We start from the raw sequence: 54,550 nt of genomic DNA, 5'->3' as shown, positions 1-54,550 counted from the left end.
GCGAGGGCGCCGTCATGGTGGGTGAGCGTCATGTGCCTCTTTACTGTAAAGGCAGCAGCGAGTGTGACGAGCCCGAGCAGGAGGATACCTTGAGTCGGGTGTTGACCCTGCTGGGGGATGTGGATGCGGTGTTCTGTGCCCGTTTGGGCATGGCACCCTGGAAGGAGCTGGAGAGCCAAGGGGTTCAACCCGTGGTGGAGTATGCTTGGCAGCCGGTCCGTGAGGCCTTGCAGAGCTGGTGGCAACAGCGTCCTGCTACCCCGAGCCAAGGCAAGCGAGTGGGTGTGGCCTGATGAGTTGTCAGATCACCACGCTGTGCGTGGGTTGTTATAACTGTTTGGAGATCTGCCCTCGCTCTGCCATCACAGAGGAGGGGGGACAGTTCCAGATCCGGAGCAAACGCTGTAATGAGTGCCGGGAGAATAAGGCCGGTCCTCGCTGCCAGCAGATCTGTCCGGTACCGGGCGCCATCTGTGTGTTGGCCAGATAAGTCGGCGTGAGTGAGGTGTCTTCTATGATTCATGCTTATCAGCCGGCGCCTCTGGCATCGGTGGCCCAGGATCAAAGCGCCTGGGGCGGTGAACGCTGGGTTGGTCATCTGTTGTTACTGTTTAATCAGGGGCGCTGTCTGTTGCCCTGCCATATGGGGCTCGGTGAGTGGCGTTATCTGCTACTGTGCCGGGACTATGGCTGTGACCCCTGTGTGGGGGATGTGGTGCGGCAACGGCAGGCCCTGCTCTCTGAGCTGGCCGCCCCTCGCGCCCAGGAACAAGAGCAGTTGCAGATCTGGCTCCAGCAGTTTGTCGTGCCCGAGGCCAGCCTGATGGCGGAGCTGATTGCCACGGCCTGCTTGGGGTTTAGTCACCTGTGGCAAGATTTGGGGCTGGATTCGCGCCAGGAGTTGAAAGCACTGATGCAAGCCTGTTTTCCTGAACTGGTGGCGCGAAATGTTAACAACATGCGTTGGAAGAAGTTCTTCTACCGTGAACAGTGTCAGGAGGAGGGGGGGCTGGTCTGTCGCTCCCCTAGTTGCGATATCTGCCCCTCCTATGATCTCTGTTTTGTGACGGAGACACATTAAAGCTAAATACTCAGGCTCTCCCTTTGGGCTTGGTGAGCCAGGCCCATTCGGGTAAGTGAGCGCGCTATCTGCTATAACTCAATGATACGGAGTGGTGGACGCCAGGCTCCGGATCATGGGTTACCTGTAGGAGAGAGTTATGAGTAAAGGAAAAAAGAAAATTGCGCCGCCGCTCACCGAGCCAATTCAACCACTGAGTGAGAAGGCTTATGAAAAGGAGCTGCGGCATCTGCATGAAGAGTTGGTCAAACTGCAGCAGTGGGTGGTGCATAAGGGACTCAAGGTTTGCATAGTGTTTGAAGGGCGAGATGGTGCTGGTAAAGGTGGAACCATCAAGGCCATCACAGAGCGGGTGAGTCCGCGAGTGTTCCGGATCATTGCCTTGCCGGCACCGACTGAACGTGAAAAAAGCCAACTTTACTTCCAGCGCTACATCAAACACATGCCAGCGGCTGGCGAGATTGTGATCTTCGATCGCAGTTGGTACAACCGGGCGGGTGTTGAGCGGGTCATGGGTTTTTGTACCCCAGAGCAGACGACTAAATTTCTTGAAGGTGTGCCCTTGGTCGAAAGAGCCTTGGTGGAGTCGGGCATTATCTTGCTCAAATATTGGCTGGAGGTCAGCCCGGAAGAGCAGGAACGTCGATTGCGGGATCGGATCGATGATGGTCGCAAGATCTGGAAGTTATCGCCTATGGATGTGAAATCCTACGACCATTGGGATGACTATACCGCAGCGCGGGATGCCATGTTTGCCGCCAGTGACACAGCTTGGGCTCCCTGGTTTGTGGCCAACTCCGAAGATAAAAAGCGGGTGCGACTGAATGTCATCTCTCACCTACTAGCTCATGTGCCCTATGAAGATGTGCCGATGGAGCCAGTCAAATTGTCCAAGCGCAAGATTGGACGCTACAAGGGAATGGATTATCCATTCCGCTATATTCCGGAAAAGTACTGATCAAGCCAGCGGGCTCTGCGCTCGAGGCATTAGTGGCCTGAGTGTTTCAGCCTGGTGAAATAGTTCAGCAGGAGTAGTAAGAGAGGGCGGAGCCTGTATGGCCTCCGCCCTCGGTTTTATTGTGCCGCGGCGTATCAGTTGTTCAGCGCTGATGTTTGGGCTGCTTCAGCTTGGGTATTAACCCGTTGCTGGTAATGGGCAATCGCGACCCGGGTGTTGAACAATAGCCTATCCGGGCCTAGTGTCTCGGCCAGTCCGCTATGCCGTACATTCTCCAGCACGTGCGGACTTAACCCCGCTAACCACAGCTCAATGCCCTGCTGCTCCACCCGCTGCTGACCCTCGATCAACATCTGCAGGGCTGAATACTCCATATCCGGTACCCGACTCATATCCAGCACGACGACGCTAGGCTGATACTGTTGCATCATGCCGCGCATCTGCTCGGCTACATGGGGGGCATTGATGAAGAAGAGCCTTCCCTCAGGTCTTAGTATCAGTAAGCCTGGGAAGGTTTCATCCTCTGGATGCTCAGGCGAGAGGGGACGCAAGACATCGGCACCTGGTTTACGGCCAATCACATAGACAGCCGGGTGTGCAGTTTGGCTGGCCAGGGCCAGTAACGAGACTATGATGGCCACCACTATGCCTTGCAGGGTCCCCAGCAGCAGTACTCCCAGGCAGGCGATGAGTGCCCAACGGAACTCCATGGTGCGGATCTTGCGAATGGCCCTGAATTCGGCGGGTTGGATCAGGCCCAGCGAGTAGACGATTACCACGGCAGCCAAGGTGGCATTGGGTAATTGTCCCAGCAGTGGCGCCAGCCACCACATGGTGGCCAAGGCTACCAGGGCGGTGACGAAAGAGGCCCGTTGGCTCTGGCCGCCGGTGGCGCGAACCACGGCCGTCTGTGAGGTACCGCCGCCGGAGGGCATGGCCCCAAACAGGGCGCCTGCCACATTACCGGCACCTGTGGCCAGCAGTTCCCGATTGGCATTGATCTGCGGTTCATCGGCTCGAGCGAAGGCGCGCCCGGCGGCAATACTCTCGGTAAAGCTCATCAAGGCGATACCCAAGGCACCAGGGAGAAGCTGCACCATCAGATCCGGAGTGGGCAGCGTGAGGGAGGGAAGTCCCTGAGGGATCAGGCCAACTATGGCCAATCCCTGGGCGTGTAGTGAGAGGCCCCAAGCTGCGGCAATGCCGACCCCGATGGCGACCAGTGGCGCGGGGGAGTGGGGCCACATTCGTTCCATGCCGATGAGGATGAAGAGGGTGACCAGGGCCATCACTATGGTTACGCCCGAGGAGTCAGGCAGTGCCTGTCCTATCTGCCACAGGTCATGGAAGAAGCCCTGTTTTTGGATATGTATGCCCAGCATCTTGGGCAGTTGATCCAGAACTATCACCAAGCCAATCCCGGTCTTGAAGCCAGTGAGAACCGGAACCGAGATAAAATTAGCCACAAAGCCAAGCCGCAACAGTGAGGCGCCTATCAGTATGATACCCACCAGAGCGGTGAGGGTCGCAGTGGCTGTGAGTAACTGTGCCGGGTTGCCATCGGGTACCACTATGGCCAGTTCGGTTCCCGCCAATATGGCCAGCGTGGTGGTGGAGCTGACACTCAAAACCCGCGAGCCGCCAAGAAAGGCATAGAGCAGCATGGGGATAAAGGCCGTGTAAAGACCGACGGCAACCGGTAGACCGGCCACCGTGGCGTAGGCCATGGCTTTGGGCAGAACCACGGCCGAGGCGGTGAGCCCGGCCACCAGATCGGCTGTTCTGTTGGAGCCCTGATGGCCCGGGCCGGGGGCGTTGGGAGTGCTCATACTGTGTTCCAGATGAAGAGGTCTATGCTTCTGAGAATAGTCCATGACATAAGGGTGAGATAGGGTATCTGGTGTGCGAACGCATAATGAGTGCTCTATCCTCGCCATCCCGCCATGTGATCTGCCGCAGAGGAGCTATTTTCTGTTTTGGGGCGCATTTTTTGATACTGAGCCGAGAGACTCTCAGATTAATCTAATGCTGTTTTTTGCGGTCTGGCTCACAATGTAGGCTGCGACCTTCATCATGGCCCTCGACGTGCGGCTAAGGAATTTTTCATGTTTGCGTTTTTTGAGCGTCTTATCCGGCCATTTCCAGCTGAAGACCCGACCCCGCCGCCAGGAAGCCTGTATGCCTTCTGCCGTCACTATACCCGGGGTATGGAGCCCTATCTGCTCTTGATGTCTGGGCTGACCGCTCTCATCGCCATCGCTGAAGTCTCGCTGTTTGGCTTTTTGGGACAGTTGGTGGATTGGTTGGTGGCCCATACTCCACAGACCCTGTTTAGCGACGAGGGGATCAAGCTGCTGTGGATGAGCTCGCTGATGCTGGTGGGTTTACCACTATTGGTACTCATCCACTCTCTGTTGGTACACCAGACCCTGCTGGGCAATTACCCTATGGTGATCCGCTGGTTGGCCCACCGCTATCTGCTCAAGCAGAGCCTCTCTTTTTACAGCAATGACTTTGCCGGGCGCATCGCCACCAAGGTGATGCAGACCTCGCTGGCGGTACGGGAAACCGTGATGAAGTTGCTGGATGTGCTGGTCTATGTGCTGGTCTACTTTACCTCCATGGTGGTGATGGTGGCCCAGTCCGACTGGCGCATGATGTTGCCCATGCTGGTTTGGCTTGCGGCCTATATCGGCATTCAGTATTACTTTGTGCCCAAACTCAAAAAAGTCTCCACCGATCAAGCCGAATCGCGCTCCATGATGACAGGGCGCATAGTGGACAGTTACACCAATATCCAGACCGTCAAACTCTTCTCGCATACCCAACGTGAGGCTGATTACGCCCAAAATGGCATGCAGGAATTTTTGGCGACTGTTTATCAACAGATGCGGCTGGCTACCGGGATCAGTGTCAGCGTACAGGTGCTCAACTATTTGCTGGCCTTTGCTGTGGCCGGGCTCTCCATCTGGTTATGGATGCAGAGTGCCATCAGCATAGGCGCCATTGCCATAGCGGTGAGTTTGGCCTTGCGGCTGAATGGTATGGCCCAATGGATCATGTGGGAGATCAGTGCCCTGTTTGAAAACATTGGCACTGTGGCCGATGGCATGGCGACTCTCTCTAAACCCCAAGAGGTTCCGGATGTGGTCAACGCCCAGGCGTTGCAGCCTGTTGCGGGTGAGGTGCGTTTTGAGCAGGTCGATTTTCATTATGGCAAGGGCTCTGGGGTGCTTGATCATCTGGATCTGCACATCCGTGCTGGCGAGAAGATTGGTTTAGTCGGGCGCTCTGGGGCCGGCAAGTCTACTCTGGTCAATCTGCTATTGCGTTTCTATGACATTGAGAGCGGTCGCATCCTGATCGATGGCCAGGATATTAGCCAGGTGTCGCAAGATAGCCTGCGTGCTCATATTGGCATGGTGACTCAGGATACCTCGTTGCTGCATCGTTCGGTGCGCGAGAACATTCTCTATGGGCGTCCCGATGCCAGTGAGGCGGAGCTCCTGGAAGCCGCGCGCAAGGCTGAGGCGCTGGAGTTTATCGCTACCCTTTCAGACCCACATGGGCGCACCGGCTTCGATGCGCAGGTGGGCGAGCGCGGGGTCAAGCTCTCTGGGGGTCAGCGTCAGCGAATTGCTCTGGCTCGGGTACTGCTCAAGGATGCCCCCATCTTGATTTTGGACGAAGCCACCTCGGCTCTGGATTCGGAAGTAGAGGCCGCGATCCAACAGAGTCTGGATAAGCTGATGGCGGGTAAGACAGTGATTGCTATCGCCCACCGTCTCTCAACCATAGCGGCCATGGATCGCCTGGTCGTGATGGATAAGGGCCATATAGTGGAGCAGGGAACTCATGCCGAGTTGTTGCGGCTAGGCGGCATCTATGCCCAGCTGTGGGCTCACCAGACTGGCGGCTTTATCGGTGAAGAGATAGAAGAGATAACCGAGGAATAATCAGATGAAGTCGGGGCTAGCGCCCCGATAAATCCGGTTTGGCGGGAAAACAAAAAAGCCTCACTAAAAAGTGAGGCTTTTTCGAGGGTTGTATGGTCGGCGCGAGAGGATTTGAACCTCCGACCCCTGACACCCCATGACCGCGCGCATATTCCATCTTAGGCCAGTAATGGCAAGGCTTGCGGCTCGATCTGGTGTATATACAAACAGTGCATTTTTGGCAATTTTCGCCCTATATGAATCAATATGTTAGGTGATCGTTTTACCCAGCGTTTAGCTTGATTTCCGCATGTGGAACCTCAACCCATTCGACATGATCGCGGGTATAAATCTTGGTGCTGTCGGCATCTGTGTGCGCCATTCTTGCCTGCGGATTGACCCCTTGCAGGTCGAACAGGTGGGCGGCCAGGGCGCGTATCTCGTGGAAGGTTGGGCGCTGTAACTCTGGCAAATCTGCTGCCACGCCGACCTGGTCCCGCAGCTTTGAGAAGGCCCGACTCAAGTAGTCTGGCGCCAGCTGGGTAGGGTGGGTGGTTTCCTTGCTCCGCTTGACGGTTCGCTCGGGTACCCGGTGAACTACATAGGGGCTGGCGACGTTGTCGCGTGACTCATCAATGATCCGCTTGAGCTCGGTACCGATGGGGATGGCCACATGGGATGCTTCTTTGTCGGCCACCTTTTGGCGGTGTATGTAGAGCATCCCCCATATCCCGCCCTGCTCGCCATCGAACCAGACGCAGCCACACACTCCCTCCTTTGGCTTCTTGATTGAGTAGCGGATGCGGCTTACTTCAAGTCGGGCCTGGGCACACTGTAACGCCAAGTCCATAGCTGTTCGCATCCACAACGGGGCGCTTGCTCTGATCTGCTTGAAGTCTGCCATGCTGAGGCGGCGGCGCTCTTTCTTGCTGGTGCGCTTCATCTTCTTTCTGGCCGCAGGGTTCTCCAACATCAAGCTCTCATCCATTGCGTAAGCAAAGAGCTTTTTCAGCCAGCTGATCTTGCGGTTGTAGACGTTGGCGCTTGCGGTTGGGTGGTGCTTATCCAGATAGGCGTTCACATGCTCCAGGGTAATATCGCAGGCAGGGACCGCAGTGAAGAACTCCTTGCAGCGTTCAGCATCATTCTTGAATGTGGATAGCGTGTCACCCGCTGGCTGCTCATCGTGGATAATGCGCGCCAACAGCCTGTCGATATGCTCGGCAAGCGGGGCTGACTCGCCGTTGATCCCGCCCGTCAAGCGGATCAGATCATCCACACCAACACCAGCCGCTGGCCGCATGCGCAGATTATACTCCCTGGCGATTTCGATGGCGGCAACCCGATCTGAGCCAATAGTGATGCGGCGTCCGTTCACCAGAGTGAAGCGATAGGTCCCCCGCACCGGATCATGGTACAAGTGATCAGGCAGGGTACGGTTTGCTTTGTTACGCGGCCTGGCTGCCATGATTTTTTCTACTCCCTGCAATCAACGCCTCTACGGTGGCGCTTATCTCGCTCTTCACACCGAATGTCTCGTTTTCGAAGACATACAGGCTCGAGTCAATGATCCTGCCCTTCACCCTTCCGTTTTCGATCCATCGCTTGACGGTGCGGCTGTCAGGAACGGACCCGGCTGAAAATTCACGTTTAGCCCACGCGCTGGCTTTCATCAGTCTAGGCATATTGTCACCTCACATTGAAAGCAGCAGAGCTCTGCCGCTGATACCGATATAGCCGAAGGGTATATCATCCTCATCAAAACTCGGCGGTGGCTCGCTGGTGGTCCGGCTGCTCGCGGCTGGAGGTTGATTTGCTGGTGGTTTATTGGATGCTGGTGGAGATTGCTGGCCGTTCGCCACATCGCGTCCACTCAGCATCTGCATTTCTACCACGATGATCTCCGTGGTGTAGTGCTTTGTTCCTTGCTGGTCCTGCCATTCGCGAGTCTGCAGGCGTCCTTCCAGGTAAACCTTGGACCCTTTCTTCAGATACTCCCCGGCTATTTCGGCCAGGCGAGCGTAGATGACACAACGGTGCCACTCAGTCCGCTCTTTCTTCTGGCCTTGCTGGTCCTTCCATTCTTCTGAAGTGGCCACCGTAATGCTGGCCACTGCTTTCCCGTTTGGCATGTAGCGCACTTCCGGGTCCTGGCCTAGGTTGCCGATCAGGATTACTTTGTTAACTCCGCGACTGGCCATCCCCATCCCCCTTCTTTTCCCGGCGCTCCATCTCGCGCCACTGCTCATCAAAATCGAACACTCTATTCTCCTGCCAGAACCAAGCCCGGCGCCTGCGGTGGATGTTCACACTACTCCCCCTGTAAAAATGACAACGGTCAGCACCACGGCTGCAGCCATGGCGCCGAGGGTAAGGCCGAACAGAATTGATTTGGTCATGAGGAGGCTCCTTCTGGTTTCATGAACACCAGCCAGTGGGTTAATCCGTTACGGCCTGACGTATGCCCAAACAGTGGCTGATAAGGTGTGAGCGCCAGAACCTCTGATAACTTCACCTGTGTCTCATTCCACTTAAATACCAGCACTCCATCCTGGTGCAATACTCGGAAGCACTCAGCAAAGCCTTGCCGCAAGTCATCACGCCAATCCACACCAAGCTTCCCGTACTTAGCAGCCAGCCACGACTTTGGCCCAGCTCGTACCAGGTGAGGTGGGTCAAAAGCCACAAGGCGGAATGTCTCGGCAGGAAATGGAAGGTCTCGAAAGTCCATCAGCATGTCAGGGCTGACTGTCAGCGTTCTGGTCCCATCTTCACGATGACTGCGGTCGGTTACGGTGATCGTCTCGCTGCGCTTATCGCCGAACACTGCATCTGGATTCGCCCGGTCAAACCACATCATTCGACTGCCGCAACATGGGTCGAGTACGCGAGGTGATTCACTCATGCTGCACCTCCTTGGCGAGGAACGCTGTCGCATGAGCTATGAAGCTGCCAGCCAAGTTTCTCGTTCGCTGCCTCTGCGCAGCTGTATGCCTCATATGGGTTAAATCCCCATGTGACTTTCCCGCAGTGTGGGCAGTTGCCGCGAGTGCGGCCGGAAGTTGGTCTCTGGCGGCGGCGTTTTGGCTTCCGGATCCCGGCGGCTGTAATCATCCGTCGCGGGTTGATGTTCGATGCCTGCAGAGTGCGGCGACCTATGCTAAGCACATAGACCAGTGGGTAAATTCCTACCCCATCCATCAGCTTTTTGGCGTGGGCTGCTTCATCTAACGTAAGCACCAAGGCTTCTCGCAGATTGACGCTGTGGCCGCTTTGTGACTTCCAATAAATGTCATTTCCGTCATAGTCGCCCTGGCGAGTATGGAGGACATACTGATTGCACTCTTCGCTGATTCCAGACTGATTCGTATCAAGGTGCTGGTGATCAACGCGCACTGTTTCCACATCATTGACAAGAGACGCGCTGAGCGGAATATCTGTCTCGCGGCTGTTGATATGACACTGGGCCTGCTCAAGCGTGAATCGCTCTGCCTTATCGAGGTTCGATGTGTAACCGCACCCATATTTAGCCCAGAAAACACATGTTGATCCAACATTGCTGCGGGAGTCTCGCAAATAAAAATCTGTCATCCTGCACCTCAACTCAAACACGCAATAACGAGGGCGCCGAACACGGCCAGCGCCAGAATTTCAACGTGGTAGCGAAGGATCATGCTGGCACCCCGTGCTTTGCTCGCTTTCCAGTTGCTTTCCGATAAACCCTAGATGACCAGTCGAATGACTTATCAGAAGGTGATAAGAACGATTGGTTGCGCCCGCGGATAGCCATCCTCAGGTTAATGGCATTCACTGAAGCCTCTGTCTTGCTCATGCTGCCACCTCGCAACGGCTTTCAGTGACCACATCCCTGGCCAGCTTGATGAGTGACACAAGTGGAGTCATCCCTCTATCGGAAATCACCTCTAGACAGGAGAGGATAACCAGTTGGCGTTCGGCATCACTGAGAGGTAGGTGTTTCTCTGTCTCGGTGATGACCATGCCGCACTTGACGATCTGATCCGCTATCTCATCACTTATTGAGGTCAGTCCTGGCTCATCGCCGCATAGGGCAAAGCGGATCTGCTGTGCGGTATAGGTTTCTTGCTTGCCGAATAGGACGGTCAGGGTAATAACGAATTTCCCCCAGTTGTCGCAGGCCAGATCGCCATTGTTGTAGCCGAAGAACAGCTCTGGTAACGACTTGTTGACCACCTGCAGGAATGACGGGTCTACCTGCTCTCCCTGTGGTTCATCCAGGCCAGGCATTGGAAGCTGATCATTTAGCGGTGCTTCATCGTCAATGCCCTGTTCTGCTGCAGGCTGTTCCATGATGATGTTGTCATAATGCACACCAAGATCATCACCTGCGGCCAGGGCCTCATCAGCACTATCCAAGCCGCCTACTGCGGCCACTTGCAGATCATCGTGCATGATTTTTGCTGCCCACTGTCCAACAAGGTTTTGATAGATATGCAAGGTGCTGATTGGTGGTGGTTTCGTTACCGATGCCTGATTGGCGTCAGGCAGGTTATCCACAGTTTCAGTGGGTACGGCTGTGCCTGGAGTGTGGACAGTCCCCTGTAGCTGGCTGACCAGCTGGGCTGCACGGGAATCAATCATGCCCAGGATGATCTCTCCTGTGGTGATGAGGTCATCCCGGTTCAGCCGCTCAATGGGGCGGCGCTCCCACTTCCAGTCGCGGTCGAAGATGACGACAGCCGAGGCGAACCCACTGGATGAGGGCTTGTCTTTCACCGGATCCGCTGGGGCGTACCAGTTTGGGGATTCAAACCCGATGCGGCCGGATATGAATTGAATGAAATCGGCATCTTCGGGCCACCAACCATCTGAGGTTGCTGCCTTGATGAGCAGCATGATCTTGGCACCCTGGTCCCGTTGTTCGCGGCAGTAGTCCAAGATGGGCTCCATGCCGGTGATGGCGTTACCATCCTCATCGCATTCAGGGCGAGAGTAGGGCGGGTTAGCAAAACATGCCCCGCCTTGGCGGCGAGAGTCACCGGCCCAGTCTTGCTGCAGTGCGTTATCGGCTGCGGTGTAGAAGCAACCCACCAGGGCATTGCTCATGTCGGCAAACAGGTCTAGCACCACAGGCCCGATCTTCGGGGCGAAGTGGTGGAACAGGCCCCAGGCCAGCGGCTTAGGTGTTTGCCACTGATCGCCGATTTCTTTCAGCTTGTGGCTTGGCCTAGACTGCAGTTCGAGAAGGCGTTGTGCGTACTGGTTCATGCCGGAACTCCTTTCTTAACGCCACGGCAGATGGATTGGGCAGTAGACAGGGCGCAATCGAACTTCTCGGCGATGAGGTCCAGCTTCATGCCAGATTCACGAAGCGCTCGCATAAGACCACGGTCTTCATCGGTCAGCTTTGGCATGGCCATGCTGATGCCGTAGGCCTGGGCGGTGCAGCGAATGTATGCCTCTGACCGTCCCAGCTCCTTAGCGAGTTCTGCGATGCTTTTCTTGCCTGCATGGCCAGCCAGAACGTCTGCTAATTGGCGGCGCTGGACTGATGCTTGTCTACCCATACCCACTCCTGTTGATGTCATGTCCTATCTCTGTGGTTGCCATTCACCACAACTGTGGATTGCTCTGCATCTTTGCGTGTGAGCCACAAGATCCGGCAGGCCTACCATTTCAGAGCAATCCCAGTTGTGGGCGGTGCGGGGCGCTGTTCCCGTTGCGACTCATCACCCAGGTTTCCCCAGCAGAGTGTCACCGCCAATCTATTCATCACGCCTGGCTGCTTCGCATCAGCGGCCGTGCTGGTCTAACGTCTGCCGGTCGGTGCGCTGTGTTGTTCACCTGCGGATCCTGGCGTGATGATGAAATCTGATTGTTAAAGAGCGTGTTCCGTATTGGGTTGGCTAGGGTGTTACGCCTAACCAGTCCAATCGGGCCTGGCCTTTCACCAGGTGGAACTAGCCGGCCAGCTAGTTTCTGCTGTCTTTCCAGCGTCAGCCGGTAACCAGTCATTTTTCGGTTACACCTCGGTCGATGTGTCTCTCATCTTTCCGAGGGAGCGCCGCGGAGGCTGCTGGCCCGGTTGCCGGTGTTATGTCCCACCTCCGGCTGGGGTGACTTCCTAATTTGTGCCGGTAATTTCGCCACGGCCGGCCCCGTGGTACTCTCTTGAGTTCCTACACCACAAGAGAGAAAACGCTATGTCGCTACCAAGAGAAGATCGTCTCGAAATTGCTAAAATGGCCTTGGAACACTTGGCCGCACTTGAGACAAATAACGCCCATAACTACACCGCTGCCATTGCTCGCCAAGCTGGTACCACCAACGATTCAGCTACCTTTGAACAGATGTTCAATGTCGTGTTCGATTCCGTAGTTGCAAAGGTTGATTCCACGGCGGCCACTAGCCGTTAAATATCTGTTCGTTTAACCTCTAACCAGGCTGATCCTGTGTTAACCAATGCGGAGAGCAGTTTGTCCTTGGTGTTGTCACAAACCATCACTCCGGCCTCTTTTGCTTTATCCAGTTCTTCATCGATGACTGCTGCCGCTTTCATGGCAATGAGCAAAATCTCTTGCTGAGAAATCCAGCGCTTCTGCTCACGGTCTGCTGGTGGAGTCATGCCTCTTGGTTTCTGTTCTGTGCTCATAGATGCCTCTTTGGTCGTTAGCCTTGAGTCAATGTAACTATGGGAACATTTGCTGTCAATGATGCATGTAACAAAAATTACCAAGCAAGGGCTAACTATTGTTTTTTGCCCAGTATGGGGCTATGAAACATGGGTCTTTAACGGTGTGGAGGTGGTATGGATGAAATCGTGGAATGCCCTAAGTGTGGCAATTTGATAGAGGGTGAAGAGGCTCACTGTAATCAGTGTGGGTTTGACAGGCGTAAGTTCGGCTCTGAACTAAAGCAAGAAAAAATAACCCCAACAGAACCTGTGTACAGTTCAGTATCAGCGACGATATCAACTAGCAAGCAAGAGCTTTTAAATCAGACTATAAAAGCAGATAGAAATACAAACGCAGGTAAAAACAATATTGTGCTTGTTGTTCTTACTGTTATTGCTGTTTTTCTTGTCGTGTATATGACCGCCAGGAGCAGCTCAGTACCATGGCCTCTTTATGTAATGCTTGGTCTGATTGCCCCATTTAGCATTACCGGATATTACGTTGGGCGCAGAACAGGTAACGCTCTTGAAGGGATATGGTTTGGAGCGCTACTTGGTCCTCTTGGCATTGTCATCGCCTTTGCGCTGGAAGAGAAAGATCGTGAGCGGTGTGTTATGTGTGGAGAGAAGATCTACGCCTATGCACAAGTATGCCCGCATTGTGGTGATAAGAAATCATAGGCACAGATCAATCACCACCTGCTTTACTATGCCGATAATACGGCAGTTACCATTGATAGGAATCGGGTTAAATCGTGTGTTCCATGGCACTAGGTAGCGACTTGGCCCGTCAACCACCAACTCTTTTACGGTTGCCTCGTTGCCACCATCTAGCATCGCGACTACTACTTTCCCCGCAATGTAATCAGGGTCAAATTTTGGGTCAACAATGATCTTTGCCCCATCAGGAATGCTCTGGCCTTCCGCTCGCTGCATGCTATCGCCTCTAACCGTCAAGGCAAATGCATTAGCTGAAACATTTGATGTTGTAGATATCCAGTCTGTACAGTCCGCCAAGGTTACTGGATTGCAAGTATCTGTCCATGATCCGGCCTGAACCCATGATATAAGCGGAACCCTTTTTGCCTGGATAGAATAAAGAGCATCGCTCTCTTTTAATTCAATTTCAGATTTTCCAAACAAAAGCCATTCAATAGCACAATTTAGGGCTTTAGATAAACTGTAAAGGTTTTCGCCTTCAGGCTGAGTAGTTCCATTTTCCCACTTTGTAATGGCCACTCGGCTAACAGAAACCAGCTTGGCAACCTGATCTTGAGTTAGCCCTAGCTGAACTCTTCTTGCTCTAACTCTGTCACCGAATGCACCCACGTCATCACCTAACAAATTATTATCCGGGTAACAAATGTTACGCGATGGCTTGGTAACTGTGGTTGCATGTTTATGTAACGATTGGTACATTGAGGCATCCATTCCATTGGGTGTGAACGATGAAAAAGCAAAGCGTGTTAGACCATTTCGGTGGCGTGTCCGAGGTTGCCAAGGCGTTGGGCATAAAACATCCCGCCGTTTGTCGGTGGCCCGATGTAATCCCTGAACTCCGTGCTCGCCAGATAGATGAGCTGACCAATGGCCTGCTCAAGTTCAACCCTGACGACTACCGCAAGGCCAGCCACTAATTCATGAGGCCGATGATGGCAGATAAAAAGAGTAATCGCTCATTAACCCCATGTGGGGATTCATGCTCGGATGTTTTGGTGGCAGCCCAACAGCTGGGGCAACGGCACAACATCAGCGAGCTGGCCCGGCTGCTGGGTAAGTCTCAGGTCATCTTGGCAAACAAGCTGAACCCTGATTGTGATGCCAACCACCTGAACCTGGGTGAGGCCGTGGCCATAACTGAGCTGAGCGATGACAACGGGATCCTTGAGGCCTGGGCAGCATCCAGGGGGGCTGTGCTAGTGGACGTTCCTGCTGGCGTTACCAGTGATGAAGAGCTGGCCGACCTGGTGATGATCGTTAGCGAGTCGGTGGCCCAGGTGTTTGCGGCATACCGAGAGGCCCGCAAGGACGGGGTAATCGACAAGCATGAGCGCCGGGATATTGGCCATCGGGTTCAGGATGCCATCCGAGATCTGCTGAGTTTGGATGCTGAGATAGGCGGTCAGGTTAGAGAACTGCGGGCATAAAAAACCCCGGCTGACAGCGGAAGCGGAACAGGCCGGGGAAACTTATGGTCATCTGCATAGTGCCATTGAGCTGTTGGGTTTGGAATTGTCAGAAGTTCTGACAGGGGTTAGCGGGGAAGGTCACCGGCTAGCCAAGAGCAGAGTTTTTCGAACGGGGTGAGTTGATGAACATCTTCAATACCAAGAGCGATGGATGCCCGGATATGAGCCGCACTGCGCAGGGCGCCGAATACCTCGCTGTCGTTCTCCTGAATAGCCAGGAATCGCTGTTTGAGCTCTTCCTCATCGCCATCAAAAGCCAGCAGATTCTTGGCGCTTCTGGCCTGTTGCTCTGCACGAACCGCCCGGGCTCCGAACTGACACACAAGGGATACCGCCGACAGCAATGCGATGATCGCTCCGGCGAGTGGGGCCAGCCAGACAAATCCGGCGCACATGGCACCAAGGAAGATCTGACCGATGCTCATAGCCCGGTCGATACGACCGCACAGCGTGGCCTGCATGGTTTCCAGGTGGAAAGTGTAGCGGATGTTGAAGAGCAAATCGTGGTCTTTCATGGCGGTATCCCTTTGTTAGTTACTGCTTTGGCGGTGTTGGTGCTGGAGGAGGCGGAACAGGCCGGTAAGGAACCTGAGCATTGCCTTTGTCTATCAGCATATTGACTCCTGTGTTGTTGGTTGGGAATTAGACAGCTGAACCATAACACAAGAAGGAAGCCTGACCCAAACAGGTCGCGGCCCGGCGTTAAGGGCATGAATTGGGGATAAAGACCTTGAAGATGAGGGGACTGTGATGAGCGAGAAATTCAACAACTACAGGATAGACCTGTTAACCCAGCGCTTACGGTCGGCGATTAGCTGCACCGGCAATGGTGTGGATGCGAGCAACAGCCGCTATCTCTGCATGCCATTCAATCCCGGGCCGTCATTGAAGGTTCACGATCTAGCCAACTCGGTGATGACTATTGTCTTCAACCGTTTGCTGTCATGTGCCCCGCAAGAGGTGATCGACCAGATGCTGGATGAAGTTGATCAGGCAGTGGTGCGGCAAGGCGTTTTTGAAATGAGTAATGCGCGTAAGGAGCTGGTTCGAGAGGCTGCTTTTAAGCCTATTGAGCGGGTTAAGAAAGAGGGGCCGCCAGCGGCTGGCGTTGATCCCCTCGTAGATCATGGAGTTAACGAGTCATCTTTTGCCACTGAATAACCACGTCCAACGGCTCTACTAAATTACCGTTTGGGCCTTTGTCTTGGTAGATGAGCTCAGGCTCGGATAGCAACAAGTCTTTGATGTCTTGGCCCTTACCAGAGAGATGGAGGGTTAACCCCGCTGGAGAGTGGGTGATGAGGCGGATCAGGTGATATTCACCGCCTTCATCCAGCTGGATAACGTCTCCAACCTGAAGTGCGTGTTTGAACGAAACGGCGCTATCCGGGATTAGGTCGGTGTCGTGCTGGGTCAGGAATTGGATGAAGTAGTCGTAGGTCATGGCTTGTTCCTTGGTAGAACGGTTGCTTGTGAGAGAGTCAATCGTATCAGGGAACAGGCCACCAAAAAAGAAACGCCCCGCACTGAGCGAACAGTCGGGGCACGGAACACGAGGCCACAAGGAGACCGTGAACATGGAAAAGAGTACATCAAGCAAAGCAATTTTTCTACTGGAGGGTCGTCGGTTAACGCTGGCTGACCTGATTAACGAATTGGCCACCCGTGTAGCTGGTCGCCGAGCTGTTCTGGGGGTGACGCATGGGTAGTGTGGTGAGAGCCGAGTTCGGGCGGCCGCAGGCTACCCCTGAGGTCAAGGGGGAACGAGTGGCAGACAACAAGCGCACAGGCTTTGTGCTGATGTATCGGAGCCTGTTGAGTGTTCCATTCAAGAACATGCCGGAGCGGTTTGCCGTGTGGGTTCACCTGATGTTGGAGGCCTCTTATGACAGTGATGCTGTGACCTTCAATCGCAACACTATCCGCCGCCAGCGTGGGCAGATTGTTACCTCTGTGGCCAAGCTGGCTCATGAGTGCGGAGTGAGTGAGGACAGCGCCAGGCGCTCTCTGGAGGCGTTCGAGCGTGATGGCATGATTAGCCGGGTTACTCAGCGTGGTTCGAGAGGGTATACGGTCATTGAGTTGAGCAACTATGACGACTATCAGCGCGGAATTACCCGCGTATTTGATGAAACTAATTTCGCGGAATTGGATGCCAATTTGAAAGCCGCGCCAGCACTGGGCTCGGAGGGGTATAGCAACGAATTACCCGCGGATTTAGGCGCGGAATTACCCGCGGAATTGCACGCCGAAGATCTAAATAATAAAACAAATAAACAAACTATAGATCTAGATAAAACCCCTGTTGGGTATGAGTTCGCTGAAGCGCCCTCAACCCCTCCTGATGACACAGCCATTCCACCTGAAGCGGCAATCCATGGCCGGAGCGGGAAGAGCCTGCTCTGGGGAACTGTGGATGATCTGACCTGCACAAATTGGTTCAGAGACACCAGAGCCAAAGCCTTCGAGACCCGGGGCCTGACTGCACCGAAGCACTCAGCGCAAGACCACACCCGCTGGGCAAACGAGATCCGCTTGATGCGGGAGCGTGACGGCCGGACCCACCGTGAGATCTGCGAGCTGTTCGCGTTCGTGTGCTCACATCGCCGTGAGCTCGAGTTCTGCCAAGCGCCGTCCAAGCTGCGCAACCAGTGGGACACCCTGCAGCTCAAGCGAGCCAATGCCGAACAAGACAAGACCCAGCGCCATGGTGCGTTGAGCAACCTGGCTGCCGCCCAAGCAGCGGCCAAAGCCATCAAGCAATCTGGAGCCGTGAGCTATGACGATGACACACCGCTGTGAGGTGACCCCCATGGGGAATGCGTTGGTGTCCCAGGATGGTCTGGGAGTGACAGACCGAATGGCGGTATTCCTGGCTGACGAGCTGTTGCCCATGATGGCCGGATTGTGGCCTGCCAGCACAGCCCAGCTGAACGCCAATGCCAATGGCTCGGCCATGGCCTACGGGTTGGTGCTAAAGGGCCATAGCCCAAAGGCTATCCGTGATGTGGTTCTGGGGATGGGGTCAGATTCTTCTCGAATTTATGCCCCTCGCCCGGGCGAGATACGGGATGCATTGGGGAAGGGCCAAGCCGCTACTGGCGTGACGGTATCGATGGCCGCCCTGGCGATGGTGGTAAAGGTTCGGCAGCTGCGAGGGGAGATCAGCGATGGAGAGGCCGCGTTGGCTGCTGAGGTTTCAGCGGAGGCAAACATGGCCAGAGCCAAGGGTGTGACTGTGACCGGGAGGATCGGCTGATGGAGGTGGTGCTGATTGGTCTGGCCGTGCTGCTGGCGCTGACCATGATTGGGTTTGCCGTGTTGAGTGATGGTGCCGAGTGGGTGAACGCTGATCCTGACTGGGTTGGTGGTGATTTGGGGCTGGCAGATGCCAGCAGAGAACTGAGAGAGCTAGCCGCCCAGGTGCGGAAGGAGAGTGAGAGACATGGGTAAGTTACTGGTGGGTGTGATGGTTTCGGCGGCGATTGTGATCTTCTTGGTTGCTGCGTTTACTGCTCCGGCTCATGCGGCGGTTTCGCATGAGGAGTATCTGCAGGGTGCAGTGAGCATTGTTGGCTCTGTACTCCTGTTCTGGGCGGTTCTGCTATGCCCTGGGCTGATAGTGCGATTCATCCTGGTGGCACTGAGGCGCTTAGCGCTGTTGGTACTGCTCTGCATTGCCATGCTTGGCCGTTGGGTTATGGCGCTAGACCACTGGTTGGCCAGGGCCTACCGCTGGGCGTTGCCAAAGGCGGAGGTGGTCAATGGACGCTAAGACACTTCCGCTTTATCAGCCGGCTGTTGAGTGCTGTGAAGATCAGCGCCCTATTGAGCTGTTGGGCCGCAAAGTCTACATAGCCGGGCCAATGACTGGGTACCCAGATCTGAACCGAGCGTCATTCTTCGCTGCAGAGGAATACCTCAAGGGTCAGGGGGCCCTGATCATGAACCCCGCTATCTTGCCGGATGGTTGGGAGCACCATGACTACATGAGCATCGCTATCCCGATGATGATGACCTGCAACACGGTGGCGTTCTTACCGGGATGGCGGGAGAGCAAGGGGGCCAATATGGAGTTCACCCGTTCTCAGGCATTCGCGCTGGTTCAGGTGTCTCTGGATATGGGCAAGCCTGTGGAAGGTAAGCCTTGGGTGCGTGGCCATAAGGCGCTGTTGGCGTAGGGGGTAGTCATGGATCTGATGCATTTTGACAGTGAGCAATTTGGCCTGGTGCGGATCGTAGCAGATGAGGTGGGGGAGCCGTGGTTTGTTGCCATGGATGTAGCCGAGGCCCTTGGCTATAGCGATACGGAGGCGATGACCCGCCGCCTGGATGATGACGAAAAGCAAAACCGACATCTTGTAGGTTTTGGGAATCGAGGTGTGACTGTCATCAATGAGTCCGGGTTGTTCTCAGCCATCCTGGGTAGTAGCAAGCCAGAGGCCAAACACTTCAAGCGTTGGGTTACTGGTGACGTGCTTCCTTCCATCCGCCGGCATGGTGGCTATATAGCCGGGCAAGAGCAGGATGATCCTGAGCTGATCATGGCCAAGGCGCTGCAGGTTGCCCAGTCGGTGATCGTCCGCAAGACAGCAGAGCTTGAGCATGCCAAGAAGACGATAGCCAACCAGGCCTCGGCGGTTGAGTTTGCCAAGAAGATTGCCAGTGCCGAGAAGGGTGTCCAGATCAGCAACTTTGCCAAGACCCTGGGCCTGGGGCCGCTAAAGCTGTTCGACCAGTTGAGGGATATGCGGATCCTGATGGGTGGCAATGGCCATCGACGCAACCTTCCGTTTCAGGAGTATCTGGATCGTGGCTATTTCTCTGTGCGGGAAAGTCACTACGAGGCGAACGGCGAAACCCGTTTGAGCTTTACCCCGTTGATCACCGGCAAGGGCCAGCAGTGGCTAACCACCAAGCTGATCGAGGCTGGGGTATTGAAGGGGGTGGCAGCGTGAGCGGTCATTATGAAGATGAGCGCGAGCTGGCCGCCCTGTGTGAAGTAAAGGTTCACCCTGGGTTCGGGGGACCGATGCGGGCCGTCCCACGGCGTTTGAAGGTGAGCTCTCCAGACATCAAGGCAAACAGACCTGCCCCCTATCGTAAACAGAGAGGGCGGTAATGATGCTGGCGCCGTTGACTCCAGAGGATGTGGTGCGAACGCACTGGCATATAAAAGGTTATGGCCTATGTCAGCAGCTGGCAGATGGGATGGTCACACAAGAGCAGATCAGGAAAGAAGTCGAGCAATGCCCGGTAGAGCACCAGGAGTATTTCCGGCACTGGCTAAACCACTATCGGCAGCAGTTTAAGGCGGCAAGAGCATGTCAGAGAGGTGGAGCAGGCACTCAATCAGGCTCGAAAAGCACCGGATGCCGGAGGTAACCATCCGGGATCGGATAGAGCTGGAGAGGAAGGCATTAAAGGTCGCATCGCTTTACATGTCGATGCTCTATGGGTTGTCGAGTGGCAAGAAGGCGTTTTTTGTGGAGAAGGTCCGCGAAAAGCTGCGTGAAATGATGGGGGAGAAGCAGGGTGCAGGCAGTTCTGGCAACAGCGGTACCGGTGAATGAGTTGGGGTTGTTGGTCCTGAAGCTGGGTCAGCAGTTGCAGCTTGTCGGCAAGGGTAGGGTAGTGGTGGCCCCGGCGCCGGCCACTCTCGATGCTCATCAGCCTGGGCTGGTCGAGCTCTCAGCTTTTGCTGAGTCACCATTGCAAGAAGATCTGCGCCTGGATGCCATTTGGCAGGCCCTGACTAAGGGCAGTGACTGGAATAAGAATGGGCTGCGCAACTTCGTTACCCATGGATGCGGATGCCAGATCGGCGGTGATCATTGCCACAAGGAGATCATCACCCGGCAGGTTGGCAGCAGCTGGGTGAGGCTGTGCTGGATCCACGATCATGACATCGGGAATGGTGAAGAATTGGCGGTGCTGGCCAGGCGGAACCAGGCGGCCTACTGGCTGAGTCGGGTTAATGCTGAGCTTGGACACCCGGCCGCTCATGCCCTGACCATGCCTGAGTTGTGCTGGTGGATGACTATGTCTGGGTGCATCAATCTGCTGCCAGATACCGTGGCCAGGGAGGTGCTGGGGCGTCCAGAATCCGGATTGGTTCGCAAGCCACTGGGGTTCAGTGATACCGATGACCGGTATTTACCGCACCCGGGCGATCAGCTGCAGTGCATGGCCAAGCCGGTTCGGGAGTTGGTAGTAGATGCTGAGCCCCCTGCTCGATTGATGTTACGGCCAAAGCCGATGGTGTGGACCTGTGCCAACTACACCCGATATGTGAAGGCTTTGCCGTGTGTGGTATGCGGGGCCCAGGCCGATGATCCGCATCACCTGATTGGGCATGGGCAGGGGAAGATGGGCGGCAAGGCCCATGACCTCTTCGTTATCCCTATGTGCCGGCAGCACCACGATGAACTGCACCGGCATGTTGCCGGGTGGGAGCGTAAACACGGCAGCCAGCTGCAGCACTTGGTCGCCACTCTGGATAGAGCATTGAAAGAGGGGGCCTTGGTTTGAGACACCTAGAAGATCAGCACCAAGCGGCCCTGTTCAACTGGGCCAGGGTGAAGAGAGTTGATGCCGGTGGAATGCTGGCTGACTACCTGTATGCCATCCCAAATGGCGGACGCCGGGATGCCAGAGAAGGGGCGCGAATGAAGGCGCAAGGGGTTAAAGCAGGGGTTAGCGATCTGCACCTGCCGATCCCGGTGGCTGGTAGTCATGGCCTGTGGATTGAGATGAAAGCCCCAAAGCCAGCGCAGGCTCGTGTCAGCGCAGAGCAGAAGGTCTGGATTGAGAAGATGAAAGCCTTGGGACATGAGGCGGTTGTGTGTCGCGGGTTAGATGAGGCCAAGGCGGCCATCGAGGCCTATTTGAGCAGGGGAGTGGTGGCATGAATGTGGCGATGGTGTTGGCGGGACTGACCCCCAGAGCAAAGCAGATTGACGGTATGGGGTTTGGTGGAGAGCCAGTATGGGACTTTGCCGATCGGGTGGGGTTGCTTAAAGGGCTCAAGGGTCCGGCGCTCGACTGGGCCTATTACCGCTACTGTGGCCACGAGGCCAAGCTGCTGCCTGTGGTGCGTTATCTGCAGATGAGCATCGACTTGTTTTGCGGCATTAACCGTTACCGCCTCAAGCGTGAAACCAGAGCTGGGCTGGTGGAGGTAGCCCTGCAGGAGTATATGGCCCCGATCTGCAATATCTGTGACGGTGCTGGTAAGGTTCATACAGGTGGCTATGTTCCTGTGGTCAACAAAGGAGGCCATGCGGAGTTCAAAGAAGGGATGGGTGATTGCCCTCGATGCCATGGCACTGGGCGCCCAAGGATGTCACAACGGGCGATGGCGGCAGCGTGTGGGATTGATCATAAGGGGTGGGGGGCTTCTCATGATGCAGTGATTACAGAAGTTGGCAGGATTATTGCCGAGATGGATACTCATGTTCATGTCATCGCCGTGAAATGTGCGGCTGCATAATGCGTGTCACATAACTGATAAATGCTATCGTCATAAATTTGGTCTCTGGTATTGAAAGTGAAGGCTATCCCTGAGATAAAGGATGCAAGGTTTCACGGATGAAAACCTATCTTGAATCGGTGGCACTCATTGTGTATGATGCGGCCCCCTCTGAGTGATATGTGAACAGTTGTTCTTAGTTGTTAACTGTGTACTAAGCTCTAACTATAGGGACTTGGAGATGTGATATGAAAAAAGCCACTCACAATATGACTGATCCCATGATCGCTAGAGCTCGCCGTTCAAACGAATTTGGGGCTACTTTCAGTGGTCAAATGTCGCGTGACGAGGTTATGGCAAAGTGCATGGCCATTCAAGCCAAGGCGCGCAAGGCGCAAGGCCTTCCTGTTGAGATCGAGAACTTTAGCGAGCTTTCCTCATCCGTATGAGCAGTGTAGAGCTAGTTTTGTAAAAATTATCCACAAGTTTCTTCAGTTATCCACAGATAATCCATTTGTTAAAATCCATACTGCCTAGTTAAAATATGCCTCATATTCTATATGTGAGGCTCAGGCATGCCCGTAATTGTTCATTTTCACACCAGCTTTGTCTATGGAAGGCTAAATAGTGATTCCTTCAAGGACATGCCGCACCTAGATTCTCATGAGATGGGGTCGCTAGTTGACTTCATAACCAAGTGCCTGAGTGGCGATTCTCTTCCTGGCCGGAATAAGAGAAGCTGGGTAAATGGATCTGGTGGGGTTATACCTGGTGGTGATGGGTACAGAGCGGCTAATGTTTGGCATTACCATGCTGGGCCACATATAGATACCGGAAGGTATGGAACGAAAAATATTAGGCATGAGAACTTGGGCCCGATGACATCGCCGGCAGTGATCCACTACACATGGCGCGGAATGATGCATAAAGAGCTTGTTGTCCTTGGCTTCTCTCCATGCCATAACCCGTTCCCTGCATTTTCTGACAAGAAGAATGCGGTCAGAAACAGATCTAGAATCGGTGGTGTCTATAGTGACAATGTATTGATTGATGCTTCTGAATTTTGCGGTGCATAATTGCGAAAAACACAACATGCTGATGTTGTATAGTTGAAACTCCCCAAATTTAGTGCTTAAATTCCCATGCTGCGGTTTTTCCGCTCTGAACCCACCTAGTGTGGGTTTTCTCATTTCTGAGCCCTGACGTTTGTCGGGGCTTTTTCATTTGTGGCCCCGCCGGGGTGGTGGATATGAAGATGCCGAACAGAGACCCTGGCCTGTTGGCCTTCATGCTGAGCTGGATTGGCGCACACCAGCCGACTATTTACGGCGCCTGTCTTGCGTTGGTCACGGCCTACATCCGGGTAACCTACTCTGGTGGTACGTTGCGGCAGCGTGTTCTTGAGTCATTGATGTGTGGCGCTATTAGCTTGTCGTTGATGAGCGCGATGGAATGGATTGGGGTTCCTACCTCAGCCAGCGGGTTCATTGGTGGGATGGTTGGTTTTCTCGGAGTGGATAAGCTCCGGTCTGCTGCAGAGCTGTTCCTGACAAAGAAGGTGGGCGGCGATGGCCAGAGTTAATGAACATCCGAATGTGGTCGCGTTCCTCGATATGTTGGCGTGGAGTGAGGGGACGATAGGCAAAGGAGATGACGGGTATAACGATATCGTTGACCCGGCGGGTTTCTTCACTGACTACAGCAAGCACCCGAACCTACTGGTTCAGGTTAATGCAAAGATTAAGTCCACCGCGGCCGGGCGCTATCAGTTGCTGGCTCGCTACTACGAGCCGTACCGCAAACAGCTTGGCCTTTCGGATTTCTCCCCGGTCAGCCAAGACAAGATCGCTATCCAGCAGATCAAGGAGCGAAATGCCTACGGGTTGATTAAGTCGGGGCAAGTCGAGCAGGCCATTAGTCGCTGCTCCAACATATGGGCCAGCCTGCCAGGTGCCGGGTATGGCCAGCGTGAGCATAAGGTCGGTGACCTGATAGCCAAGTACATTGAGTTCGGTGGGTCAATACCATGATTGAGATAGCCAAGCGTTGGGCCATCATCGTGCTGCTTATCCTGGTGGCAATCGCTGTGCTGATCATCATGGCCATGCGTGTAGAGACTACCGCTCTTCAAGGGCAAGCCCAATCACTTCAGCAGGCCAACCAAACCATGCTTGATGCCGCGACTGCCAATGCTGCGGCTATCAAGACCAAGAGCGAAGACACTAAGGCAAACGATCAGATAACAGTAGGCAAGCGAGCTGCTGTTGCTGCTGTTAGCAGCCAAGCAAGGAGAGATCAGCGTGCTATACAGCAAGCACTGTCTACTGAGTCATGCGCTACTGTGCGCTTGCCTGCTTCTGCTATCAGCCTGCTCCGCTCCTCAGGTAGTGACGCGGGTGCAAGTGGAGACCATGCTGCCTCCGGCCGACCTTATCCCTGAATGTGCAGAGCCTGAGTTCCTAGGGCTCACCTACGGAGATGCGGTAGATCATGCCGAAGTGCTGCAAGGCGCATTCGCTGTGTGCCACAAGGAGATTGATGCCCTAAATGAGTGGGTCGCGCAGCATCGCGATACGGACAAGCGATAGTGGATTCTGCAATGAATCGGATTTGAGCGGGTCCCTCCGGCGGGTGCCCCCATTACGGGTGCGCGGACGCGCAGTGAGTCGCTACATATGAGCGCAAAAAAATACCGTTTCCTTCCTTCCTATCTTCGAGCATAAATCGATGCCGCGATTTGTTAACAAAACAGAGCTTTCTGAGCTGATAGATGTTGATGTCAGAACCCTGTCAAACTGGCAAAAGCAGGGCATGCCGATAGCTGTCGAGGGTGGCAGAGGCCGTGAAAACATGTACTCCATCAAAGATGTGATGGAGTGGTTCGCAGATAGGAAATGTGAGCCGCTGAATAGTCGTATTCAGGATCTTTCTGATTCCCATATTACTGAGTTCCCTGAGGGGACTATCGAATACGAGAATCACCGGCTTACCAGGGCCAGGGCTGATGCACAGATATTGGCTAACCAGAAGGCCACAAAAGAGGTGGTTGAAACCGCTTTTGCCATGTTTGTCTTGTCGAGAATTGCAGCCCAGATAGGCAGCATCCTTGACACTGTCCCTCTCAACGTTCGCCGCCGGTTCCCTGAACTTGAGACTCGGCATATCGAGCATATTAAGCGGGAGATCGTTAAGGCGCAGAACATCGCTGCTGCCTTAGACGGCATGCTTCCGGAGTTGCTCGATGAATATATCGCAGGTTCAGGCTGACAGCTTAAGCAAGCAGCTCGGCGCTGGCCTGACTGCACTTCACAGGCCTCGCCCAATGACGGCTGTGGAGTGGATGAACGAGCACTACTATCTGCCGGTGGAGTCATCCTATCAGGAGGGTCGCTGGGAGACGCTGCCGTTCCAGGTGGCAATCATCAACAGCATGGGGAACGACGACATCCGGGAAGTAAACCTGATGAAGTCTGCCCGGGTTGGATACTCGAAAATGCTGCTCGGTGTGACAGCCTTCTTGCTGGAGCACAAAAAGCGTAACTGCTTGCTATTCCAGCCGACAGACGGTGATGCCGAGAACTTCATGAAGGCACACGTCGAACCGGCGATCCGGGATGTCCCGCGTCTCCGGGAGTTGGCGCCTTGGTATGGCAAGAAACACAGAGATAACACGCTCAGTGCGAAGCGGTTCACAAATGGCCGCGGGCTGTGGGTACTTGGTGGGAAAGCCGCAAAGAACTACCGAGAAAAATCCGTAGATGCTGTTATCTATGACGAGCTCGCGGCCTTTGACCCAGATGTTGAGAAAGAAGGCTCTCCCACGTTCCTGGGGGATAAGCGCATCGAGGGGTCGACGTGGCCTAAATCGATTCGTGGCTCAACCCCAAAAATTGCGGGCCAGTGCCAGATTGAACGGGCAGCGAGTGAGTCACCGCATCTGATGCGATTCCATGTCCCATGCCCTCATTGCGGGGAGCTACAGCACCTAAAGTGGGGCGGGCCTGATTGCGCATTCGGCATCAAATGGGATGGAGATGATCCGCGCACGGCGTTTTACCAATGTGAACACACCGGCTGCGTTATCAAGCAATCAGAGCTGGATCCTAAAGACGGCATCTGGATTTGTGATCGAACTGGGCTGCGCACCAAAGACGGCATCGATTGGTTTGATGAGCATGTGAAACCAACCGACACCCCGGAGTCAGTGACCTGGCATATTTGGACGGCTTACAGCCCATTCACCACCTGGGTGCAGATCGTCAAAGACTTCTTCAAGGCCAAGGCCGACCAGGGAAAGCTCAAGACCTTCGTCAATACCACTCTAGGGGAAACCTGGGAAGAAGAGACGGGAGAAAAGCTGGAATGGGAAGCCATCGCCGCCCGCCGCGAGGTCTGGAATGCACAAGTTCCGCATCGTGTTCTCTACTTAACCGCCGGGATCGATGTTCAGGACGACCGTTTCGAATATGAGATTACGGGTTGGGGCTCAGGGGAAGAACACTGGCCCATCGAATATGGCCGCCTGTTCGGCGATCTGGACCGACAGGAGATCTGGGACAAGCTGCGCGAGCAGCTGACCCGCAGCTTTACCCGTGCCGACGGTACCCAGCTAGACATCCGGATCGGCTGCATCGACTCCGGCGGTCACTACACCGATGAAGTGTATCGATTCTGTAAGCCACATCCTCACAGGTGGATCCCCGTGAAGGGCGCGAATGTCTACGGCAAGCCAGTAGCAACCATGCCGCGTAAGCGTCACCGTCGTGGTGTCTACCTTACTGAAGTAGGAACCGACAACGCCAAGGACATCATCTATTCCAGACTTGCGATGATACCGCCGAACCTGACGGATCCATGCCCTGGCTATCGCCATCATCCCATGGCGGACTGGGCTGATGAGGCCTACTTCAAGGGGCTCACCGCAGAGCGCAAGAAGCTGGAATTCATCAAGGGGCGGCGGGTATATCGATGGGAGTGCCCCAAGGGGGTTCGCAACGAACCACTGGATTGCGCCGTTTACTCTCTTGCTGCTATCCGAATTGGCGTTCAGCACTTCGGGCTCAACTTGAGCCAGGCTGTTGTCTCACCAGTACCACCGACTCCGGTGGAAAAACCAGAACCCACAGCTCAGGCCAGTCAGAACTCTGGCTGGCTTGGCAGTGTTAACCGAACGGGTTGGCTATGAGCGAAACAGAAATCAGAGAAATGCTGACCCGCTATATGCAGGCAGAGAAGGCTTTGCTGGAAGGCAAGAACATCATGTTTGGCAACCGAATGCTGCAGCGTGAAAATCTCGGCGAAATCCGCAAGGGGCGTCAGGAGTGGGAAACCAAACTGGCAAATTTCCAGCGCGGAGGGCGCTCTGGACCTGCGCTCGCTACGTTTAACTGAGGAAGTGATATGACCCTGCTGAATAAACTGGCTGAGGGCATCGAGCAGGCCATTGCTTCTGTAGCCCCTGGCTGGGCAGCAAGCCGGGCCTATCACCGACTGCTGATCAATGGCTATGAAGCTGCAACGCCAAGCCGGACCCACAAGGCCAGCCGTGAGCACAGAGCTGCGAATAATGCCATGGCAACAGCTGGACGTTCTCTGCGAGAGCAAGCCAGGTGGCTGGATGAGAACCACGACATCGTCATTGGTCTGCTGGACAAGATGGAAGAGCGGATCGTCGGATCAAAGGGCATTCAGATCGAGCCGCAGCCTCGAAGTGTTAGCGGTGAAGTGCTCACGGATCTGGCTGAGGAATTGCGCCGTCGGTGGGGGGCGTGGTCGCTCAAGCCTGAAGTGACTGGAACTTTCACTCGCCCCCAAATGGAGCGAATCGTTTTGCGGTCATGGCTCCGTGATGGCGATGTATTTGGCAAGCATATTCGCGGGTCGGTTCCGAACTACAAGCACTTAACAAATACCCCATATGCCATTGAGTTGCTGGAGGCCGACTTTGTTCCCGACCAGATGAACGACACCGGCAAGAACATTGTGCAGGGTGTGCAGCTCAATGGCTGGCGACGGCCTGTTGCGTACAACGTGTTGCTCGATCACCCGGGCGAGGCGACTGGGATCCGGTTCACGACCAAGTCTATCCCTGCAGAAAACATGATGCACCTGGCTCTGCGCAAGCGCCTGCACCAGGTTCGTGGCGTCAGCTTGTTGCACGGGATTATCACGCGCCTATCAGATCTGAAAGATGTGGAAGAAGCCGAACGTGTGGCAGCTCGCATCAGTGCCTGTTTAGCCTTCTACATCAAGAAGGGTGATGCCGAGTCTTATCAGGCCCCTATTGATGGAAACGCACAGGCTCCCCGAACTCTCAACATTGCGCCTGGGATGACGTTCGATGACCTGCGCCCTGGCGAAGAGGTTGGAACCATCCAGAGCAACCGACCCAACACAGGTCTCAACATCTGGCGGGAAGGGCAGTTGCGTTCCAGTGCGGCCGGCACCCGTAGTAACTATTCCAGCATCGCCCGCGACTATGACGGCAGCTACTCATCCCAGCGCCAGGAGCTGGTGGAGGGGTTCGAGGGGTATGCCGTTCTACAAGATGAGTTTGTGGCTATGTGGTCACGGCCCATATATCGCGCTTGGCTGGAGATGGAGTTGCTGACTGACCTGCAACTACCTGCCGATCTGGACCGGAGCTCCCTGATGGACGCCGTTTATCTGGCCCCAGTCATGCCATGGATAGACCCGGCCAAGGAAAGCGAAGGCTGGAAGGCCCAGATCCGAGGTGGCGCAGCCACAGAAACCGAGTGGATCCGCGCCCGTGGCCGCCACCCTGATGAGGTGCATCGGCAGCGAGTACAGGAACTCAAATTCAACCGTGATAACGGGATTGTCACTGACACCGATCCGGCTAACGACTCAGGAGCCAATACCAATGACCAAGGCAAGCAAGCTACTCAATCAGCTGATGGGAATCAAAGCGCAGGGCGCTCCCGTCAGCGGGGGAAGCAATAACTGGTACAGCATCTCGGCCGCTGTTGGCACTAAGCCCATCGAGATCGCCATTTACGACATCATCGGATACTGGGGCGTGTCTGCAAAATCCTTCTTGGATGATGCCAAGGCAAAAGGCGTTTTTGATGCCAAGACCCTAAACCTGCGCATTCACTCACCGGGTGGTGATGTCATGGACGGCTTGGCCATCTACAACACCCTCAGCCGTCTATCAGCCCGCATCGACATCTACATCGATGGCATCGCGGCCAGCATGGCCTCCGTCATTGCTTGTCTGCCCAATGCTACGGTCCACATGCCTGAAAACGCCTGGATGATGATCCATAAGCCGTGGGGTGGGGCATGTGGTAATTCAGATGACATGCGAGAGACCGCTGACTGGTTGGATCGCAATGAGGCCATGCTGCTCTCCATCTACGAAAAGAAAACCGGAAAGTCCCGCGAGGAGCTTGCCGCCATGCTCACCGAAGAAACCTGGCTTGATGGCGCTCAAGCCGTTGATCTGGGTTTTGCCAATATCCTGGAAGCGCCGCTGCAGGCTGCTGCCGCTATCAACCCCAACCGCATGAAGGAGTTCGCCAACATGCCAAGCTCTCTGAAAAACCTCATTGCCCCGCGTGGTAATGCTAATCAGCCTGCACCAGCTGCCACTCCGGCTACTGTTCAAGCTGCCGTTACTACACCGCAAAACGCGGCCGCTGTTTTGGACGAGAACGCGATTCTCGCTCGCTTCCAAGCTGCTGAAGCTTCCCGGCGTGGTGAGATCACCGACCTGTTCGCCCTGGCCGGTAACCGATTCCCCGAACTGCAGGCCGAGTGCCTGACCGATATGGCCACGACCCCGGCGCAGGCCAAGGCTAAGATCATGGATGCGCTGGGCAAGGATACCAGTCCTGCAGGTGTTGCTGCTGCCCACATCCGCGCCGGGAACGGCAACATCGTTGGCGATTCCGTCAAGGCGTCCGTTCTGGCCCGTGCCGGGTTGGCTGAGCGCCAGGCTGATAACGCCTACAACTTCATGAGCCTCCGTGAGCTGGCTCGCGCCTCGCTGGTGGATCGCGGTGTAGGTGTGGGTAGTTACAACCCGATGGAGATGGTCGGTCTGGCATTCACCCACTCGACCTCTGACTTTGGTACCATCCTGTTGGATGTCGCGCATAAGTCCATGCTCTCGGGTTGGGAAGAATCCGAAGAGACCTTCCAGAAGTGGACCAAGCGCGGCGAATTGGGCGACTTCAAGATCTCCCGCCGTGTCGGTATGGGTGAATTCAACTCTCTGCGACAAGTTCGTGAAGGGGCTGAGTACAAGTACATCACCCTCGGTGAGCGTGGTGAGCAGATTGCTCTGGCAACCTACGGTGAGCTGTTCTCCATCACCCGCCAAGCCATTATCAATGATGACCTGATGGCACTCACCGATATCCCTCGCAAGATGGGTATGGCGGCCAAAGCCACCATCGGTGATCTGGTCTATGCGCTGCTGGTCGCCAACCCGGCGCTCAAGACCGATAACAAGGCAATCTTCCACGCCGATCACAAGAACCTTCTGACCAGTGCCTATTCTGCGCTGAGTGTTGATGCACTGGATGCTGGCCGCACCAAGATGCGCACTCAAAAGACCGATGGCGCAACCGGTCGTACCCTGAATATCCGTCCAGCCTATGTGCTGACTCCAATTTGCCTGGAGTCCAAGGCCAATCAGCTGATCCGCTCCGCTTCCGTACCAGGTGCTGATGCGAACAGCGGCATCGACAACCCGATCCGCAACTTTGCCGAGGTTATTGGTGAGCCGCGCCTGGATGATGCCAGTACCACAGCATGGTACCTGGCAGCTTCCCAGGGCTCTGACACCATTGAGGTTGCTTACCTGAACGGCGTGGATACCCCGTACATGGAGCAACAACAAGGCTTCACGTCAGATGGTGTTGCCACCAAGGTGCGTATCGATGCCGGTGTGGCCCCGCTCGATTTCCGCGGCCTGGTCAAGGCCAACGGTGCTTAATCCTCTGGCGCTACGGCGCCAGCCTAATACTCCTGTTGAGGGATACTGAAATGGCAAAGAACTATGTGAGTGATGGGAATGCGGTAACCATGACCGCCCCGGCTGGTGGGGTTGTCTCCGGTACCCCGGTGAAGATTGGCGCCCTGGTTGTCATCCCCTTGGTTACTGCGGCGGCTGGTGAAAAATTCACTGGTCGAACTCGTGGTGTATGGCTCCTGCCTACTACTTCCGGCCTCACTGCTGGATCGCTTGTGAAGTGGGATGCCGGCACCGGTAAGCTGGTAGCTGACTCCGCCAAAGATGCGGATGACTTCGGCAAGCTGCTCACCGATGAATCTGGTGGTTACGCAGAAGCAATGCTCACCCAATAATGGAGAGGGGGCTCGCCCCCTGACGCCATGTCTATATTTGATGACGCTTTTTCCACTGCAGTTGCTGTATTGAACGACGCGTTCAGTGATCCCGCTGTATTTGAGCCACTATCCTCACCAGGCTCGGCGTTCCCAGTCAGTGTTGTTGTAAATCGAGACGTTCACAGCATGGAGAGCATGGCCGGCGCTGTTGGTGTGGCGATTGAGTTGTCATGGCGTAGTGGCTCAGTTGAGAGCCCGAAAGAGGGGGTCTTCACCATCACCAAAACGGGTGAAAGATTCAAGGCTCGAGAGCTGGTGGGTGATGATGGGTTTTGGATTACCTATCGAGTGTATAAAGCATGATCGAGCAGATTGGGCTGGCTGACGCCATCGAAAATTTATCAGAGTTGCCAGTCTCTATCCGGTCTGCATTGGCTCGGGCGGTGAACAATGTGGTCCCATCGGCATACTCGCTCTCAGTTGAGAAGATCACCTCTCAAGTCGCGCTAACCCCTAGTTATGTCAAGGGGCGGCTATACATCTCACAGCGAGCAACAGCAACCGATCCACTGGCGGTCATCTCTGGCCGGGTTCGGTCTACCCAGCTCCGGCGCTACCAAGGGAAACAGCTTTACACGCAGGCAAAGTTGCCAGGGAAAAAACGGCTGGCGGGGGTATCTGTGCGTGTTAAGGCTGGTGGCAACACCAAGGTTCTAAATCATGCCTGGCTCATCAAGCTCAAATATGGCGAAGCAGATGCAAAATTGGGCCTAACCATGGGGATAGCCCAAAGAACAGGCCCCAACAGGAATGACTTTAAGATCCTGTATGGGCCATCCGTTGATCAAGTGTTCCGTGATGTGAAGGACCAGATTAGGCCAGATGTTCAGAGCATGCTGGCTGACGAATGGATGAAGCAAATGAAGGATGGGATATGAGCGAAATTAGCACCTTTGCCAACACCTTAATATCCAGGTTGTGCGATTCAGGCTTGAATGCAAAACGCGGGTTCTTGGCTCAGTTTGTTGATGACATACCAGCGTATCCATTCATTGCACTTCAAACCGGCAAGGATCTGAATTGCAAGCCAACTGATAAGACGGTGACTGCAGATAGGAGCCTGCTTTTGCTCATTGCCGTATCTTCAGGAGCTGGTCAGGATGATGAAATGGATAGTGCATTGCTGTCCGTTCGCCGATCACTGTTTAAAGGGCGCCGATTGCTGCATCTAGGTGATAAACCAACTGATGGTCGGTTCACTATTGGCGATGCCGAGTTCTTTATCCCAGAGGGGGCAGATCATCTCTATGTCTGCCAACTGCAGATATCCATTCAGTACACCGATATTTTGTAACACCTAATCACCACCCATCCAACAAAGCCCAGCCATAGCGCTGGGCTTTGTAATTTCTGCGTCACCTAAAAGGAACGAACTATGCCATTTGTCGATTCAGGCCTGCTGCTGGCGGGCGATGTTTTTATTGCCGAAGTTCTGACTGGTGGAAGTTATGGGCCCATGGTTGGCCCCATCAACGTCACCGAGTTGCAGGCCACCCCTCCGACTACTGAAGAGAAGTCCAGGTCATCCAACAAGAAGTCCAGCTTTGGCCAGACCCTTGATGCCGTGCAAGTTCCCAAAGATCCGGCCAAGTTGAGTATCAAGTGGGATACCGCGACCAAGTCGCTGCTGGCTGATGCCATCGCTGGTAAATCGACCGCCATCTCCACTAACGTGGTTACGATTACTGATGAGGCAGTTACGCTAACCACTGCCGGATTCATCGAGCTTGCTAACCAGAATCTGGATACGGTCGGCTGGACGGTGAAGAAGACCTCGGATAGCACTGTGCTGGTGGAAGGCACTGACTATGAAGTGAACCGCGCCATGGGTCTGATCTCGGCCTTGAATGCCGGCGCGGCCGTAGCGGTGAAGGTCAGCTATAAGACCAAGGCAGTCACGGGCACCCGCATCACTGGGGCAACCGAGATCACCAAGACCCGCCGGATCCTGGTTGATGGCATCAACCAGGCTACCAATCAGAACGTGCGCGTGGTTTTCGAGAAAGTGGCATTTACTGCCAAGGGTGCCACTGACCTGATGAAGGGTGACTTCGTTGATGGGCAGTTGGAGGGGACACTGATCACCCCATCCGGCAAAGACTCCCCATGGTCGATGATCATCCTGGATTAACCTCAAACTCCATAAAACACGAAGGCCCAAGCTGCTCGTAACAGGTTGGGCCTTCTAGTTTCCACCTTGCACACCAAGGGAGGGCTTGGCCATGACGATAAATTCATCTCCCTGGCTGCGATTTTGCGCTGGGATAGCATTACTAATTATTGCCGTTGCGGTAGCGGGATTGATCATCACTCCGTTTGTCCACGCTATCCGCTGGTGGTAACCAGCAACTCACCAATCTGCACCCGCTTTTTGCGGGTTTTTTATTGCCGCTCGCACGGCACAAATTCCGCAGAACCTTTCAGGATGGACCTTGAGGAACCGGCTATGGCTGGTGCGCCTCTGTGGGGCCGGAATTCCTGTGCGAACAAGGTCCATCACTAAAAGGAAGCACCGTTTAAATGGCAAACAACAACGATATTCAACTGCGCATCGTTGCGCTGATCGACGGGCTGGTTGAGATAGCCAAACTCACTAACGAAGTGGATGCCCTAGGCGGCCAAACAGCAGAGTCTAGCGGTAAGGTAGAGCAGTTGGTTACCGAACTGGACCGGCTGCGTCAGCAAGATCAGCTGATTGACAAATTCCAGACCCTGAAGCGTGAGACCTCTGGCCTCAGTGGCACCCTGGATGATGCTAGGGTGCGAGCTACATCTCTGGGGAAAGGCCTGGCCGACTCCAAAAAAGCTGTTTCCGAGTCAAACTCAGAGTACAAAGCGAGCAAGACGGCTACCCAGGCCCTGGCTGATGAGTGGCGTCTGGCCAAGCTACAGGTTGACCAACTTGCCAAGGGCATAAAGGAAAGTAACGCCCCAACAAAAGAGCAGCGAGCCGAACTCAAAGCAGCTAGAGCTGAGGCTAAGCAACTTGGTGATCAGTATCGGGAGTCTGCTCGTTCTACGTCTGCTCTGGCGAGCGGGCTGAACTCTGCAGAGAAGGCTCTAAAGCAGCAAACTCGTGAATTCAGCGCTGCTCGTAAAGAAGTAAACCAGCTTGATGATCAATACATCAAGCAGAGCGGCACCCTGAATGGCCTCCGCACCCAACTGCAGCAGTCGGGCCTGAATACCAAGCAGCTTGCCGCAGAACAACGCGCTCTCAAGGACGCAACAGCAAACGCTGAGCAAGAGGCACAAAAGCTTGCTGCAGAATTGCGGGTGCAGGCAGGAGATCAGAAGTGGCTGAATGAGCAATTAAACGCCGGTGAGCGTGAGCTCAAGCAGTATGAGTCAGCAGCCCAACAAGCCAGAGGATCTACTAAGACCTTGGGCGATGAGGCCAATTCAAGCGCCAGCAGCTTCTTTGGGTGGGCGAAGGGAATTGCGGCAGCAGCAGTTGCATTTTTGTCTATTGATAGAGCAAAGGATGCGATTGTTGAGCTAGTTAGCACGGCTTCTGATATGGACATCATGCAAGCGAATGCCAAGAGGGCCGGACTTGAGTTTAGTGCGCTCAGCCAGTTCGCGGCTGATACCAGCCTTCAGCTTACTGAGGTAATGGATGTTGCGATCAAGACCAAAAATTATGGTCTTGATCCTATGTCTGGTGCGCTCCAGGCTGCAACAGATGCCGCATCTGCCAGTGGAAAAGGCTATGAGCAGGTCGATGGTATTCTCACCGCCCTTGGTCAGGCGTATACCAAGACAAAACTGCAGCAAGAGGAGATGAATCAGTTAGCTGAGCGCGGGATACCAGCATGGACTCTATTATCCGAGGCCACAGGTAAAAGCATTCCCGAGCTTCAGGGCATGGCTTCTGCTGGAAAACTTGGGCGAGCAGAGATCGAGCTGCTGATAAAAGCGATCGGTAGCGAATACGCTGGTGCCGCCAAGGCGGCAATGAACAACACGAAAGGGCTAGCGTCTAACCTGGGTGATGAGTTTACCAAGGCAAAAGACGCAGTTGCTAGTGCTGGCCTAATGGATTTCGTTAATGATCAGCTTCGTGAGGTTACTGGTTATATTCAGCAATTGCGCCAGGATGGGACACTTACTGAGTGGGGGCGTGATATTGCATCTACGATGCAGGCCATTGGTGATTACACTAGGTATGCAGTAAGTACTATTAAGCTGATCGCGCCAGAGCTAAAGGTCTTAGCTCAGGTATGGGTAGGTTTAAAGGTAGCAAAATGGCTGTCTGATTTAAAAAGCCTAAGCAGTGGATTTACATCACTCAGCATTGAAAGTGGTGAGTCAGCTAAATCAATAACCAAATCAGTTTTAGCATCTGATCTCGCGGCTTCATCATTTGGTCGATTGAATCCAATGGTTAGGGTAGCCTCTGGATTAATTGGCACATTGAAGGCTGGTCTAATTGGGTTAGGTGCTAGCTGGGGCATTGAAAAAATCCTTGAGGCAGTTGACGCCTATCGGCAAATGCGTGATGCCCAAGAGGCAGCAGAAAAATCACAGCAAGTGGCAATATCAACAGGCCGCCAGTTAAAAGACAAATTTGCAGAAATATCGAAAGAAGTTGGCATCACTATCACCAACCTGGATCAGTTCGACCAGTTGCTGGCTGATGGTGCAATTCACTTGGATGCCGCATCTGGCCTGTATAAACGAGGTGCAGAAGGCATAAAAAATCTTGGAGCTGCCGCAGCTGAGGCGGCCCCAAAGGCCACAAAATTCTATGACAACCTGGAGGCCTTGCGGAAAAAGCTCACTGAGTTGAAGCCTGGTAGTGATGAGGCGGCCAAGGTCGTTACAGATATGTTTGGAGAAATGGAGGCTGGAAGCAGAAAAAGCGTCAGCTTCATTATTTCTCAGCTTACTGAGATGGAAAAGAAAGGCGAAATTACAGGGAAGGCGCTTGATTCTGGAATTGGTTCTGCTATTCGTAATTTGAGTGCCAAGGAATTAAATCAGTTTCAAAATAGCCTGGCTGAGGTTGGCCAGAGAATGGATGATGTTGGAAGTAAGGCCCGCAGCACTGGCGATAAATTAAACACTGAATTATTTAGTCGTCTAGGAGTTGACCTGCAAGAAATGCGGACTGGCTTTACTGAAGCTGGAATTCACTCGATTGATATATTTGGTCAGATAGCTACAAGTGGTAAAAACTCATCATCAGAGATAAGAGCTGCATTTGTTAAGGCGATTGATTCAGCCGCCACAAAAAAAGAAGCTGACCAACTGATATCTATTTATCAGGAAGCTGGTAAAAGTGGTGCCGTATCCATGCAGGATATTCAGGCTGGCATGGATAGAAGTGTCGGGAAAACGAAAGAGTTAACAACCTCAACGGGTTCGCTTGGTGCTGCTTATACTGACTTAAATGTGTTGTCTGCCGAGGCACTTAATAACCTAGCAGCCAGGCACAAGGCATCATTTGACGAGATTACTAGTTCTGGTGCTAGCCTGGATAGGCAGCGTCAGGCCTTCTTAGCCTACGCAGAAGCTGAGCTCAAAGCAGCTCAGGCAAGTGACCGATATGCCGATGGTGCTCTCTCTGCCACGGCCGCCTCCCTCGGGTTATCAAAAGAGTTTGCAGCCCTACAGCAATCTACTGCCAGTGTCGGCAGTGAGGCCCTGATCACCGCTGGTGCGCTCGATACGTTATCTGGGTCGGCGAATAACGCCGCGACTGCTATGTCTGCGGCCGCAACCAGATCAAAGGAGATGCAGGACGCCAGCACTGCGGCGGCAGAGGGGGCAGGCGCTGCATCCGAATACATGTCGAATTACACCAATGACCTGCAGACGTCACTACGTGAACTGAGCCCCCAGGCTGAGCACATGATGACGAACATGCTTGGCATCAGCTCAAGTACGGTGAGTGCCGGTTCGGCCATCGATACCCTCACGCAAAAGTTGGATGCCAACTATGCGCAGTGGAACCGCATCAGTATGTCCGTCACCCTCGACGACATACAGGGCCGGATCAAAGAGGTTGGCGAGGCATATCTCATGTCAGAACGCGCCTACTTACAGCAGGCCATCGCTGCAGAGCAGATGCGAGAGCAGTTGTCCTCTGCCAATGGGGTTACCGCACAAACCATCAAGCACGCCGAGTCACTAGCAAATAGCATGGACATGCTTGATGCGCAAACCCTGTCTGGGTTGCGCTCCGCGATAGACTCGGCCCGGCAGAAGATGCAGTCACTGGAATCGAGCGCTAAATCAACGCTCAACAGCCTGCGTGATGAACTGGATCAGTACAACAACAACCTCGACGCCGTAGAGCAGCGCCGCTATGAGAGCCAGATAGCGGATATCCAGGCCAAGCTGAATGAGGCTCAAGCCCTGAAAGATCAGACTGCTGCAACCGACTATCAGGATGCGTTAAGTCTGGCCAATACCCTGCATCAGAAGAAGATGCAGGACATTGCTGACGAGGCGGCCGCGGCGAAGAAAAACCAGCAATCCACGGCAGCTGCGAACACTGATACAGCCAAGGTAACTACGCCATCCGCAATAACCCAAGCCGACACCACGCCAACTCAGGTCATCCAGATCAACATGTCGAATGGCAGTACGGCAACAGTGTCTGCAGATAAAACCAACTCCACTGCACTGAAGGACATTCTCCAGCAGCTGCAACTACATGCCCTACGGTCGTAACCATGATCACTCTTGATGGAATTGAACTCCCAGATGAATTGCTCTGGGAGGATGAATTTTCGTGGGCGCCTGCCGCCCAGATCATCACACCAACCTTAACCGGGGTGCCGTTTATCGAAGATTCTGCGGCACCAGGTTGCCGGCCCATGACGCTGATCCATGACAACAAGGCTTGGGTAACCAGGGCCCAGCTCCGGCAACTGAAAAACAAAGAGACTGCGTTGGGTGGGTCGATGGTTCTGGCCATGCATGACGGCAGCCACTACCGAGTGGGTTGGCGACGTGACCCTCGTGGCATCGATGCCACGCCGATTGTTAATTATGCCGATCCGACTGACTCGGACTTTTACACCATCACATTGCGCTTCACCATTCTGGAGACTCTTCAATGACAACTGGCATCTTAGAGGGAGATATCAAGCTGCTAGCCTCTGCTCGTTTAGCCGATACCGATGATGGTGGTGGGCGGATGACGGGTATTGAAGTGGCCACTGGCCAGCACAATACCGTAGTGCCGGATATTAGCGACATTGACCGGGCCTATGGTCGGGTGAACCTGCGGGAGCTGTTCCTGGCGGTAGAGACCGATAACACCGATGTCTACTACGGCTCTCATATCATCGTCAGCCAGCCGCCTGCTGACCCCAATGTATCCATCACCCTGTTTGCTACTGGGGGGCATTTTGATGAGCGGGTAGTTGCTCAGGATCTGGTGGAGAGCTACTTGGCCAGGGGGCCTCGCTGGCAGGGGTATCTCTACGATACCCAGCTTAAAGGGCAACGGGCTATCCGGTTATTTCAGCGCCGCCAGCAGCGTCTCCCAGAGGTCGGTGAGGTGTTTTTTCTGGTCGGAGATGAAGGTAAGGTCACCGAGTTCTCACAGCCTGTGCGGATCACGGGCGTGAGTTCAGAAGAGCGCACATTTTTAATTGCGGGCTCATCCCAGGAGTTTGTTCGAACCGTAGTGACTGCGGAAATCTCTACTCAGCTGCAGTTCACCTTTGCTGGGAACCTGCCAACCCCGTATGACGACCAGCCACAAGCCACGGGATTCCGCGAGTCAGTCGTTGCAGATGCAGCTCAGTATTACGGCACGGTGCCATTGAAAGTTGCTGCGCAGTTCGGCTCTATGCAGTTGCAGGCTGAGACGATATTCACCCAGCTGGTTCCATCCAGCCGAATCGAAACCCCGGTGATTGACCTGACTGCTGGAGGGCAGAGCAGCACCCTGACGCCGTCAGGTAATGGCGTGGTCACGTTGACCACCAATGTCTCTATTGCGGCTAATCGATCGTTCTACCTGGGCACCGGGGCCCAGCCAGGGACAGTCACTCTGAAAATTGGCGCGGCCACGATTAAAGACTCCGGGGGGGAGCTGCTGCTGGGCGGCACCGTGGTGGGGAGCATTGCGTATGCGCGTGGCAAGCTGACGTTTAATGGCCAGTGTCCAGACTACGGCGTGGCCAGCAAGACCATTATGTTCTCACCGGCCGGCAGTGTGACTCGGGTCAGTGACACCATGAGTTTGGCCGTCAAGGAAAACACCCGGGGATATGCCTACACCGCCACGCTCAAGCCGATCCCCGATCCTGGCTCCCTGATCATCTCTTACCTATCCCAGGGTAAATGGTACGACTTGCGTGACAACGGCAAGGGTGAGCTCCTGGGGGCCGATGCGGCATATGGCTCTGGCACGTTGTCCTTTACCACTGGCTCCTTGATGGTGACTCTCGGTGCGCTGCCCGACACAGGGTCAGCCATTCTGTTTTCCTGGGGCAGCCCAACGACCAGCTTTAACCGGGCCAATACCCCGGTTGGGAAGGTTGGGGTGCGGGGCGTTATCGGCACTGAAGTCGAGTTCAATGCACGGGCATGGGGCTACCAGAACATATCATCAGCGGGTTAAGAGGTAACCATGACTATTCAACAAGGCTCGATTGTCCCAGGCAGCGTCAAGGTAAGCTGGCTGTCTGGTGATACCCCCAATGTGGCCCAGGCCGATGCGGTTGGCATATTCACTGGAGACGGCACTGGTAGCGTGGATCACAACACCGGATCGTTCTCGATGGACCCAGTACTGTTGCCAGCCATTGGCACCAACCTGACTTATGAGTGGGTCAAACAGGGAACGAAACAGGAGCTGTCACCTGCTGCGCTTTCACTATCACAAGCCGGAAATAGTGTGTCTGGGGTGATCCCTGGGGCTCCGCTCTATCCTGGCCAGGCGGCATTCACGCTGCAGCTTGATGTAGGGGCTGGTGTTGAAGTGCTCTATCCATACTCTCTGACCGTTTATGATGATGGTGCTGGCCATCTGTATCAAAACCAGGGTAGCGGCCGCGTCACCCTGGGTGCCATTAACTACCAAACCGGTGCCTTTCAAATATCCGCCCCGAGCTCGGCACTGTTCATGGTTAAGGTCTATGGCTATCGTCAGTCTCAGAGCACCCTGTTTGAAAAAGTCTGGTCATGGCTGCGCACAGAGCAGCAGTCGCACCCGGCTACCCTCCGGGCGCCTGGTATTCAGTCATGTCGCTATTTGCCAACCAGCAGCCCATCCAATTGCTCTAAAACCTACCCATTGACGGCGCTGACTCTGGATTTCACACCAAACAGCCGAGAGATACTGGTCTCCGGCTCGGTGCGTTTGCGGTTCGGTGGCAGAACCTATGTTGATCGAGAGGGCCTGCTTTACTCGAACGTAGACCCGGTGACCGGATCAGGCGAGCAGTCGGGTAGCATCGACTATCAAAATGGTGTGGTCAGTATTACCCGCTGGGATGTCGGTGCTGCGAATGGCCAGGTAGTCGTTGAGTCGCTGCTGACTAGCGTGGATGAGCACACGGTTTCATCAGTAGCCTTTCGCACCCCTGGCGCCCCAGTTCGGCCCGGGTCTCTGTATATCCGCTGTTTCGATAAAGATGGCGTGGCCCATGATGTTACCGCTCCATCGGATGGACGGATCAATTCGGATATTTTCGAGGGGACGGTGGACTATGAGACGGGGGTTGTATTACTGCGGTTCGGCAGACTGGCGAAAGCCGCTGAAAACCTGGATGCAGAGTGGTATGACCAAAACTTGGTCGATGCGAATGGCAATATCTGGAAGCCAATCCAGATAAAGGCCGACAGCCTGCGGTTTAACTGCGTCACCTATTCCTATCTGCCCCTCGATGCAAACATCATCAAGCTGGACCCCGTGCGACTGCCAACGGATGGCCGGGTGCCCATCATGCGTAAGGGGGGCATCTTAGTCATCCACAGCACAAAGCGATCCCCGTTCCCAGATGGCGTGATGGCTGGCCAGCAACTGGATGTTGGCCGCACACGACTGGCTAAGTGCTGGGTAGAAGACAGCACAGGTAAAAAGTTGGCTGACAGCTTGTTCAGCGTGGATCTTGATCACGGCATTGTCACGCTCGCCACCCCATTGCTGTTGAGCGGCTATAGCCAGCCGCTGGTTGCAGTCCATCGAGTAGAGGACATGGCCCTGATGACTGATGTGGAGATCAGCGGCCGCATTACGATTTCCAAGCCGCTATCCCATGACTATGACCCAGCATCAACCTACGTCAGCTCAGCCCTGATCATTGATGACCTCTGGTCACGGGTCAGCACTGTCTTTGACCAGGCGACATGGACCGGGCAATGGGCTGACTCAGTGCTGGGAGGAGGGCTGGTTGCCGAGTTCAACCATACCGACTACCCCATCACGGTGACGAACCGCGGGGCTATGCAAGAGCGCTACGCCATCATCTTCACCAGCTCTACCACGTTCAAGGTCATCGGCGAACACCTTGGGCAAATCGCTATTGGTGATATCAACAGCGTCTGCGCCCCCAGTAACCCCAACCATGCCGGGATCCCATTATTCAGCATCAACCCAATGGCATGGGGTAGCGGCTGGGCGGCTGGCAACGTCTTGCGGTTTAACGTCCACGGCGCCAACGCCCCGTTCTGGCTGGCCCGGACCATTCTGCAATCTGAAGCAGCAGTGAATAGCGATGAGTTTGCGATTCAGCTGCGCGGCAACGTGAATAAGGATTAAATGATGTCGTATCCAGTTAAGTGGTTCAGCAGTGAAATGGAAGGGGCTCCTAACATGGGGCAGGCCGTGGCAGTCAACCAGTTGATCCCCGTGCTCAAGGCCTTTCTGGTCACCGGGTTCGGGCTCAAGACCGCGGATAGCATGACCTATGACCCAGTCACGCAGCAGGCGCTTATCACTATTTCATCCGGGCATAAGTACCTGGTTGATTCTGTTGTTACGGTGTCTGGGGCCAATGAGGCTGGGTACCCCGGTGAGCACCGCGTTACCTGGGTCAGTGCCACGCAGCTCAAGGTCGAAATGCCGACCGCTCCAACTGTCAATACGGCGACTGGAACAATCACAGTTAAAGTCGCACCGCTCGGTTGGCAGGTTCTGGCCGAGGATGCCACAAATAACCGCATCATTTTTTCGAGCACAGACCCTGCGGCCAACGGACTGGCGTTACTCGTAGATAACGGGGAATGGACAGATAACGGGGCCTGGAATAGCGGGCTGACATCTGGAAATTACGGGATCCGTGCTAAATGCAGCGTTGTCAAAAACGTGGTGGACATTAATAACTACACAATAGAAATTGCGCAGTTCCCATGGCCAGCCAGCCACAAATTCGCAGCCAGCACATGGTATGCAGTGGGGGACTCGCGGTTGATCTATTTTCTGCCTAAATACGCTGCCTGGGGTCAGAGGGGGGCCATGATATTCGGGGACGGCGTGTCTTTTCGCGCTGGAGACAAATTCATGACTATGCTGACTCATATTGCGACATGGGGCAGTGGTAACTCTGATTCGCAATGGAATAGCACAACTGACGGATATGGACGGTACAACTCCGTTTTTAAATTGACAACAACGAACCAAAAAATAATGGCACGGGACTATCACCAACTGCCGGGCCCGATCAGTTGGCGCCTTGTTGGGCTGTCACATCAGACTAGGTTGGGCGCTGGTAGTTCGTACCCCAACCCAAGCGATAACGGGATCTATGTTCAGAGTGATCCACCTCTTGTCTTCGCTAAAGAGTCTGATATCCGTGGTTATATGCCAGGGGTGCGAAATATGCTGAACGGGGCATCTGCAATGGATGGTTCCGTCCTGAAAAACTTGCCTAACATGCCAGGGAAGTCGTTGCTATGCATACTGTGTGCAAATGACGAAACGCCATCTAGTACATCGCAGTCAGTGCAGTGTTTTGACATTACGGGGCCCTGGCGATGAGCTTATATACTGACATATTGGCATCAGGTCCCTTGGCGTACTGGCCCTTATATCGGTCAGTGGAGGACGCATCCGGCAACAACAGACCGCTAACGGCATCAGGCATCCCCAGATGGGGTGGGTTGCTTACTGGAGAGCGGTATCCTGCTGCGCTACTGATCAGCGACATGGATGCAGCGCATGTTAAAACCCCCAATACAGCTCTGCCAGGGGCTGTAGCCGTAGAGGGGTTTTTTAAGCTCCACACAGAGGGTTCCTGGAGAGCCGTTATAGGGCTAAATCAGCCACTTTCCGGTGCTGTAGGGCGGTACATCATTGTCTACTGGTCTGGTCTGGGATTTTTTTTAGCAAACAACGGCGTCAACATGCCAGCACTGCCCATCTCAGTAGACTCGCTGATGGGCAGCACACATCACTATGTCGTGCAGTACGAGGAGTCCACGGGCACTACCCGGGTCTACATAGATGGGGATGTAGTGCCTGAGTGGGACGTTACAGGTAACGTATTCACCGCGCAGCCGTCAGCGTACTTGATGCCGGGCGGGTATCTGTACAGCGGGGCTAGCAATACAAACTCGGTAACGGCACATGTAGCTGTATACACTCGCCCACTTTCTCAGGAAGAGATAACGAGCCGTCAGGCCTATAGAGACGAACTTCCTCCTACCCCGGCTTGCGTTACCGCTGCCATAGCGTGGGCAAACTCTGAAACCCGCGAGCAGGCATGGCCGGGCGAGATAGCCACAAAGACCGTGGCGTCACGGCCTCCGGCATTGCTATGGCGAGCAACTGAGCAAGCCATTCCTGCAGATGCCAAGCTGACCCTTGGTTTTATCCGGGGGACGATAACCTCTCGCGCAGAGGCGGTTGCTGGACGGCGAGTCGTTTGTTTTGGCCCCAGCCTGGATCCGGTAGCAGAGACGGTCAGTGCTGCCGATGGTTCCTATCGGTTTGATCTGTTGTGGCAGGGTAGGGAGTACCTGATCATGGCAATGGATAACCCAGCATATCAGTACAACCCAGCAGCCGCTGACAGGCGTAAGCCAGAGGTCTACTCATGAAAACACCTATACCAGTCCGCAATGCTGTACTGGCTGTTTATGCTGCGCGATTGGATGCGGCGCTATCTCCTGGAGTCATGAGAATTTATACCGGGGCGGCCCCGGCAGATGCTGGGGCGGTAACAACTCAACAACTATTAGTGGCTCTTCCCCTGCATGACCCGTGCTATAGCGCGATTGAGTTTGGCAGCATGGTATTGGCCTCCATTCCTGAGCAGATGGTCACCAGTTCTGGAACTGTAGGCTGGGCCAGGCTAGTTGATGGTGATGGCAATACTGTTGGTGACCTGACTGTTGGCATAAAAGATCAGCCGACAATTGGCACTCGCTATGAAATTGAGCTGCCAACCCTGGAGCTGATTGCAGGGGCTTACTTGCGCATCACTGGGGCCACTATTCACGGGGCATAAGATGGCTGAGCCGACCGATCTGGAGTTATGGCTATCGAGGTCGGCGACGCCAGGCCCGGTAGATTTGGACCTGGGCGCCAGTCTGAATGATGTGCTGGTTCGTGGAACCTTGACAGCTCAGCTGCAGGCATCATTGGCCGCGGTAGCTGCGGACGTTGTTATTCCCGCCTCGCTGGCCGCGCAGGATAATCCGTCTGGACGCATATCTGGCACTGTCGTTATCGAAGGATGCATGTCTGGTCACGCTCCCCAGCCAGTTGCCAGTGCCCGTGGTGATATGGTCATTACTGCTGAGGTGACTGTTGAGACAGGAGAAGCCGCTTGGTTGGCTGGTGGTAGTTACGACATCAATGTCTACCGCGATCCTGCAGGCTGCGGGGGGAGTCGCTGGCTACGAACGGCGGCCAGGCAGGCCCCAGAGAGTGCCCCGATCATTTGGGATGCAGGTATCCGCACCAACCCGGTGAAAATTTCAGGTTGGCAGGTCCCTGCAGGGATAGAACGCCAGGCGATCGGGAGCTTCTCTAGCCTGCCACGCAGTGATCGCGCCAGAGTAGAGCGAACAGCAGAGGCCGCTGAACTCATAAATGGTGGATGGTGGCCATGGCGCTCACTACCTAGAGCTCATCGGGCTCGCACTGAGCTCCATGCTGAGGCGCCGCCCGTTGGATCTGGCTCAGTCCTTCCATTCTTCCCGCGGCTTCCAAGGCGGCACCGCCAGCGGCAGGAGTCATGGCAGGTTCCGGCCATAGTTAGCATGTCGCTATTGCGTCAGCGCATCGTTAAGGGGCGCTGGCTGGAGATTGATAACCATAGCCTATTTGAGCAGGCAATCAGGCCTGGCCCTGGCCGGCACGATATTCCTGTACCGCCGCTCCCGCCGTTAGCTACACCAGTAAATCTTGACCTGCGGGTGCTACATTGGCTGATGCCAGATCTGGATTTTGACCCTGGTCGAGCAGCTATCATCATCCCAACCAGGAGGTATTACATCGTGATCAACTCGGCACAGCTAATAAGGGCCCGGGATGGTCTAGATATTCCTGCCTCATCTGTCAGCCTTGAGGTTGATAGAGACTCAACCAGCTGGCAGTTTTCAGCAACGGTGCCAAGCGTCCGGCTGGCCGAGCTCATGGAGGGGGAGGAGGCCATCATCGAGGTTAATGGCCATAGTTGGCGGTGTGTAGTTGATGGCTGGAGTGATAACCGATCATTCAATCAGTCATCGGCAACCATTACTGGCCGAAGTCTGAGTGCAAAACTATCGAGCTCTTTGGCGTTGACTCGTAGCCATGCGGCTGCATCGCCTGCCATGCTCCAGCAATTAGCGCAGGCAGAACTGGGCGAGCAGTGGGTGTTGCAGTGGGATGCTGCAGATTGGCTTATACCCGGGGGGATCTGGAGCTATCAAAATCAGGCCCCACTGGATGCTATCAAGACACTGGCTGAGGCGGCAGGCGGGTTTGTTTTGCCGGACATGGCCAGCCACAAGCTGCGGGTGCTGCCACGCTATAAAAATGTCCCGTGGGATATCACTGAGGCTGATATCCAGATCCCGGAGGCCATCATGTTGGCAATGGGTCGGCAACGGAATAACCGTGTTGCACCGAATGGGGTGTGGGTGACTGGCGGTAACGCGGGGATAACTGCCTTCATCCGCAGAGATGGAACGGCAGGGAATATTCTGGTTGATGATGTTACCAACCCGCTGATCACCCATGCTATCGGCGCCAGAGCCTTGGGAGCTCGGGTGATCATTTCCGCCATGCCTAGCTCAGTGGATAGTCTTGAGCTCCCGCTATCAGATGACACAGGCCTGATCCTCCCAGGGCAAACCATTGCGCTGCCCAGCGGATATGGTTACAGCCATGGGGTAAAAATCACGGCTGGCCGTGACAGCGACTACAAGCTGAAGGTCAGGCAAGCCATCGAAGTTGAGCGTGTTTTGCTGGAGGCATGATGAATCTGTTCAAAGAGTTCAGAGCCCTGTTACCCCAAGACCCTAGGGGGGTAGGGAAGGTTGTATCCATCGATTCAAGCGCCGGGTCATCAACCCTGCAGACACTATCTGGGGGGCATCTGGTCGTTGTTGGTGTAGGTGTCGACGTAGGTCGCATGGCCTATCACCGGGCAGGCCGCATCGAGGGCGAGGCACCAGACCTGCCGATAGTTGAGATAACCATCTAGCCATACCAGACCATCTATGACCGCCGAAAGGCGGTTTTTTTATGCCAAGGAGAAAGCAATGGGGAATCCCACGCTCACGAATACAAAGCTGCCTGCCGGTCAGTGGGTCAACCTTTACACAGCCATCAGCACGGCAAAGGGTAGTGCTGTTGCCGTTGGCACAGCAATCGGGATCCGGCACCTGACGACAGGAACCCTGCAGCTGTGTGTCAGCGCAGTTGCCCCGACAGATAGCGGCGCGTATGAACCGCTAGGCCCTGGGGAGTACGCAGAGAATGAACCTGGTGATGTCGGTTTCTTTGCTATGTCGCCGTTTCGTGATGCGACAGTCAATCTGAGGGAGGTGTAGTCATGATACTCAAAGGAGCAAAGCTGCTGACACGCCTCAAACCCAAAACGCTGGCTGGCCTACCCTCGGCGGTAGGTTTGAGAACGGGTACCTCATTTGCGGTTACAGACTATGGCGGCAACATAGCCACTGCCGTCAACGGCGTCTGGCGGTTCGAGTTTCCGTTTCGGACTACCTGGGCTGGCAGGCCTCCAGTTGGTCTTGTGCCTGCTGGCACTGAGCTACAGGCTACAGACTACGCAAACCAGAAGTGGATCTGCGATGGGACGTACTGGCGGCCAGCGCAGGGGCGGGTGACTATCGAGCAGCAGTGGGGAGACTACGCCAGTCCATTGGCCGTCCTGTCTGCGACAACTGCAGCCCAGTTCACTATACCGGGCGGAAATCCATTGATCCCAGCGGGGATGATAATCCCTCATTCGTCACTCAGGGTTTTTGTAACAGCTAAAAAAGTAGGCGCAACCGCAACTGCCAGCCTGCAGTGCCGAGTAGGTACCGCAAATAACATGACAGATTCTCTTTTCGGTGCTGTCACACCGTCATCTACTGCAACCGGATTAGATATTCAACTAGCGTCAGCGGCGAGATTCAGGGGGTTGGTGGGACGACTTGCAGCGTTGCAATATGCTGGGGACGGTCTATCCACTGGGACAGTCGGTCCAGGTAACGATTTTACAGCAAACATTAACACGTCTGCGGATATGCGAGTGTCATTCTCGATGAACGCGGGTAACGTTGCCGACACATATAACCTGATCGGCTATAACGTTTGGTTGGAGGCTTAACATGTTCATCACCCCCGTAATCACTGCCGAAGACGGCTCTATCAGCGCATCCGAGCCTGCCCCGGCAGAGGCAATTTGCACCATCACCACCCCGGACGGCTGCTTCGTCTACATGCCCGGCGACGAAGCGCTACTTGCCTCCCGCCTGGCGGCGCAAGAGCAGCAGTAACCACATCAATCCATGACCCGCTTCGGCGGGTTTTACCCGAGTTTTACCCATCTTTTACCCATCTTTTACCCACTGGGAATGGCAGAAACAAAAAAGCCTCACTAAAAAGTGAGGCTTTTCCGAGGGTTGTATGGTCGGCGCGAGAGGATTTGAACCTCCGACCCCTGACACCCCATGACAGTGCGCTACCTGGCTGCGCTACGCGCCGAGAGTGGAGTGACACTGCGCTAGGCAATCTCACTCAACGGGAGCAGAGTCTAGGGGGCGGCCCCTTGCCTGTCAACCACTTAAATTGCGACTTTGGTGCGTTCGCCGATTATCTGTGCAATCAACGGTTGAACATTACTCTGGCGCCTAATTTGTCGGCAAATAGTTGGCCATTCTGGTAGGCAATGTGGCCATTGACCAGGGTGGTGTGAATGCGGCTTGGGAAGGTATGGCCTTCGAACGGAGACCAGCCACACTGGTAGAGCAGGCTCTCCTTGGTCACAGGGGTGGGCTGGTCCAGATCCAGCAGCACCAGATCGGCAAAGTAGCCCTCGCGCAGATAGCCGCGATCCAGGATTTGATAACGTTCTGCGACGGCATGAGAGGTGCGTTTGACTATAGTGGTCAGATCCAGTTCGCCATTGTGATAGTGCTCGAACAAGGAGAGCAGGGCGTGCTGACACAGGGGGAGGCCGGAGGGAGCTTGGAAATAGGGCTGCTGTTTTTCGTCCCACGAGTGAGGGGCATGGTCGGTGGCAATGATGTCGATGACACCGCTCTTGACCGCCGCCAGCAGGGCTGCGCGGTCGGAGGCCAGTTTCACCGCTGGATTGCACTTGATCTGGTGGCCCAGTCGATCGTAATCCGCTTGGGCGAAGTAGAGGTGGTGGACACAGGCTTCGGCGGTGATCTGCTTGGTGCGCAGTTCACTCAGATCCTGGCTGGCGGTGAACAGCTCCAGCTCCTTGGCTGTGGTGATATGCAGTACATGTAGCTTGGCACCATGCTTGCGCGCCAGCGCTACGGCGAGCGAGGAGCTGGCATAACAGGCCTCGCTACTGCGGATCAGGGCATGCTCTCGGGCGGGCACCTCGTCACCAAAGCGGGCGCGTGCCGCCTGCTCCAGCGTCTGGATCATGGGGGTGTTCTCGCAATGGGTGGCGATCAGCATGGGGCTTTCGCGGAAGATAGCGGCCAGGGTGTCGCTGTTGTCTACCAACATGTTGCCAGTCGAGGCCCCCATGAAGACCTTGATGCCACAGGTTTGATTGGCATCTAGCCGTTTAATCTCTTCGAGGTTATCGTTGGTGGCACCAAAGTAGAAGCTGTAATTGGCCAGACTGCGCTCGCTGGCCAGTTGAAACTTGGCTTCCAGGGCTTCCCGCGTGGTGGTTTGTGGGTTGGTGTTGGGCATCTCCATGAAACTGGTGGTGCCGCCAGCCACGGCGGCCCGGGATTCACTGGCGAGAGTGCCCTTGTGGGTCAATCCTGGCTCCCGGAAGTGGACTTGGTCATCAATCATGCCCGGGATCAGGTAACGCCCTTCGGCATCGAGCACTCGAGTATTGCCAGTAGCGCTCAGCTCTTTGGCAATCGTCTCGATGCGTCCATCGCGGATCAGAAGATCGGCGGCAAAGATGGTATCTTCGTTGACCAGCGTGGCATTTTTGATGAGCAAGTTGTTCATTTGGTGATGGTTCCTTCATAACGGTTGCCGCCTATAATACCCAAACCACCCTATCTAGCCGAGGGCCAGTAAAAGAATGAAACTGTTTGTACGCGACTTGACCGTAATTGATGCCTCCTACCTCTGCACCCAGCGGGGCATGGTGGGCGAGAGCTGGTTGGTCGATATCGAGCTATCCGGTGAGCTCAACGAGATGAGCATGTTGCTCGATTTTGCCCGGGTGAAAAAGAGTCTCAAGGCCATCATAGATGGCGAGGTGGATCATCGACTCTTGGTGCCGCTGCTGACTCCCCTTACCCGAGTGGTTGAGAGTTCAGCAGGCTATCACTATGTCGACTTCCTACGACCCGAGCGCAGCATTCATCTGCATGCCCCTTCTCAGGCCTTTTGTTTCATCCCCGCCACTGAGGTGACTCCGACAACTGTTACGGAGTATTTGCATGGCATCATCCGTGACCGCTTGCCGCAAAATATTGCCGGGCTCAGCATCACGTTGCGCCCCGAGGCGATCCCGACCGCCTTTTACCACTACAGTCATGGCTTGAAGAAGCACGATGGTAATTGCCAGCGGATTGCCCATGGTCACCGCTCCATGCTTGAACTCTGGGTCGATGGTGTGCGCGATGGATTGCTGGAGCAGCAATGGGCCGAGCGTTGGGCGGACATCTATTTAGGCTCTCAAGAGGATAACGTGGTGTTGTCTGCATTGCGCTTGAGTTCGATGGCTCAGGGGCAGTTAGGTGAGCAGCACTATGGTTTCTCTTACCAGGCCCCTCAGGGGCAGTTTTATCTGGCTATTCCCAAGAGTGAGTGCGAGCTCATAGATACCGATACGACGGTGGAGCTATTGGCGGATTACATAGCGCGTTGTCTCAAGCCTGAGTTAGCGGGGCGCTCGCTGCGCGTGGTGGCTTATGAAGGGGTTGGGAAGGGTGCTATTGCCGAGAGTTGACCGCTTTGTCGGGTGTCGCACACAGGCGGTCAGGCATAAAGAAGGGGAGCCAATGGCTCCCCTTCTTTATGATCAGAACATTGCCTCAGAGTTGGAAACGGTTAACCAGCTGTTGTTGTTGCAGGGCTAACTCATCAAGCACATGGCTGGTGTTAGCCACTTCCTGGATCCCTTCGTAGTTGGAGTCGGAAATCTCGGAGATGCGGTTGATGTTGGCGGCGATTTCGGCGCTAGTGGCTTGTTGCTCCTCGGCGGCCGCTGCAATCTGGCTCGACATGTCGCTGATGGCGGTGACTATGGCCTGAATCTCTTCCATGGCACCGTTGGCATTGGAGCTTTGCTGCACACTGGACTCCATCTCGCCACTACACTCATGCATGACGCGAACGGCGCGCTGTACGGCTTGTTGCAGCCCTTCGATCATGTTGCGAATTTCGGCTGTGGAGTCGGCCGTGCGACGGGCCAGGGTGCGAACTTCATCGGCTACGACCGCAAAGCCTCGACCATGATCGCCGGCTCGAGCGGCTTCAATGGCGGCGTTGAGGGCCAGCAGGTTGGTTTGTTCGGCTATGCTGCGGATCACATCGAGAATGTTGCCGATGTTGCCACTCATATTATTGACTTCCCCAATCACCTTGCCGGTTTCATTGAGTTTGTTGGCCAACTGGTGGGTGGTGGAGATATTGGTTGCCATTATGCTGCGTCCGGCCTCGGAGGCCTTTTCGACGGCTAACACCTGATCCAGTGTTTGGGTAGCCGCTTGCGCCACTTCGCGTACCGAGGCTTCCATCTCGGTCATGGCGGCGGCCACGCTGGCGGTTTCCTGACGTTGCAGTTCCAGCTCTTTGCGTGAGCGTTCGGCTGTGGTGCGATTATCGTGGGCGGCATGGTTGAGTTGGCTGGCGGCCAGAGAGAGTTTTTTCAGAACATCACCCATCTGCTCCACCAGGATGTTGACTTGAGAGCCTAGCTGACCAAATTCATTGCTGCTCTGGTAGCGCACCCGGCTAGTCATATCGCCCTGGGTTACCGCATTTAACACGCTCATCAGTTGGCGCAAGGGAGTTCGGATGCTCTTGGCTAGCTGCAGGGCTATGGTGATGGCAAACACGATGGCCATCAGCACACTGCCCAGCAGTTGCATCCGTCCTGTTGCCAACGTGTTGTTGGCATTGTCGATATTCTGCTCCATCAACGTTTGGGCGGCTTGCTGTACCTTGGCCAATTGCGCCTGTACGTCGCTAACCTGCTGGTTGGCATCTTTGGCCTTCTTCTCCAGCTCCCCTTGTTGGGTTACCAGTTGCAAGTAACGGGAGAGCAAACCTTTCTCGCCTGTAGTGTTGAGCAGGAAGCTTTTGATATAGAGGCCCGCGTTATTTTCCAGGTTAGGGTCTTCCATCTTGAGATCGGCGATGGCTTTGTTCAGGTCAGCGATCAAGTTGCGGTTGCGAGTGAGGGTGGCACTGATGGTGCTAGGCTTGCTTTGGTTCAGGGCATCCAGCGTGCTGACTTCGATGGGGGACTGTTTGATCAGTACGCTGCGAAACAGCCCCTGCACATAGCTGTCATCGGTCTTGGCTTGCATCTCTTCCAGAGTGCTCTTGTACAGGGGCAGGAAGGTCTGGAACTCACTCTTGGCTTTGTTGGTCTGGGCCAGCAGGGCTAGCACCTGAGCCTTCTTGGTGGCGAGGCCATCGGTATCTTGCAGGTAGCCGGAAGAGGACTTTTCCAGCGGGGCAACATAGGCAGTGAGCAGGGTCTGGTGCTTGGCCTGCTTTTTGAATTCGGCAATGGCTTGTTTGAAGAGGATGCGTGAAGTTTCTAGCTCCTTGGCTAAGCCATCCAGTGCTACGGGATCCTTTTCGGAGAGCACATCGGTCAAGCGTTTATTGGTGGAGAGCAGGCTCACTTCGAGCTTGTTAGCCAATAGGACTATGGGTGAGGCTTCTTCGGTGACTGAGGTCAGGGCATTGTTGAGTTCATTCTGATTGGCATAGTTAAAATAGGAGCCTCCGATCAACACGCCGATGAGTACGGCAAAGCCAAGATAGACCCGGTGAAGGATGGAGAGGTCGGATAATTTGATTTTCATTGTTAGTCCCGCCATGTTGACTGCTGCTCCAAGGAAAGCATAACGTCTGGTAACTGATGTATCATCGGTAAAAATGGCTCAATAATTAAGTAATTATTAATCTTGGCCCGATAAAGCCTGAGCTGTATCACAGTTGCCATTTACTATAGCTAGTTGGTGGTAATACACAGCGTGTATGCATAATAAATATAGACAATTAAAGGAGTTGCCCATGTCAGCAGAGACCATTTTCAGCAAAATCATCCGCCAGGAGATCCCTGCCCAGCTTCTGTACCAAGATGAGTTGGTGAGTGCTTTTCGCGATATTGCCCCCAAGGCACCGACTCACATTCTGATCGTCCCAAATCGACTGATCCCGACCGTCAATGATGTGACCGACGCCGATGAATTGGCGCTGGGGCGACTCTTCACGGTAGCGCGCAAGTTGGCGCAGGAGGAGGGGATCGCCGAGAATGGCTATCGTCTGGTGGTCAATTGCAACCGTGACGGCGGCCAGGAAGTTTATCACTTACATATGCATTTGCTAGGAGGCCGTCCATTAGGGGGCTTGCTTGCCGAATAATGAGCCTGCCTCCTCTAGCCCGTTGCCGCTTTGCGGCGGTCATGGTGTTGAGTGTTACGCTTGCTGGTTGCGTGGGTATGACGATGACCGACTTGTTTGTCACCTACAGCCAGCGAATGCAGCCAGTCAGGTTGCAGTTACAGTTGGCTCACTGGCAAGAAGCATTGGCTCAAATCCCCGACTCCACTCCGGCGGATAACAACTATCTGCTGGATCGACTGGAGCAAGGGCGCATCGCCTTCTTGAGCCAGAATTGGGCCGCCAGCCAGAAGGCATTGGATCTGGCGGTTCAGCAACAGGCCTGGCTCGATGCCCAGGCCGAGTACCGACTGAGTCGAGGGCTGCAGCAGGCGGGGGCTTTGCTCAGTAATGATCAGGCCATCGGCTATGTGGCTCCAGACTATGAGCAGGCGTTGTTGCATCATTATCAAGCCCTGAACTATCTGTTTCAGAATAAGACCCAGGATGCCTTGGTCGAGATCCGGCTGGCCAATCAGGTGCAGGAGAAAGCACTGGTTCGACGTGATAGTGAGTTGCAGCAAGCCAGAGAGGAGGCGCAGGTACAAGGCTTGGGTGACGCTCTGGCGTTGGCCGAACGAGGGCTGCCTGAAATGACCGGCCCTGAAGGAGCGTTTAAGGGGAAGGTCCAAAGTGGCTATACCTTCTATCTCTCGGCTCTGCTCTATGAGGCAACCGG

The 54,550-nt window shown here is 54.8% G+C and carries 62 protein-coding genes and 1 tRNA gene (2 of these 63 cut by a window edge); 47 read left to right on the top strand and 16 right to left on the bottom strand.

Annotated features, from left to right (window positions below; genetic code table 11):
• The 4 genes from nifB to ppk2 form a co-directional block, all read left to right on the top strand.
• Positions 1-293, top strand: partial view of a nitrogenase cofactor biosynthesis protein NifB gene (gene nifB, locus ACZYTD_RS10250; RefSeq protein ID WP_463891777.1) — the 3' portion only. 1,126 nt of this gene lie to the left of the window's left edge; 293 of the gene's 1,419 nt are visible here — the last part of the coding sequence; the start codon falls outside the window, past its left edge; it ends in the stop codon at positions 291-293.
• A complete protein-coding gene (locus tag ACZYTD_RS10245) occupies positions 293-490 on the top strand; it encodes a 4Fe-4S binding protein (protein ID WP_463891775.1) in 198 nt (65 codons plus the stop codon). Before nifB ends, ACZYTD_RS10245 begins: the two co-directional genes overlap by 1 nt.
• A 24-nt stretch (positions 491-514) precedes the next feature.
• Entirely contained in the window at positions 515-1,081 is a 567-nt protein-coding gene (locus ACZYTD_RS10240) for a nitrogen fixation protein NifQ (protein WP_463891773.1), read from the top strand.
• 139 nt (positions 1,082-1,220) lie between these two features.
• Positions 1,221-2,039 (top strand): polyphosphate kinase 2, encoded by an 819-nt coding sequence (gene ppk2 / locus ACZYTD_RS10235; protein WP_463891772.1) that lies wholly within the window; start codon positions 1,221-1,223, stop codon positions 2,037-2,039.
• Positions 2,040-2,173: 134 nt separating this feature from the next.
• Here ppk2 and ACZYTD_RS10230 read toward each other — a convergent pair whose 3' ends face one another.
• On the bottom strand, positions 2,174-3,868 hold the full coding sequence (locus tag ACZYTD_RS10230) for a SulP family inorganic anion transporter (RefSeq protein WP_463891771.1): 1,695 nt from the start codon (positions 3,866-3,868) through the stop codon (positions 2,174-2,176).
• A 276-nt stretch (positions 3,869-4,144) separates the two neighbouring features.
• Here ACZYTD_RS10230 and ACZYTD_RS10225 point away from each other — a divergent pair, with 276 nt between their 5' ends.
• Positions 4,145-5,995 carry an ABC transporter ATP-binding protein gene (locus tag ACZYTD_RS10225; RefSeq protein WP_463891769.1) on the top strand — a complete coding sequence of 617 codons (1,851 nt, stop codon included), beginning with the start codon at positions 4,145-4,147 and terminating at the stop codon, positions 5,993-5,995.
• 262 nt (positions 5,996-6,257) lie between these two features.
• Here ACZYTD_RS10225 and ACZYTD_RS10220 read toward each other — a convergent pair whose 3' ends face one another.
• The 8 genes from ACZYTD_RS10220 to ACZYTD_RS10185 all read right to left on the bottom strand — a co-directional run bounded on the left by ACZYTD_RS10220 (position 6,258) and on the right by ACZYTD_RS10185 (position 11,520).
• Positions 6,258-7,442, bottom strand: a complete 1,185-nt coding sequence (locus ACZYTD_RS10220) for a tyrosine-type recombinase/integrase (protein ID WP_463891767.1) — start codon at positions 7,440-7,442, stop codon at positions 6,258-6,260.
• Positions 7,423-7,659 (bottom strand): hypothetical protein, encoded by a 237-nt coding sequence (locus ACZYTD_RS10215; RefSeq protein ID WP_463891766.1) that lies wholly within the window; start codon positions 7,657-7,659, stop codon positions 7,423-7,425. Before ACZYTD_RS10215 ends, ACZYTD_RS10220 begins: the two co-directional genes overlap by 20 nt.
• A gap of 9 nt (positions 7,660-7,668) precedes the next feature.
• A complete protein-coding gene (gene ssb, locus ACZYTD_RS10210) occupies positions 7,669-8,175 on the bottom strand; it encodes a single-stranded DNA-binding protein (RefSeq protein WP_463891765.1) in 507 nt (168 codons plus the stop codon).
• On the bottom strand, positions 8,156-8,284 hold the full coding sequence (locus ACZYTD_RS10205; protein WP_463891764.1) for a hypothetical protein: 129 nt from the start codon (positions 8,282-8,284) through the stop codon (positions 8,156-8,158). Before ACZYTD_RS10205 ends, ssb begins: the two co-directional genes overlap by 20 nt.
• Positions 8,285-8,369: 85 nt before the next feature.
• The gene (locus ACZYTD_RS10200) at positions 8,370-8,879 is read right to left on the bottom strand and encodes a class I SAM-dependent methyltransferase (RefSeq protein ID WP_463891763.1); all 510 of its coding nucleotides are present in this window, start codon (positions 8,877-8,879) and stop codon (positions 8,370-8,372) included.
• Entirely contained in the window at positions 8,876-9,565 is a 690-nt protein-coding gene (locus ACZYTD_RS10195; protein ID WP_463891762.1) for a hypothetical protein, read from the bottom strand. The genes ACZYTD_RS10200 and ACZYTD_RS10195 overlap by 4 nt, the downstream gene beginning before the upstream one ends.
• A gap of 237 nt (positions 9,566-9,802) precedes the next feature.
• Positions 9,803-11,221, bottom strand: coding sequence for a phage N-6-adenine-methyltransferase (locus tag ACZYTD_RS10190; RefSeq protein WP_463891760.1), 1,419 nt, complete (start codon positions 11,219-11,221; stop codon positions 9,803-9,805).
• The gene (locus tag ACZYTD_RS10185) at positions 11,218-11,520 is read right to left on the bottom strand and encodes a hypothetical protein (protein ID WP_463891758.1); all 303 of its coding nucleotides are present in this window, start codon (positions 11,518-11,520) and stop codon (positions 11,218-11,220) included. The genes ACZYTD_RS10190 and ACZYTD_RS10185 overlap by 4 nt, the downstream gene beginning before the upstream one ends.
• Before the next feature lie 636 nt (positions 11,521-12,156).
• Here ACZYTD_RS10185 and ACZYTD_RS10180 point away from each other — a divergent pair.
• Positions 12,157-12,369 carry a hypothetical protein gene (locus ACZYTD_RS10180; RefSeq protein WP_463891757.1) on the top strand — a complete coding sequence of 71 codons (213 nt, stop codon included), beginning with the start codon at positions 12,157-12,159 and terminating at the stop codon, positions 12,367-12,369.
• Here the strand turns inward: ACZYTD_RS10180 and ACZYTD_RS10175 are convergent.
• The gene (locus ACZYTD_RS10175) at positions 12,366-12,605 is read right to left on the bottom strand and encodes a hypothetical protein (protein WP_463891756.1); all 240 of its coding nucleotides are present in this window, start codon (positions 12,603-12,605) and stop codon (positions 12,366-12,368) included. The two genes, ACZYTD_RS10180 and ACZYTD_RS10175, sit on opposite strands and share 4 nt — an antisense overlap.
• A gap of 156 nt (positions 12,606-12,761) precedes the next feature.
• Between ACZYTD_RS10175 and ACZYTD_RS10170 the strand changes: the two genes are divergently transcribed.
• The gene (locus tag ACZYTD_RS10170; RefSeq protein WP_463891754.1) at positions 12,762-13,307 is read left to right on the top strand and encodes a hypothetical protein; all 546 of its coding nucleotides are present in this window, start codon (positions 12,762-12,764) and stop codon (positions 13,305-13,307) included.
• On the opposite strand, the gene ACZYTD_RS10165 is transcribed toward ACZYTD_RS10170, so the two are convergent.
• Positions 13,302-14,045 carry a LexA family protein gene (locus tag ACZYTD_RS10165; RefSeq protein WP_463891752.1) on the bottom strand — a complete coding sequence of 248 codons (744 nt, stop codon included), beginning with the start codon at positions 14,043-14,045 and terminating at the stop codon, positions 13,302-13,304. The two genes, ACZYTD_RS10170 and ACZYTD_RS10165, sit on opposite strands and share 6 nt — an antisense overlap.
• A gap of 29 nt (positions 14,046-14,074) precedes the next feature.
• Here ACZYTD_RS10165 and ACZYTD_RS10160 point away from each other — a divergent pair, with 29 nt between their 5' ends.
• The gene (locus ACZYTD_RS10160) at positions 14,075-14,263 is read left to right on the top strand and encodes a Cro/CI family transcriptional regulator (RefSeq protein ID WP_463891750.1); all 189 of its coding nucleotides are present in this window, start codon (positions 14,075-14,077) and stop codon (positions 14,261-14,263) included.
• A gap of 78 nt (positions 14,264-14,341) precedes the next feature.
• Entirely contained in the window at positions 14,342-14,773 is a 432-nt protein-coding gene (locus tag ACZYTD_RS10155) for a phage regulatory CII family protein (RefSeq protein WP_463891748.1), read from the top strand.
• A 107-nt stretch (positions 14,774-14,880) separates the two neighbouring features.
• Here the strand turns inward: ACZYTD_RS10155 and ACZYTD_RS10150 are convergent, their stop codons facing one another.
• Positions 14,881-15,330 (bottom strand): hypothetical protein, encoded by a 450-nt coding sequence (locus tag ACZYTD_RS10150; protein ID WP_463891747.1) that lies wholly within the window; start codon positions 15,328-15,330, stop codon positions 14,881-14,883.
• Positions 15,331-15,565: 235 nt separating this feature from the next.
• Between ACZYTD_RS10150 and ACZYTD_RS10145 the strand changes: the two genes are divergently transcribed.
• Positions 15,566-15,976, top strand: a complete 411-nt coding sequence (locus ACZYTD_RS10145) for a hypothetical protein (protein WP_463891745.1) — start codon at positions 15,566-15,568, stop codon at positions 15,974-15,976.
• On the opposite strand, the gene ACZYTD_RS10140 is transcribed toward ACZYTD_RS10145, so the two are convergent.
• A complete protein-coding gene (locus ACZYTD_RS10140) occupies positions 15,948-16,259 on the bottom strand; it encodes a hypothetical protein (protein ID WP_463891743.1) in 312 nt (103 codons plus the stop codon). The two genes, ACZYTD_RS10145 and ACZYTD_RS10140, sit on opposite strands and share 29 nt — an antisense overlap.
• Positions 16,260-16,582: 323 nt before the next feature.
• On the opposite strand from ACZYTD_RS10140, the gene ACZYTD_RS10135 reads away from it, so the two are divergent.
• From ACZYTD_RS10135 to ACZYTD_RS09970, 34 genes are all read left to right on the top strand, one after another.
• Complete coding sequence (locus ACZYTD_RS10135; protein ID WP_463891741.1) at positions 16,583-17,617, top strand: hypothetical protein; 1,035 nt, start codon at positions 16,583-16,585, stop codon at positions 17,615-17,617.
• A complete protein-coding gene (locus ACZYTD_RS10130; RefSeq protein ID WP_463891739.1) occupies positions 17,595-18,074 on the top strand; it encodes a hypothetical protein in 480 nt (159 codons plus the stop codon). The genes ACZYTD_RS10135 and ACZYTD_RS10130 overlap by 23 nt, the downstream gene beginning before the upstream one ends.
• Positions 18,074-18,268 (top strand): hypothetical protein, encoded by a 195-nt coding sequence (locus ACZYTD_RS10125; protein ID WP_463891738.1) that lies wholly within the window; start codon positions 18,074-18,076, stop codon positions 18,266-18,268. The genes ACZYTD_RS10130 and ACZYTD_RS10125 overlap by 1 nt, the downstream gene beginning before the upstream one ends.
• Positions 18,261-18,590 (top strand): hypothetical protein, encoded by a 330-nt coding sequence (locus tag ACZYTD_RS10120; protein WP_463891737.1) that lies wholly within the window; start codon positions 18,261-18,263, stop codon positions 18,588-18,590. Before ACZYTD_RS10125 ends, ACZYTD_RS10120 begins: the two co-directional genes overlap by 8 nt.
• Complete coding sequence (locus tag ACZYTD_RS10115; RefSeq protein WP_463891735.1) at positions 18,580-18,996, top strand: DUF4406 domain-containing protein; 417 nt, start codon at positions 18,580-18,582, stop codon at positions 18,994-18,996. The genes ACZYTD_RS10120 and ACZYTD_RS10115 overlap by 11 nt, the downstream gene beginning before the upstream one ends.
• A gap of 9 nt (positions 18,997-19,005) precedes the next feature.
• Complete coding sequence (locus ACZYTD_RS10110) at positions 19,006-19,773, top strand: phage antirepressor (RefSeq protein ID WP_463891733.1); 768 nt, start codon at positions 19,006-19,008, stop codon at positions 19,771-19,773.
• Between the two features lie 366 nt (positions 19,774-20,139).
• The gene (locus ACZYTD_RS10105) at positions 20,140-20,388 is read left to right on the top strand and encodes a hypothetical protein (protein ID WP_463891731.1); all 249 of its coding nucleotides are present in this window, start codon (positions 20,140-20,142) and stop codon (positions 20,386-20,388) included.
• Entirely contained in the window at positions 20,351-21,346 is a 996-nt protein-coding gene (locus ACZYTD_RS10100) for a DUF968 domain-containing protein (RefSeq protein ID WP_463891729.1), read from the top strand. Before ACZYTD_RS10105 ends, ACZYTD_RS10100 begins: the two co-directional genes overlap by 38 nt.
• Positions 21,343-21,726: a VRR-NUC domain-containing protein gene (locus ACZYTD_RS10095; protein ID WP_463891728.1), complete on the top strand. Its 384-nt coding sequence runs from the start codon at positions 21,343-21,345 to the stop codon at positions 21,724-21,726. Before ACZYTD_RS10100 ends, ACZYTD_RS10095 begins: the two co-directional genes overlap by 4 nt.
• On the top strand, positions 21,723-22,307 hold the full coding sequence (locus ACZYTD_RS10090) for a hypothetical protein (protein ID WP_463891727.1): 585 nt from the start codon (positions 21,723-21,725) through the stop codon (positions 22,305-22,307). The genes ACZYTD_RS10095 and ACZYTD_RS10090 overlap by 4 nt, the downstream gene beginning before the upstream one ends.
• A gap of 227 nt (positions 22,308-22,534) precedes the next feature.
• Positions 22,535-22,735: a hypothetical protein gene (locus ACZYTD_RS10085; RefSeq protein ID WP_463891725.1), complete on the top strand. Its 201-nt coding sequence runs from the start codon at positions 22,535-22,537 to the stop codon at positions 22,733-22,735.
• 800 nt (positions 22,736-23,535) lie between these two features.
• Entirely contained in the window at positions 23,536-23,868 is a 333-nt protein-coding gene (locus tag ACZYTD_RS10080) for a phage holin, lambda family (protein WP_463891722.1), read from the top strand.
• Positions 23,855-24,316, top strand: coding sequence for a glycoside hydrolase family 24 protein (locus tag ACZYTD_RS10075; protein WP_463891720.1), 462 nt, complete (start codon positions 23,855-23,857; stop codon positions 24,314-24,316). The genes ACZYTD_RS10080 and ACZYTD_RS10075 overlap by 14 nt, the downstream gene beginning before the upstream one ends.
• Entirely contained in the window at positions 24,313-24,726 is a 414-nt protein-coding gene (locus tag ACZYTD_RS10070) for a hypothetical protein (protein WP_463891824.1), read from the top strand. The genes ACZYTD_RS10075 and ACZYTD_RS10070 overlap by 4 nt, the downstream gene beginning before the upstream one ends.
• Positions 24,698-24,874, top strand: coding sequence for an Rz1-like lysis system protein LysC (lysC, locus tag ACZYTD_RS10065; protein WP_463891822.1), 177 nt, complete (start codon positions 24,698-24,700; stop codon positions 24,872-24,874). Before ACZYTD_RS10070 ends, lysC begins: the two co-directional genes overlap by 29 nt.
• A gap of 139 nt (positions 24,875-25,013) precedes the next feature.
• Complete coding sequence (locus ACZYTD_RS10060) at positions 25,014-25,553, top strand: terminase small subunit (protein ID WP_463891719.1); 540 nt, start codon at positions 25,014-25,016, stop codon at positions 25,551-25,553.
• Positions 25,528-27,471 carry a phage terminase large subunit family protein gene (locus ACZYTD_RS10055; protein WP_463891718.1) on the top strand — a complete coding sequence of 648 codons (1,944 nt, stop codon included), beginning with the start codon at positions 25,528-25,530 and terminating at the stop codon, positions 27,469-27,471. The genes ACZYTD_RS10060 and ACZYTD_RS10055 overlap by 26 nt, the downstream gene beginning before the upstream one ends.
• Entirely contained in the window at positions 27,468-27,677 is a 210-nt protein-coding gene (locus tag ACZYTD_RS10050; RefSeq protein ID WP_463891717.1) for a hypothetical protein, read from the top strand. The genes ACZYTD_RS10055 and ACZYTD_RS10050 overlap by 4 nt, the downstream gene beginning before the upstream one ends.
• Positions 27,678-27,686: 9 nt before the next feature.
• Positions 27,687-29,249 carry a phage portal protein gene (locus tag ACZYTD_RS10045; protein WP_463891716.1) on the top strand — a complete coding sequence of 521 codons (1,563 nt, stop codon included), beginning with the start codon at positions 27,687-27,689 and terminating at the stop codon, positions 29,247-29,249.
• Complete coding sequence (locus tag ACZYTD_RS10040) at positions 29,170-31,251, top strand: ClpP-like prohead protease/major capsid protein fusion protein (RefSeq protein WP_463891715.1); 2,082 nt, start codon at positions 29,170-29,172, stop codon at positions 31,249-31,251. The genes ACZYTD_RS10045 and ACZYTD_RS10040 overlap by 80 nt, the downstream gene beginning before the upstream one ends.
• A 50-nt stretch (positions 31,252-31,301) precedes the next feature.
• Positions 31,302-31,622 (top strand): DUF2190 family protein, encoded by a 321-nt coding sequence (locus ACZYTD_RS10035; protein ID WP_463891713.1) that lies wholly within the window; start codon positions 31,302-31,304, stop codon positions 31,620-31,622.
• Between the two features lie 27 nt (positions 31,623-31,649).
• The gene (locus ACZYTD_RS10030; protein WP_463891712.1) at positions 31,650-31,967 is read left to right on the top strand and encodes a hypothetical protein; all 318 of its coding nucleotides are present in this window, start codon (positions 31,650-31,652) and stop codon (positions 31,965-31,967) included.
• On the top strand, positions 31,964-32,542 hold the full coding sequence (locus ACZYTD_RS10025) for a phage tail protein (RefSeq protein ID WP_463891711.1): 579 nt from the start codon (positions 31,964-31,966) through the stop codon (positions 32,540-32,542). Before ACZYTD_RS10030 ends, ACZYTD_RS10025 begins: the two co-directional genes overlap by 4 nt.
• Positions 32,539-32,958 carry a hypothetical protein gene (locus ACZYTD_RS10020; protein ID WP_463891709.1) on the top strand — a complete coding sequence of 140 codons (420 nt, stop codon included), beginning with the start codon at positions 32,539-32,541 and terminating at the stop codon, positions 32,956-32,958. Before ACZYTD_RS10025 ends, ACZYTD_RS10020 begins: the two co-directional genes overlap by 4 nt.
• A gap of 81 nt (positions 32,959-33,039) precedes the next feature.
• Positions 33,040-33,795: a phage tail tube protein gene (locus tag ACZYTD_RS10015; RefSeq protein ID WP_463891708.1), complete on the top strand. Its 756-nt coding sequence runs from the start codon at positions 33,040-33,042 to the stop codon at positions 33,793-33,795.
• A 389-nt stretch (positions 33,796-34,184) separates the two neighbouring features.
• Complete coding sequence (locus ACZYTD_RS10010) at positions 34,185-38,345, top strand: tape measure protein (protein ID WP_463891706.1); 4,161 nt, start codon at positions 34,185-34,187, stop codon at positions 38,343-38,345.
• A gap of 2 nt (positions 38,346-38,347) precedes the next feature.
• Entirely contained in the window at positions 38,348-38,737 is a 390-nt protein-coding gene (locus ACZYTD_RS10005; RefSeq protein WP_463891704.1) for a hypothetical protein, read from the top strand.
• The gene (locus tag ACZYTD_RS10000) at positions 38,734-40,251 is read left to right on the top strand and encodes a hypothetical protein (protein WP_463891702.1); all 1,518 of its coding nucleotides are present in this window, start codon (positions 38,734-38,736) and stop codon (positions 40,249-40,251) included. Before ACZYTD_RS10005 ends, ACZYTD_RS10000 begins: the two co-directional genes overlap by 4 nt.
• A 9-nt stretch (positions 40,252-40,260) precedes the next feature.
• The gene (locus tag ACZYTD_RS09995; protein ID WP_463891700.1) at positions 40,261-42,393 is read left to right on the top strand and encodes a hypothetical protein; all 2,133 of its coding nucleotides are present in this window, start codon (positions 40,261-40,263) and stop codon (positions 42,391-42,393) included.
• A gap of 3 nt (positions 42,394-42,396) precedes the next feature.
• The gene (locus ACZYTD_RS09990) at positions 42,397-43,611 is read left to right on the top strand and encodes a hypothetical protein (RefSeq protein WP_463891698.1); all 1,215 of its coding nucleotides are present in this window, start codon (positions 42,397-42,399) and stop codon (positions 43,609-43,611) included.
• A 167-nt stretch (positions 43,612-43,778) separates the two neighbouring features.
• Complete coding sequence (locus ACZYTD_RS09985; protein WP_463891697.1) at positions 43,779-44,672, top strand: LamG-like jellyroll fold domain-containing protein; 894 nt, start codon at positions 43,779-43,781, stop codon at positions 44,670-44,672.
• On the top strand, positions 44,669-45,082 hold the full coding sequence (locus tag ACZYTD_RS09980) for a hypothetical protein (protein WP_463891695.1): 414 nt from the start codon (positions 44,669-44,671) through the stop codon (positions 45,080-45,082). The genes ACZYTD_RS09985 and ACZYTD_RS09980 overlap by 4 nt, the downstream gene beginning before the upstream one ends.
• Before the next feature lie 1,312 nt (positions 45,083-46,394).
• The gene (locus ACZYTD_RS09975) at positions 46,395-47,042 is read left to right on the top strand and encodes a hypothetical protein (RefSeq protein ID WP_463891693.1); all 648 of its coding nucleotides are present in this window, start codon (positions 46,395-46,397) and stop codon (positions 47,040-47,042) included.
• Between the two features lie 1,362 nt (positions 47,043-48,404).
• Positions 48,405-48,572 (top strand): hypothetical protein, encoded by a 168-nt coding sequence (locus ACZYTD_RS09970; RefSeq protein ID WP_463891691.1) that lies wholly within the window; start codon positions 48,405-48,407, stop codon positions 48,570-48,572.
• Positions 48,573-48,703: 131 nt separating this feature from the next.
• Here the strand turns inward: ACZYTD_RS09970 and ACZYTD_RS09965 are convergent.
• A tRNA-Pro gene (locus ACZYTD_RS09965) sits at positions 48,704-48,780 on the bottom strand.
• 120 nt (positions 48,781-48,900) lie between these two features.
• A complete protein-coding gene (locus ACZYTD_RS09960; protein ID WP_463891689.1) occupies positions 48,901-50,247 on the bottom strand; it encodes a dihydroorotase in 1,347 nt (448 codons plus the stop codon).
• 76 nt (positions 50,248-50,323) lie between these two features.
• Between ACZYTD_RS09960 and ACZYTD_RS09955 the strand changes: the two genes are divergently transcribed.
• On the top strand, positions 50,324-51,199 hold the full coding sequence (locus ACZYTD_RS09955; RefSeq protein ID WP_463891687.1) for a 6-carboxytetrahydropterin synthase: 876 nt from the start codon (positions 50,324-50,326) through the stop codon (positions 51,197-51,199).
• An 85-nt stretch (positions 51,200-51,284) separates the two neighbouring features.
• On the opposite strand, the gene ACZYTD_RS09950 is transcribed toward ACZYTD_RS09955, so the two are convergent.
• Positions 51,285-53,291 (bottom strand): methyl-accepting chemotaxis protein, encoded by a 2,007-nt coding sequence (locus tag ACZYTD_RS09950; RefSeq protein WP_463891686.1) that lies wholly within the window; start codon positions 53,289-53,291, stop codon positions 51,285-51,287.
• 211 nt (positions 53,292-53,502) lie between these two features.
• Here ACZYTD_RS09950 and ACZYTD_RS09945 point away from each other — a divergent pair, with 211 nt between their 5' ends.
• Positions 53,503-53,853 (top strand): HIT domain-containing protein, encoded by a 351-nt coding sequence (locus ACZYTD_RS09945; RefSeq protein ID WP_463891684.1) that lies wholly within the window; start codon positions 53,503-53,505, stop codon positions 53,851-53,853.
• A protein-coding gene (locus tag ACZYTD_RS09940) for a COG3014 family protein (protein ID WP_463891683.1) crosses the window boundary here: on the top strand, positions 53,853-54,550 show its 5' portion. 754 nt of this gene lie beyond the right edge of the window; only the first 698 of its 1,452 coding nucleotides appear in the window; it begins with the start codon at positions 53,853-53,855; its stop codon lies beyond the right edge, outside the window. The genes ACZYTD_RS09945 and ACZYTD_RS09940 overlap by 1 nt, the downstream gene beginning before the upstream one ends.

The organism is Pseudaeromonas sp. HNCC25DJ180 (assembly GCF_055413345.1).
This window is presented reverse-complemented; position numbering and strand designations above follow the sequence as displayed.

What these genes read in the sequence shown, in the direction of transcription:
- ACZYTD_RS10185 (WP_463891758.1), bottom strand. Translation starts at nt 11,520, where the DNA reads ATGGGTAGACAAGCATCAGTCCAGCGCCGCCAATTAGCAGACGTTCTG.
- ACZYTD_RS10220 (WP_463891767.1), bottom strand. Translation starts at nt 7,442, where the DNA reads ATGGCAGCCAGGCCGCGTAACAAAGCAAACCGTACCCTGCCTGATCAC.
- ACZYTD_RS10070 (WP_463891824.1), top strand. Translation starts at nt 24,313, where the DNA reads ATGATTGAGATAGCCAAGCGTTGGGCCATCATCGTGCTGCTTATCCTG.
- ACZYTD_RS09955 (WP_463891687.1), top strand. Translation starts at nt 50,324, where the DNA reads ATGAAACTGTTTGTACGCGACTTGACCGTAATTGATGCCTCCTACCTC.
- ACZYTD_RS10005 (WP_463891704.1), top strand. Translation starts at nt 38,348, where the DNA reads ATGATCACTCTTGATGGAATTGAACTCCCAGATGAATTGCTCTGGGAG.
- ACZYTD_RS10175 (WP_463891756.1), bottom strand. Translation starts at nt 12,605, where the DNA reads ATGAGCACAGAACAGAAACCAAGAGGCATGACTCCACCAGCAGACCGT.
- ACZYTD_RS10245 (WP_463891775.1), top strand. Translation starts at nt 293, where the DNA reads ATGAGTTGTCAGATCACCACGCTGTGCGTGGGTTGTTATAACTGTTTG.
- ACZYTD_RS10060 (WP_463891719.1), top strand. Translation starts at nt 25,014, where the DNA reads ATGCCGCGATTTGTTAACAAAACAGAGCTTTCTGAGCTGATAGATGTT.
- ACZYTD_RS10190 (WP_463891760.1), bottom strand. Translation starts at nt 11,221, where the DNA reads ATGAACCAGTACGCACAACGCCTTCTCGAACTGCAGTCTAGGCCAAGC.
- ACZYTD_RS10215 (WP_463891766.1), bottom strand. Translation starts at nt 7,659, where the DNA reads ATGCCTAGACTGATGAAAGCCAGCGCGTGGGCTAAACGTGAATTTTCA.
- ACZYTD_RS10115 (WP_463891735.1), top strand. Translation starts at nt 18,580, where the DNA reads ATGGACGCTAAGACACTTCCGCTTTATCAGCCGGCTGTTGAGTGCTGT.
- ACZYTD_RS09945 (WP_463891684.1), top strand. Translation starts at nt 53,503, where the DNA reads ATGTCAGCAGAGACCATTTTCAGCAAAATCATCCGCCAGGAGATCCCT.
- ACZYTD_RS10035 (WP_463891713.1), top strand. Translation starts at nt 31,302, where the DNA reads ATGGCAAAGAACTATGTGAGTGATGGGAATGCGGTAACCATGACCGCC.
- ACZYTD_RS10000 (WP_463891702.1), top strand. Translation starts at nt 38,734, where the DNA reads ATGACAACTGGCATCTTAGAGGGAGATATCAAGCTGCTAGCCTCTGCT.
- ACZYTD_RS10030 (WP_463891712.1), top strand. Translation starts at nt 31,650, where the DNA reads ATGTCTATATTTGATGACGCTTTTTCCACTGCAGTTGCTGTATTGAAC.
- ACZYTD_RS09975 (WP_463891693.1), top strand. Translation starts at nt 46,395, where the DNA reads ATGCTCCAGCAATTAGCGCAGGCAGAACTGGGCGAGCAGTGGGTGTTG.
- ACZYTD_RS10145 (WP_463891745.1), top strand. Translation starts at nt 15,566, where the DNA reads ATGAGCGAGAAATTCAACAACTACAGGATAGACCTGTTAACCCAGCGC.
- ACZYTD_RS10125 (WP_463891738.1), top strand. Translation starts at nt 18,074, where the DNA reads ATGGAGGTGGTGCTGATTGGTCTGGCCGTGCTGCTGGCGCTGACCATG.
- ppk2 (WP_463891772.1), top strand. Translation starts at nt 1,221, where the DNA reads ATGAGTAAAGGAAAAAAGAAAATTGCGCCGCCGCTCACCGAGCCAATT.
- ACZYTD_RS10150 (WP_463891747.1), bottom strand. Translation starts at nt 15,330, where the DNA reads ATGAAAGACCACGATTTGCTCTTCAACATCCGCTACACTTTCCACCTG.
- ACZYTD_RS10110 (WP_463891733.1), top strand. Translation starts at nt 19,006, where the DNA reads ATGGATCTGATGCATTTTGACAGTGAGCAATTTGGCCTGGTGCGGATC.
- ACZYTD_RS10080 (WP_463891722.1), top strand. Translation starts at nt 23,536, where the DNA reads ATGAAGATGCCGAACAGAGACCCTGGCCTGTTGGCCTTCATGCTGAGC.
- ACZYTD_RS09950 (WP_463891686.1), bottom strand. Translation starts at nt 53,291, where the DNA reads ATGAAAATCAAATTATCCGACCTCTCCATCCTTCACCGGGTCTATCTT.
- ACZYTD_RS10230 (WP_463891771.1), bottom strand. Translation starts at nt 3,868, where the DNA reads ATGAGCACTCCCAACGCCCCCGGCCCGGGCCATCAGGGCTCCAACAGA.
- ACZYTD_RS10055 (WP_463891718.1), top strand. Translation starts at nt 25,528, where the DNA reads ATGAATATATCGCAGGTTCAGGCTGACAGCTTAAGCAAGCAGCTCGGC.
- ACZYTD_RS10015 (WP_463891708.1), top strand. Translation starts at nt 33,040, where the DNA reads ATGCCATTTGTCGATTCAGGCCTGCTGCTGGCGGGCGATGTTTTTATT.
- ACZYTD_RS09995 (WP_463891700.1), top strand. Translation starts at nt 40,261, where the DNA reads ATGACTATTCAACAAGGCTCGATTGTCCCAGGCAGCGTCAAGGTAAGC.
- ACZYTD_RS10020 (WP_463891709.1), top strand. Translation starts at nt 32,539, where the DNA reads ATGAGCGAAATTAGCACCTTTGCCAACACCTTAATATCCAGGTTGTGC.
- ACZYTD_RS10050 (WP_463891717.1), top strand. Translation starts at nt 27,468, where the DNA reads ATGAGCGAAACAGAAATCAGAGAAATGCTGACCCGCTATATGCAGGCA.
- ACZYTD_RS09970 (WP_463891691.1), top strand. Translation starts at nt 48,405, where the DNA reads ATGTTCATCACCCCCGTAATCACTGCCGAAGACGGCTCTATCAGCGCA.
- ACZYTD_RS10075 (WP_463891720.1), top strand. Translation starts at nt 23,855, where the DNA reads ATGGCCAGAGTTAATGAACATCCGAATGTGGTCGCGTTCCTCGATATG.
- ACZYTD_RS09960 (WP_463891689.1), bottom strand. Translation starts at nt 50,247, where the DNA reads ATGAACAACTTGCTCATCAAAAATGCCACGCTGGTCAACGAAGATACC.
- ACZYTD_RS10140 (WP_463891743.1), bottom strand. Translation starts at nt 16,259, where the DNA reads ATGACCTACGACTACTTCATCCAATTCCTGACCCAGCACGACACCGAC.
- ACZYTD_RS10165 (WP_463891752.1), bottom strand. Translation starts at nt 14,045, where the DNA reads ATGTACCAATCGTTACATAAACATGCAACCACAGTTACCAAGCCATCG.
- ACZYTD_RS10025 (WP_463891711.1), top strand. Translation starts at nt 31,964, where the DNA reads ATGATCGAGCAGATTGGGCTGGCTGACGCCATCGAAAATTTATCAGAG.
- ACZYTD_RS10105 (WP_463891731.1), top strand. Translation starts at nt 20,140, where the DNA reads ATGTCAGAGAGGTGGAGCAGGCACTCAATCAGGCTCGAAAAGCACCGG.
- ACZYTD_RS09980 (WP_463891695.1), top strand. Translation starts at nt 44,669, where the DNA reads ATGAAAACACCTATACCAGTCCGCAATGCTGTACTGGCTGTTTATGCT.
- ACZYTD_RS10195 (WP_463891762.1), bottom strand. Translation starts at nt 9,565, where the DNA reads ATGACAGATTTTTATTTGCGAGACTCCCGCAGCAATGTTGGATCAACA.
- ACZYTD_RS10180 (WP_463891757.1), top strand. Translation starts at nt 12,157, where the DNA reads ATGTCGCTACCAAGAGAAGATCGTCTCGAAATTGCTAAAATGGCCTTG.
- ACZYTD_RS10010 (WP_463891706.1), top strand. Translation starts at nt 34,185, where the DNA reads ATGGCAAACAACAACGATATTCAACTGCGCATCGTTGCGCTGATCGAC.
- ACZYTD_RS10200 (WP_463891763.1), bottom strand. Translation starts at nt 8,879, where the DNA reads ATGAGTGAATCACCTCGCGTACTCGACCCATGTTGCGGCAGTCGAATG.
- ACZYTD_RS09985 (WP_463891697.1), top strand. Translation starts at nt 43,779, where the DNA reads ATGGATGCAGCGCATGTTAAAACCCCCAATACAGCTCTGCCAGGGGCT.
- ACZYTD_RS10160 (WP_463891750.1), top strand. Translation starts at nt 14,075, where the DNA reads ATGAAAAAGCAAAGCGTGTTAGACCATTTCGGTGGCGTGTCCGAGGTT.
- ACZYTD_RS10040 (WP_463891715.1), top strand. Translation starts at nt 29,170, where the DNA reads ATGACCAAGGCAAGCAAGCTACTCAATCAGCTGATGGGAATCAAAGCG.
- ACZYTD_RS10170 (WP_463891754.1), top strand. Translation starts at nt 12,762, where the DNA reads ATGGATGAAATCGTGGAATGCCCTAAGTGTGGCAATTTGATAGAGGGT.
- ACZYTD_RS10120 (WP_463891737.1), top strand. Translation starts at nt 18,261, where the DNA reads ATGGGTAAGTTACTGGTGGGTGTGATGGTTTCGGCGGCGATTGTGATC.
- ACZYTD_RS10240 (WP_463891773.1), top strand. Translation starts at nt 515, where the DNA reads ATGATTCATGCTTATCAGCCGGCGCCTCTGGCATCGGTGGCCCAGGAT.
- ACZYTD_RS09990 (WP_463891698.1), top strand. Translation starts at nt 42,397, where the DNA reads ATGTCGTATCCAGTTAAGTGGTTCAGCAGTGAAATGGAAGGGGCTCCT.
- ACZYTD_RS10225 (WP_463891769.1), top strand. Translation starts at nt 4,145, where the DNA reads ATGTTTGCGTTTTTTGAGCGTCTTATCCGGCCATTTCCAGCTGAAGAC.
- ACZYTD_RS10045 (WP_463891716.1), top strand. Translation starts at nt 27,687, where the DNA reads ATGACCCTGCTGAATAAACTGGCTGAGGGCATCGAGCAGGCCATTGCT.
- ssb (WP_463891765.1), bottom strand. Translation starts at nt 8,175, where the DNA reads ATGGCCAGTCGCGGAGTTAACAAAGTAATCCTGATCGGCAACCTAGGC.
- ACZYTD_RS10090 (WP_463891727.1), top strand. Translation starts at nt 21,723, where the DNA reads ATGAATGTGGCGATGGTGTTGGCGGGACTGACCCCCAGAGCAAAGCAG.
- ACZYTD_RS10130 (WP_463891739.1), top strand. Translation starts at nt 17,595, where the DNA reads ATGACGATGACACACCGCTGTGAGGTGACCCCCATGGGGAATGCGTTG.
- ACZYTD_RS10085 (WP_463891725.1), top strand. Translation starts at nt 22,535, where the DNA reads ATGAAAAAAGCCACTCACAATATGACTGATCCCATGATCGCTAGAGCT.
- lysC (WP_463891822.1), top strand. Translation starts at nt 24,698, where the DNA reads ATGCTGCCTCCGGCCGACCTTATCCCTGAATGTGCAGAGCCTGAGTTC.